Annotated in this window: 58 protein-coding genes (2 of these 58 cut by a window edge); 11 read left to right on the forward strand and 47 right to left on the reverse strand. The window is 71.1% G+C overall.

Going from position 1 to position 55,857, the window contains the following annotated elements:
- The 5 genes from EV186_RS18530 to rpsB form a co-directional block, all read right to left on the reverse strand.
- Positions 1-3, reverse strand: partial view of a phosphatidate cytidylyltransferase gene (locus tag EV186_RS18530; RefSeq protein ID WP_133850580.1) — the 5' end (the start) only. 879 nt of this gene lie to the left of the window's left edge; 3 of the gene's 882 nt are visible here — the first part of the coding sequence; the start codon lies at positions 1-3; the stop codon falls past the left edge of the window.
- 48 nt (positions 4-51) lie between these two features.
- Positions 52-609, reverse strand: a complete 558-nt coding sequence (gene frr / locus EV186_RS18535) for a ribosome recycling factor (RefSeq protein WP_133850581.1) — start codon at positions 607-609, stop codon at positions 52-54.
- The gene (gene pyrH / locus EV186_RS18540) at positions 606-1,349 is read right to left on the reverse strand and encodes a UMP kinase (RefSeq protein WP_133850582.1); all 744 of its coding nucleotides are present in this window, start codon (positions 1,347-1,349) and stop codon (positions 606-608) included. The genes frr and pyrH overlap by 4 nt, the downstream gene beginning before the upstream one ends.
- A 103-nt stretch (positions 1,350-1,452) precedes the next feature.
- A complete protein-coding gene (tsf, locus tag EV186_RS18545) occupies positions 1,453-2,268 on the reverse strand; it encodes a translation elongation factor Ts (protein WP_133850583.1) in 816 nt (271 codons plus the stop codon).
- A 45-nt stretch (positions 2,269-2,313) separates the two neighbouring features.
- Positions 2,314-3,147 carry a 30S ribosomal protein S2 gene (gene rpsB, locus EV186_RS18550; protein WP_133850584.1) on the reverse strand — a complete coding sequence of 278 codons (834 nt, stop codon included), beginning with the start codon at positions 3,145-3,147 and terminating at the stop codon, positions 2,314-2,316.
- Positions 3,148-3,507: 360 nt separating this feature from the next.
- On the opposite strand from rpsB, the gene EV186_RS18555 reads away from it, so the two are divergent.
- Positions 3,508-4,008, forward strand: a complete 501-nt coding sequence (locus EV186_RS18555) for a M23 family metallopeptidase (protein WP_133850585.1) — start codon at positions 3,508-3,510, stop codon at positions 4,006-4,008.
- Positions 4,009-4,014: 6 nt separating this feature from the next.
- Here EV186_RS18555 and EV186_RS18560 read toward each other — a convergent pair whose 3' ends face one another.
- From EV186_RS18560 to ffh, 18 genes are all read right to left on the reverse strand, one after another.
- On the reverse strand, positions 4,015-4,920 hold the full coding sequence (locus EV186_RS18560) for a FliA/WhiG family RNA polymerase sigma factor (protein ID WP_133850586.1): 906 nt from the start codon (positions 4,918-4,920) through the stop codon (positions 4,015-4,017).
- A complete protein-coding gene (locus tag EV186_RS18565; RefSeq protein WP_133850587.1) occupies positions 4,892-5,875 on the reverse strand; it encodes a tyrosine recombinase XerC in 984 nt (327 codons plus the stop codon). The genes EV186_RS18560 and EV186_RS18565 overlap by 29 nt, the downstream gene beginning before the upstream one ends.
- 233 nt (positions 5,876-6,108) lie before the next feature.
- On the reverse strand, positions 6,109-6,321 hold the full coding sequence (locus EV186_RS18570; protein WP_133850588.1) for a hypothetical protein: 213 nt from the start codon (positions 6,319-6,321) through the stop codon (positions 6,109-6,111).
- Positions 6,318-7,460 carry a DNA-processing protein DprA gene (dprA, locus tag EV186_RS18575; protein WP_341815146.1) on the reverse strand — a complete coding sequence of 381 codons (1,143 nt, stop codon included), beginning with the start codon at positions 7,458-7,460 and terminating at the stop codon, positions 6,318-6,320. The genes EV186_RS18570 and dprA overlap by 4 nt, the downstream gene beginning before the upstream one ends.
- Before the next feature lie 382 nt (positions 7,461-7,842).
- Positions 7,843-9,357, reverse strand: a complete 1,515-nt coding sequence (locus EV186_RS18580; RefSeq protein WP_133850589.1) for a YifB family Mg chelatase-like AAA ATPase — start codon at positions 9,355-9,357, stop codon at positions 7,843-7,845.
- 417 nt (positions 9,358-9,774) lie between these two features.
- Entirely contained in the window at positions 9,775-10,140 is a 366-nt protein-coding gene (locus EV186_RS18585) for a YraN family protein (RefSeq protein ID WP_133850590.1), read from the reverse strand.
- Between the two features lie 117 nt (positions 10,141-10,257).
- Positions 10,258-10,581: a DUF2469 domain-containing protein gene (locus tag EV186_RS18590; protein WP_133850591.1), complete on the reverse strand. Its 324-nt coding sequence runs from the start codon at positions 10,579-10,581 to the stop codon at positions 10,258-10,260.
- Entirely contained in the window at positions 10,578-11,315 is a 738-nt protein-coding gene (locus EV186_RS18595) for a ribonuclease HII (RefSeq protein WP_243754135.1), read from the reverse strand. Before EV186_RS18595 ends, EV186_RS18590 begins: the two co-directional genes overlap by 4 nt.
- A 126-nt stretch (positions 11,316-11,441) precedes the next feature.
- A complete protein-coding gene (gene lepB, locus EV186_RS18600) occupies positions 11,442-12,428 on the reverse strand; it encodes a signal peptidase I (protein ID WP_133850592.1) in 987 nt (328 codons plus the stop codon).
- Positions 12,429-12,463: 35 nt separating this feature from the next.
- The gene (gene rplS, locus EV186_RS18605) at positions 12,464-12,823 is read right to left on the reverse strand and encodes a 50S ribosomal protein L19 (RefSeq protein WP_133850593.1); all 360 of its coding nucleotides are present in this window, start codon (positions 12,821-12,823) and stop codon (positions 12,464-12,466) included.
- Positions 12,824-12,990: 167 nt separating this feature from the next.
- Positions 12,991-13,734, reverse strand: coding sequence for a tRNA (guanosine(37)-N1)-methyltransferase TrmD (gene trmD, locus EV186_RS18610; RefSeq protein ID WP_133850594.1), 744 nt, complete (start codon positions 13,732-13,734; stop codon positions 12,991-12,993).
- 10 nt (positions 13,735-13,744) lie between these two features.
- The gene (rimM, locus tag EV186_RS18615) at positions 13,745-14,263 is read right to left on the reverse strand and encodes a ribosome maturation factor RimM (protein WP_133850595.1); all 519 of its coding nucleotides are present in this window, start codon (positions 14,261-14,263) and stop codon (positions 13,745-13,747) included.
- Positions 14,264-14,503 carry an RNA-binding protein gene (locus EV186_RS18620; RefSeq protein WP_133850596.1) on the reverse strand — a complete coding sequence of 80 codons (240 nt, stop codon included), beginning with the start codon at positions 14,501-14,503 and terminating at the stop codon, positions 14,264-14,266.
- Positions 14,500-14,985 (reverse strand): 30S ribosomal protein S16, encoded by a 486-nt coding sequence (gene rpsP, locus EV186_RS18625; protein WP_133850597.1) that lies wholly within the window; start codon positions 14,983-14,985, stop codon positions 14,500-14,502. The genes EV186_RS18620 and rpsP overlap by 4 nt, the downstream gene beginning before the upstream one ends.
- Positions 14,986-15,117: 132 nt before the next feature.
- Positions 15,118-15,882 carry a LamB/YcsF family protein gene (locus tag EV186_RS18630; RefSeq protein ID WP_133850598.1) on the reverse strand — a complete coding sequence of 255 codons (765 nt, stop codon included), beginning with the start codon at positions 15,880-15,882 and terminating at the stop codon, positions 15,118-15,120.
- Positions 15,879-16,709, reverse strand: coding sequence for a CPBP family intramembrane glutamic endopeptidase (locus EV186_RS18635; protein ID WP_133850599.1), 831 nt, complete (start codon positions 16,707-16,709; stop codon positions 15,879-15,881). The genes EV186_RS18630 and EV186_RS18635 overlap by 4 nt, the downstream gene beginning before the upstream one ends.
- Positions 16,710-16,762: 53 nt before the next feature.
- Entirely contained in the window at positions 16,763-17,848 is a 1,086-nt protein-coding gene (locus EV186_RS18640; RefSeq protein ID WP_208115676.1) for an amidohydrolase family protein, read from the reverse strand.
- Entirely contained in the window at positions 17,845-19,395 is a 1,551-nt protein-coding gene (ffh, locus tag EV186_RS18645; protein ID WP_133850600.1) for a signal recognition particle protein, read from the reverse strand. The genes EV186_RS18640 and ffh overlap by 4 nt, the downstream gene beginning before the upstream one ends.
- Before the next feature lie 180 nt (positions 19,396-19,575).
- On the opposite strand from ffh, the gene EV186_RS18650 reads away from it, so the two are divergent.
- Entirely contained in the window at positions 19,576-21,486 is a 1,911-nt protein-coding gene (locus tag EV186_RS18650) for a hypothetical protein (RefSeq protein ID WP_133850601.1), read from the forward strand.
- 131 nt (positions 21,487-21,617) lie between these two features.
- On the opposite strand, the gene EV186_RS18655 is transcribed toward EV186_RS18650, so the two are convergent.
- The 4 genes from EV186_RS18655 to EV186_RS18670 all read right to left on the reverse strand — a co-directional run bounded on the left by EV186_RS18655 (position 21,618) and on the right by EV186_RS18670 (position 26,601).
- Positions 21,618-23,963, reverse strand: coding sequence for a [protein-PII] uridylyltransferase (locus EV186_RS18655; RefSeq protein WP_133850602.1), 2,346 nt, complete (start codon positions 23,961-23,963; stop codon positions 21,618-21,620).
- Positions 23,964-23,965: 2 nt separating this feature from the next.
- The gene (locus EV186_RS18660) at positions 23,966-24,304 is read right to left on the reverse strand and encodes a P-II family nitrogen regulator (RefSeq protein WP_133850603.1); all 339 of its coding nucleotides are present in this window, start codon (positions 24,302-24,304) and stop codon (positions 23,966-23,968) included.
- 6 nt (positions 24,305-24,310) lie between these two features.
- On the reverse strand, positions 24,311-25,678 hold the full coding sequence (locus tag EV186_RS18665) for an ammonium transporter (protein WP_208115677.1): 1,368 nt from the start codon (positions 25,676-25,678) through the stop codon (positions 24,311-24,313).
- Between the two features lie 113 nt (positions 25,679-25,791).
- Positions 25,792-26,601, reverse strand: a complete 810-nt coding sequence (locus tag EV186_RS18670) for an SAM-dependent methyltransferase (protein ID WP_133850604.1) — start codon at positions 26,599-26,601, stop codon at positions 25,792-25,794.
- A gap of 67 nt (positions 26,602-26,668) precedes the next feature.
- Here EV186_RS18670 and EV186_RS18675 point away from each other — a divergent pair, with 67 nt between their 5' ends.
- Entirely contained in the window at positions 26,669-27,268 is a 600-nt protein-coding gene (locus EV186_RS18675) for a (2Fe-2S)-binding protein (RefSeq protein ID WP_243754136.1), read from the forward strand.
- A 4-nt stretch (positions 27,269-27,272) separates the two neighbouring features.
- Here the strand turns inward: EV186_RS18675 and EV186_RS18680 are convergent, their stop codons facing one another.
- From EV186_RS18680 to EV186_RS18695, 4 genes are all read right to left on the reverse strand, one after another.
- Positions 27,273-28,139, reverse strand: a complete 867-nt coding sequence (locus EV186_RS18680; protein ID WP_133850605.1) for an aldo/keto reductase — start codon at positions 28,137-28,139, stop codon at positions 27,273-27,275.
- A gap of 148 nt (positions 28,140-28,287) precedes the next feature.
- Positions 28,288-29,328 carry an allantoicase gene (gene alc / locus EV186_RS18685; RefSeq protein ID WP_133850606.1) on the reverse strand — a complete coding sequence of 347 codons (1,041 nt, stop codon included), beginning with the start codon at positions 29,326-29,328 and terminating at the stop codon, positions 28,288-28,290.
- 79 nt (positions 29,329-29,407) lie between these two features.
- Positions 29,408-30,715: an allantoinase AllB gene (allB, locus tag EV186_RS18690; protein ID WP_133850607.1), complete on the reverse strand. Its 1,308-nt coding sequence runs from the start codon at positions 30,713-30,715 to the stop codon at positions 29,408-29,410.
- Between the two features lie 136 nt (positions 30,716-30,851).
- Complete coding sequence (locus tag EV186_RS18695; RefSeq protein ID WP_243754137.1) at positions 30,852-31,823, reverse strand: GlxA family transcriptional regulator; 972 nt, start codon at positions 31,821-31,823, stop codon at positions 30,852-30,854.
- A 69-nt stretch (positions 31,824-31,892) separates the two neighbouring features.
- Here EV186_RS18695 and EV186_RS18700 point away from each other — a divergent pair, with 69 nt between their 5' ends.
- Positions 31,893-32,663 carry an NAD(P)H-dependent oxidoreductase gene (locus EV186_RS18700; RefSeq protein ID WP_133850609.1) on the forward strand — a complete coding sequence of 257 codons (771 nt, stop codon included), beginning with the start codon at positions 31,893-31,895 and terminating at the stop codon, positions 32,661-32,663.
- Here the strand turns inward: EV186_RS18700 and EV186_RS18705 are convergent.
- The 7 genes from EV186_RS18705 to ftsY all read right to left on the reverse strand — a co-directional run bounded on the left by EV186_RS18705 (position 32,648) and on the right by ftsY (position 38,798).
- Positions 32,648-33,916: a DUF6986 family protein gene (locus tag EV186_RS18705; RefSeq protein ID WP_208115678.1), complete on the reverse strand. Its 1,269-nt coding sequence runs from the start codon at positions 33,914-33,916 to the stop codon at positions 32,648-32,650. The genes EV186_RS18700 and EV186_RS18705 overlap by 16 nt on opposite strands.
- Positions 33,916-35,496 (reverse strand): malate synthase A, encoded by a 1,581-nt coding sequence (gene aceB, locus EV186_RS18710; RefSeq protein WP_133850610.1) that lies wholly within the window; start codon positions 35,494-35,496, stop codon positions 33,916-33,918. The genes EV186_RS18705 and aceB overlap by 1 nt, the downstream gene beginning before the upstream one ends.
- A gap of 21 nt (positions 35,497-35,517) precedes the next feature.
- On the reverse strand, positions 35,518-36,087 hold the full coding sequence (locus tag EV186_RS18715) for a nitroreductase family protein (RefSeq protein ID WP_133850611.1): 570 nt from the start codon (positions 36,085-36,087) through the stop codon (positions 35,518-35,520).
- Between the two features lie 28 nt (positions 36,088-36,115).
- On the reverse strand, positions 36,116-36,433 hold the full coding sequence (locus EV186_RS18720) for a hypothetical protein (RefSeq protein WP_133850612.1): 318 nt from the start codon (positions 36,431-36,433) through the stop codon (positions 36,116-36,118).
- A gap of 113 nt (positions 36,434-36,546) precedes the next feature.
- Complete coding sequence (locus EV186_RS38965; protein WP_166659227.1) at positions 36,547-36,717, reverse strand: DUF4175 domain-containing protein; 171 nt, start codon at positions 36,715-36,717, stop codon at positions 36,547-36,549.
- Complete coding sequence (locus tag EV186_RS18725; RefSeq protein WP_133850613.1) at positions 36,714-37,469, reverse strand: MerR family transcriptional regulator; 756 nt, start codon at positions 37,467-37,469, stop codon at positions 36,714-36,716. Before EV186_RS18725 ends, EV186_RS38965 begins: the two co-directional genes overlap by 4 nt.
- Before the next feature lie 42 nt (positions 37,470-37,511).
- Positions 37,512-38,798, reverse strand: coding sequence for a signal recognition particle-docking protein FtsY (gene ftsY, locus EV186_RS18730; RefSeq protein ID WP_133850614.1), 1,287 nt, complete (start codon positions 38,796-38,798; stop codon positions 37,512-37,514).
- 147 nt (positions 38,799-38,945) lie between these two features.
- Here ftsY and EV186_RS18735 point away from each other — a divergent pair, with 147 nt between their 5' ends.
- Both EV186_RS18735 and EV186_RS18740 read left to right on the forward strand, forming a co-directional pair.
- Positions 38,946-40,124: an anhydro-N-acetylmuramic acid kinase gene (locus EV186_RS18735; RefSeq protein ID WP_133850615.1), complete on the forward strand. Its 1,179-nt coding sequence runs from the start codon at positions 38,946-38,948 to the stop codon at positions 40,122-40,124.
- Positions 40,125-40,146: 22 nt separating this feature from the next.
- On the forward strand, positions 40,147-41,736 hold the full coding sequence (locus tag EV186_RS18740) for a sodium:solute symporter (protein ID WP_133850616.1): 1,590 nt from the start codon (positions 40,147-40,149) through the stop codon (positions 41,734-41,736).
- A gap of 76 nt (positions 41,737-41,812) precedes the next feature.
- On the opposite strand, the gene EV186_RS18745 is transcribed toward EV186_RS18740, so the two are convergent.
- The gene (locus tag EV186_RS18745; protein WP_133850617.1) at positions 41,813-42,352 is read right to left on the reverse strand and encodes a DUF1707 domain-containing protein; all 540 of its coding nucleotides are present in this window, start codon (positions 42,350-42,352) and stop codon (positions 41,813-41,815) included.
- A 92-nt stretch (positions 42,353-42,444) separates the two neighbouring features.
- On the opposite strand from EV186_RS18745, the gene EV186_RS18750 reads away from it, so the two are divergent.
- Both EV186_RS18750 and EV186_RS18755 read left to right on the forward strand, forming a co-directional pair.
- Positions 42,445-43,101: a hypothetical protein gene (locus EV186_RS18750; protein WP_133850618.1), complete on the forward strand. Its 657-nt coding sequence runs from the start codon at positions 42,445-42,447 to the stop codon at positions 43,099-43,101.
- A gap of 173 nt (positions 43,102-43,274) precedes the next feature.
- Positions 43,275-44,114 (forward strand): S1 family peptidase, encoded by an 840-nt coding sequence (locus EV186_RS18755; RefSeq protein ID WP_133850619.1) that lies wholly within the window; start codon positions 43,275-43,277, stop codon positions 44,112-44,114.
- A gap of 46 nt (positions 44,115-44,160) precedes the next feature.
- Here the strand turns inward: EV186_RS18755 and EV186_RS18760 are convergent, their stop codons facing one another.
- Both EV186_RS18760 and EV186_RS18765 read right to left on the reverse strand, forming a co-directional pair.
- Positions 44,161-44,940, reverse strand: coding sequence for a hypothetical protein (locus EV186_RS18760; RefSeq protein ID WP_133850620.1), 780 nt, complete (start codon positions 44,938-44,940; stop codon positions 44,161-44,163).
- Positions 44,941-44,957: 17 nt separating this feature from the next.
- On the reverse strand, positions 44,958-45,902 hold the full coding sequence (locus EV186_RS18765) for a GNAT family N-acetyltransferase (protein WP_133850621.1): 945 nt from the start codon (positions 45,900-45,902) through the stop codon (positions 44,958-44,960).
- 152 nt (positions 45,903-46,054) lie between these two features.
- Between EV186_RS18765 and EV186_RS18770 the strand changes: the two genes are divergently transcribed.
- Both EV186_RS18770 and EV186_RS18775 read left to right on the forward strand, forming a co-directional pair.
- Complete coding sequence (locus EV186_RS18770) at positions 46,055-46,327, forward strand: GNAT family N-acetyltransferase (RefSeq protein WP_243754138.1); 273 nt, start codon at positions 46,055-46,057, stop codon at positions 46,325-46,327.
- Complete coding sequence (locus tag EV186_RS18775) at positions 46,328-46,933, forward strand: maleylpyruvate isomerase N-terminal domain-containing protein (protein WP_133850623.1); 606 nt, start codon at positions 46,328-46,330, stop codon at positions 46,931-46,933.
- Between the two features lie 2 nt (positions 46,934-46,935).
- Here EV186_RS18775 and EV186_RS18780 read toward each other — a convergent pair whose 3' ends face one another.
- From EV186_RS18780 to EV186_RS18795, 4 genes are all read right to left on the reverse strand, one after another.
- Positions 46,936-47,334, reverse strand: a complete 399-nt coding sequence (locus tag EV186_RS18780) for a hypothetical protein (RefSeq protein ID WP_133850624.1) — start codon at positions 47,332-47,334, stop codon at positions 46,936-46,938.
- A 23-nt stretch (positions 47,335-47,357) separates the two neighbouring features.
- Entirely contained in the window at positions 47,358-50,954 is a 3,597-nt protein-coding gene (gene smc, locus EV186_RS18785; RefSeq protein ID WP_133850625.1) for a chromosome segregation protein SMC, read from the reverse strand.
- Between the two features lie 81 nt (positions 50,955-51,035).
- A complete protein-coding gene (locus EV186_RS18790) occupies positions 51,036-53,090 on the reverse strand; it encodes a DUF1648 domain-containing protein (protein WP_133850626.1) in 2,055 nt (684 codons plus the stop codon).
- Positions 53,087-53,485, reverse strand: coding sequence for a GntR family transcriptional regulator (locus EV186_RS18795; RefSeq protein WP_133850627.1), 399 nt, complete (start codon positions 53,483-53,485; stop codon positions 53,087-53,089). The genes EV186_RS18790 and EV186_RS18795 overlap by 4 nt, the downstream gene beginning before the upstream one ends.
- 294 nt (positions 53,486-53,779) lie before the next feature.
- Between EV186_RS18795 and EV186_RS18800 the strand changes: the two genes are divergently transcribed.
- Complete coding sequence (locus EV186_RS18800; RefSeq protein ID WP_166659228.1) at positions 53,780-54,901, forward strand: HNH endonuclease signature motif containing protein; 1,122 nt, start codon at positions 53,780-53,782, stop codon at positions 54,899-54,901.
- Between the two features lie 210 nt (positions 54,902-55,111).
- On the opposite strand, the gene EV186_RS18805 is transcribed toward EV186_RS18800, so the two are convergent.
- Together EV186_RS18805 and EV186_RS18810 are read right to left on the reverse strand one after the other, a co-directional pair.
- Positions 55,112-55,771 (reverse strand): anti-sigma factor family protein, encoded by a 660-nt coding sequence (locus EV186_RS18805; RefSeq protein ID WP_133850629.1) that lies wholly within the window; start codon positions 55,769-55,771, stop codon positions 55,112-55,114.
- On the reverse strand, positions 55,768-55,857 hold the final stretch of the coding sequence (locus EV186_RS18810; protein ID WP_133850630.1) for a sigma-70 family RNA polymerase sigma factor. 432 nt of this gene lie beyond the right edge of the window; only the last 90 of its 522 coding nucleotides appear in the window; its start codon lies beyond the right edge, outside the window; its stop codon occupies positions 55,768-55,770. The genes EV186_RS18805 and EV186_RS18810 overlap by 4 nt, the downstream gene beginning before the upstream one ends.

Genomic DNA, 55,857 nt, shown 5'->3' on the forward strand with positions numbered 1-55,857 from the left:
CACGGTGTCATCGTCGACTTCTCCGAGCGGGCCGGAGACCACGGGATCTCCTCAGACCTCGAGCAGCTCGGTTTCCTTGTGCTTGACCAGCTCGTCGACCGCGGCGACGTACTTGTCGGTGAGGTGTTGGAGTTCCTTCTCCGCGCGCATCACGTCGTCCTCACCGGACTCGCCGTCCTTGACCAGCCGGTCCAGCTCTTCCTTGGCCTTGCGGCGGATGTTGCGGATGGTGATCTTGGCGTCCTCACCCTTGCCCTTGGCCACCTTCACCATGTCGCGGCGGCGTTCCTCGGACAGCTGCGGGATGACCACGCGGATGATGTTGCCGTCGTTGCTGGGGTTCACGCCGAGGTCGGAGTCGCGGATCGCCTTCTCGATGGCCTGCAGCTGGCTGGCGTCGTAGGGCTTGATGACCGCCATCCGCGCCTCGGGAATGCTCACGCTGGAGAGCTGGTTCATCGGCGTCGGCGACCCGTAGTAGTCCACGACGATGCGCGAGAACATGCCCGGCGTCGCGCGGCCGGTGCGCACGGCCATCAGGTCGTCCTTCGCAACCGACACGGCCTTTTCCATCTTCTCTTCGGCTTCGAAGAGTGTCTCGTCGATCACGACTGCTCCTTCGGCGTACTGACCAGGGTCCCGATCTTCTCACCACGCACCGCCCGCGCGATGTTGCCCTCGGTGAGCAGGTTGAACACGATGATCGGCATGTTGTTGTCCATGCACAAGCTGAACGCGGTGGCGTCGGCGACCTTGAGGTCGCGCTCGAGCACCTCGCGGTGGGTGATCCGCTCGTACATCTCGGCCGTCGGGTCGATCCGCGGGTCGGCGGTGTAGACACCGTCCACGGCCTTGGCCATCAGAACGACGTCACAGCCGATCTCCAGCGCGCGCTGCGCGGCGGCCGTGTCGGTGGAGAAGTAGGGCATGCCGACCCCGCCGCCGAAGATGACCACGCGACCCTTCTCAAGGTGGCGCTCGGCGCGCCGCGGGATGTAGGGCTCGGCGACCTGGCCCATCGTGATCGCGGTCTGCACCCGGGTGTCGATGTGGTGCACCCGCTCGAGGAAGTCCTGCAGCGCCAGGCAGTTCATGACCGTGCCCAGCATCGCCATGTAGTCGGCGCGGTCGCGGTCCATGCCGCGCTGGGAGAGCTCGGCGCCGCGGAAGAAGTTGCCGCCACCGATCACCACCGCGACCTGCGTGCCGGACCGCACCACATCGGAGATCTGGCGTGCGACGGCCTGCACGACGTCGGGATCCACGCCGACCGCACCACCGCCGAACATCTCGCCGCCCAGCTTGAGCAGCACCCTTCGGTAGCCGTCGCGCCCGTCGTCCCAGCTCACCGGTACTCCCCTAGTTTTTCGGCCTGAACACGACCGCGCCCCGTCCCCGGCGGGTTTCGACGGGGACGGGGCACGATCCTAGTTGTCGCTCTTCTCGAAGCGATCAGGCCTGGCCGACCTCGAAACGCGCGAACCGGGTGACGGTGATCCCGGCGTCTTCCAGGATCGCCTTCACGGTCTTCTTGGACTCGACCACGGAGGCCTGCTCCAGCAGCACGACGTCCTTGAAGAAGCCGTTGACCCGGCCCTCGACGATCTTGGGCAGGGCCTGCTCCGGCTTGCCCTCCTCGCGAGCGGTCTCCTCGGCGATGCGGCGCTCGTTGGCCACGGTCTCCTCGGGGACCTCGTCACGGGTGACGTAGCGGGGCTTCATGGCCGCGATCTGCATCGCGATGCCACGGGCCGCCTCGGCGTTGTCGCCGGTGTACTCGACGAGCACGCCGACCGACGGGGGCAGGTCCGAAGCCTTGCGGTGCAGGTACGTGGCCACCGTGCCGTCGAAGTCGACGGCACGGCGCAGCTCGAGCTTCTCGCCGATCTTGGCGCTGTTCTCGGCCACGACCTCGGCCACGGTCTTGCCGTCGAGCGGAGCCGCCTTCAGGGCCTCCGCGTCGGCGGTCTTGTTCTCCTTGGCCACGGCCACGATCCGGTCGGCGAGGGCCTGGAAGTCGGCGTTCTTGGCGACGAAGTCGGTCTCGCAGTTGAGCTCGACCATGACGCCACCATCGGCGACGACGAGGCCGTTCGCCGTGGCGCGCTCGGCGCGCTTGCCGACATCCTTGGCGCCCTTGATGCGCAGGATCTCGATGGCCTTGTCGAAGTCGCCGTCCGACTCCTCGAGGGCCTTCTTGCAGTCCATCATGCCGGCGCCGGTCATCTCGCGGAGACGCTTGACGTCGGCCGCGGTGTAGTTCGCCATCGTGCGGTTTTCCGTCCTTACTGGGTTTCTGGCGCGATCAGGGACTCAGGCCTGGGCCTGCGGCTGCTCGCCTTCGGCGGGACCCGCGGAGGCGTTGACCAGCAGCTCGCGCTCCCACTCGGGCAGCGGCTCGGCGTCCACGCCGGGCTCGGGCTTGTCCTGGCCCTCGGGCGCGTTGTTGCCACGCGCGCCGGAGCGGGCGATCAGACCAGCGGCAGCCGCCTCGGCGACGACCTTGGTCAGCAGCGCGGCGGAGCGGATCGCGTCGTCGTTGCCCGGGATCGGGTAGTCGACCTCGTCTGGGTCGCAGTTGGTGTCGAGGATCGCGACGACCGGGATGTTCAGCTTGCGCGCCTCGCCGACGGCGATGTGCTCCTTCTTGGTGTCCACGATCCACACGGCGGAGGGGACCTTCGCCATGTCGCGGATACCGCCCAGGGTGCGCTCCAGCTTGTCCTTCTCACGGGTCAGCATCAGGATCTCCTTCTTGGTGAGACCCTGGAAGCCGCCGGTCTGCTCCATCGACTCGAGCTCCTTGAGCCGCTGGAGGCGCTTGTGCACGGTCGAGAAGTTGGTGAGCATGCCGCCCAGCCAGCGCTGGTTCACGTACGGCATGCCGACGCGCTTGGCCTCGTTGGCGATGGCCTCCTGCGCCTGCTTCTTCGTGCCGACGAACAGGATCGACCCACCGTGCGCGACCGTCTCCTTGACGAACTCGTAAGCCCGGTCGATGTAGGTCAGCGTCTGCTGCAGGTCGATGATGTAGATGCCGTTGCGCTCGGTGAAGATGTAGCGCTTCATCTTCGGGTTCCACCGGCGGGTCTGGTGCCCGAAGTGCACGCCGCTGTCGAGCAGCTGCTTCATGGTGACGACGGCCATGGCCGGATTCGCACCTTCTTCGTGTCTGGCCGTCCGGGCGTCCGCACCGGCCGGCAGTTCGGTTGTCGCGGCGGACCGGGTGGCCGCCGCCCTGGTGGCACCGCCGGCTTCCCAACCCGCCGGCTGGATCGCCGGCAGGACCGCGGGATGCCGTGCACGGTCCGGCGAGCTGAACCGGAGCCGTTGTGCGGTGGCACGCGAAGTCGTCCCGTGTCGCCACGGGCCGCGATGGCAGTCTACGCGCTCTCTTCGACGCAGGTCGCACGGCCTCCACCGCCGAGTTGTCCACAGGCACCCGGTTATCCACAGATCCGGCTCCATGGCCGCCGGACCCCCGGTCCACCCAGCACCCTGGAACCCATGCGAACCCTCATCACCGCCATCGCCGTCACCCTCGCCACCCTGATGGCCCTGCCCGCCCAAGCCGACCCGACGCCTGCGCGTTTCAGCTGGCCACTGGCCCCGCCGCACGCCGTGGTGCGGGGCTACGAGCCGCCCGACACGCCCTACGGCCGCGGCCACCGCGGTGTCGATCTGGCCGCCGCGGTGGGGACACCGGTGCTCGCCGCGGACGCCGGCGTGGTCGTCTACGCGGGCCTGGTCGCGGGGATCCCGGTGGTCTCCATCGACCACGACGGTGGCTTGCGGACCACGTACGAGCCCGTGGCCGCGTCAGTGACCACGGGTGCCCAGGTCTACCGGGGCCAGCAGATCGGCGTGCTGCGTGCCGGTCACCCGGGCTGCAGCGCGGCGGCGTGCCTGCACTGGGGCGCGTTGCTCAACGGCGCGTACGTGAACCCGTTGAGCTATGTGCAGGTCACCCGCGTCCGCCTGAAACCCTGGGACCCGGGCGACGCTTGACGCTGGTCAGCTCTCGACCAGCTTGGCGCGCAGCCGCAGCACCGCGCGGGTGTGCAGCTGGCACACGCGCGACTCGGTGACCCCGAGGACCTTGCCGATCTCGGCGAGGGTCAGGTTCTCGAAGTAGTACAGGGTCACGACGATGCGGTCGCGCTCCGCGAGCCGCCCGATGGCCTCGGCGAGCTGGCGCCGGTTGTCCTTGTCGACCAGCAGCGCGACCGGGTCGTCGGCACCCTCGTCCGGCAGGGTCTCGGCCAGCGAGGTCACGCCGCGCCCGGCGGCGGCGAGCTCGTCCAGCGCGACCACGCTGGTGAGCTGCAGCTGGGCGTAGACCTCGTGCAGGTCGGACACCGGCAGGCCGAGCTCGCGGGCCACCTCGGCGTCGCTCGGGGTGCGCTGCAGCTGACCGCCGAGGCGTTCGAGGGCCCGCTCGACCTCGCGGGCGCGGCCGCGCACCGAGCGCGGGACCCAGTCCTGCGAGCGCAGGTCGTCGAGGATCGCGCCCCGGATGCGCTGCATGGCGTAGGTCTCGAACTTGAGGCCGCGCTCGGGCTCGAACTTCTCGATCGCGTCGACGAGGCCGAAGATCCCCGACTGCACCAGGTCGGCCACGTCGACGTGCGCGGGCAGACCCGTGCCGACCCGGCCGGCGACGTACTTGACGAGCGGCGCGTAGTGCAGCACTAGGCGGTCGCGGTAGCGCTGCTCGCGGTTGTTGCCGAAGTCCCGCCACAAGGCGACGATGCCGGCTTCGACGTCGTCCGCCGTCCGGTGGTCGCCGGGCAGCACCCCGCTCGGCTGGCCGGCGCCGTACGGCGCGGACCACCCGTTGTTTTGTACCCGCGAGGAGGTCGTCGTCACGGTACGTGAACCTCCCCCGAGGTCATCGGGAACGGGGGTGGGTTCGGTCATGGATCGCCTTCAGCCGTTCGACGGTCACGTGAGTGTAGAGCTGCGTAGTAGCGAGCGTAGCGTGACCGAGTAGCTCCTGGACGCTACGAAGGTCAGCGCCACCTTCCAGCAGGTGCGTGGCCGCGCTGTGGCGCAGGCCGTGCGGCCCCATGTCGGCCGCCTGCGGCACCGCGGCCACGGCGTCGTGGACCACCCGTCGCGCGGTTCTCGGGTCGAGCCGCCGGCCTCGCGCACCCAGCAGCAGCGCCGAACCGGAGCCTTCGACGGCCAGGTGCGGGCGCCCGTGCTCGAGCCAGGCGTCGACGGCGGTCGCCGCGGGCGCCCCGAACGGCACGGTCCGCTCCTTGTTGCCCTTGCCGAGCACGCGGAGCACCCGGCGCCCCATGTCGAGGTCGTCGATGTCCAGGCCGCACAGCTCGGAGACCCGGATCCCGGTGGCGTACAGCAGTTCCACCAGGGCCTGGTCCCGCAGCGCGACGGGCTCGAGCTCGGCGGCGCCCGACTTGGCGGCCGTCATCAGCGCCTCGGCCTGGTCCGGCCGCAGGACGGCCGGCAGGGTCCGGTGCGGTCGCGGGGCCACCAGCCGCACGCCCGGGTCGGTGTCGAGGTGACCCCGCCGGTGCGCCCACGCCGTGAAGGTGCGGGCCGCCGCCGACCGGCGAGCCAGCGTCGTGCGGCTGGCGCCCTCGGACCGCTGGGCCGCGAGCCAACCACGCAGGGCCGCCAGGTCGACCTCGTCGAGGCGCCGGTCCGGACCCGGCTCCGGGCCGAACACGGTCAGCAGGAGCGAGGTGACATCCCCCAGGTACGCACGCACTGTGTGGTCGGAGAGCCCGCGTTCCAGAGCGAGGTGCCGCTCGTACTGGTCGAGCACCGCACCCACGGCATCGGGCAGCCGCCGTCGCGCGCCACCAAGATCGACCCGCCGCCCGGGGCGACGCACGGATGAGCCCATGGCTACTACGCTGCGTCACCACAGCGCACCAGTCAAGCACCACGACCGTGCGCCGCGCCTCCGGTTGGGGCCGCCAGCCGGACCCGTCGGACACCGCCGACCGGATCTCCGCAGGTTGAGCCCTTCGGCCCACTCCGCTCTGCACCGCAACCTGATCAATATCTGCCCCCCCAAATCGAAGCCACACAGTTGCCAGTCGTCTGCCAGTCGTTGGCCAGTCGCCGCGGCCCGGGCTAGGGCGGCTCGTCGGCATCGCAGGTCTCCGCATGACCGACGCAATCGATCAGGCGGATGACGTCGCGGCAGCGGCGGCACCGATGGGTCAGTTCACGACCGCGGGCGTTCCCCAGGCGGGCGCGCTGGCGTTGCCGCAAGCCGTGGGCGCGGGCTTCGGCGAGTGCGGCCCGGCTCGGATCCGGCTTGGCACGCAGACGCTGGCTGCTCATCCGGCCGGCACCGCCCTGACCCAGCCGGACTCGACGCGCGCGGCGAAGCCGGTGAGTTCGAGTTCCGGCAACAGCGACCGAATGCGCGGCAACGGGATGCCCGAGGCCAGCGCGACGTGCTCCGGGCTGCGGCCGGTGCGGATGCTCAACGCCTCGAACGCGCGCAGTGCTTCGGGCGCGAGGGCGTCGGTGACCCGTGCCTCACCGCGATCGCGATCGTCGGGCGAGGCGTCGAGCGGACCACACGAGTCGACGATCTCCTTGACCGACGTGACGGCGACGGCCTGCCCGGTGCGCAGCAGCTCGTGGCACCCCGCCGACATGGCGGACGTGATCGGTCCGGGCACCGCGAGCACGACCCGGCCCAGCGCGGCGGCCGTGGCCGCGGTGTTACGAGCACCGCTGCGCAGATTGGCCTCGACGACCACCGTGCCGGCACCGAGGCAGGCGATCAGCCGGTTGCGCACGAGGAAGCGGTGGCGCCCAGGCGGAACGCCTGGTGCGTACTCGCTGAGCACGAGGCCGCGCTCGGCGATCGCGTCGATCAGGCTGCTGTTGCTCGCCGGGTAGTTGATCGTCACACCGCAGGCGAGCACGGCGACCGTGGGTCCCCGTGCCGCGAGCGCTCCGCGGTGCGCCGCGCCGTCGATGCCGTTGGCCGCGCCGCTGACCACGGTCATGCCGGCGTTGGCGAGCCCGTGCCCGAATTCGGCGGCGATCTCGGCGCCATAACCGGTCGCCGCGCGAGCGCCGACCACGGACACCGCGCGGTCGAGGGCCTCGTTGAGCGGAACCGGGCCGCGGGCCCAGAGGCCCAGCGGGAGCCCGCAGCGGTGGCGCTCGAGAGTGGCCTGCGCGAGCGGGAGCAGCGGCCAGGCGGGCCACTCGGGATCTTCGGGGATCACCAGCCGGGCACCGACCCCTTCGGCGAGGGCGAAGTCATTGGCGACGAGGTCCTGTTCGCGGCGTGCGGAGGTTTCGGCGTCGACGCAATCCGGGACGTGGCCGCTGCGCACCCGATCGGCCGCCTCGACCGGGCCGAGCTTGTCGACCAAAGCGGCGAGGGCCGGGGCGGGTGGTTCGACCACGCGCATCAGGTACGCCCGCGCGTTGCGAACGTCGGTGAGATCAACCGTCACGACGCACCTCTGCTCGCGACGCGCTTCGGACGGGGCCAGGCCGGAAAGGGTGCGGTTGGTTCGGTGGTCATGGACTTCTCCGTGTGGGTGGGACAGGGAAACGAGGACTGGATGCGGCGGCGGATAAAGCCGTGGTCATGGACGATTTCCGTGTTGGGCAACGGAAATTCGACGCCTGCGCGGTGAGCGTGAGCTCCAGCGGCGGGCGGTCTCGCTCGATGAGCGAGGACGGCATGGCTGTGGAGTCGTTGTGGGCCGTGGGCGCGGGCGGCAGGGTGAGGAGGTTGTGCATGGCGGGATTCCGTTCTGTGGCAAAGGAAACAAAGGCATAGGTGGGCGGGCCGGGAGTCGACCGGCCTGAGTGGGTGTGTGGTGTTCGGGGTTAGGCGACTCGGCGGTCGCGGAATTCGAGGGCGGCGGAAACGTGGTCGGCGGTGGGGCGGGCGGCACCGGCCAGGTCGCTCAGGGTCCAGGCGACTCGCAGGCAGCGGTCGGCGCCTCGGGCGGTGACGGCGCCCGCGTTGAGACCGCGGTCCAGCAGCGCGGTTGCCTTGTCGGGCAAGGCGTATTCGCGACGCAGGACTGGGCCTGGAACCTCGGCGTTGGTGCGCCAGCCTCGATCCGCCCAACGAGCGGCGGCTCGTTCACGGGCGGCCAGGACCCGCGCGCGGACGGCGGCCGTCGACTCCGGTGGGTTGACCTCGACGCCCGACATGGCCGTGATCGGCCTGGTTCGGACGCGGATGTCCACGCGGTCCAGCAACGGCCCGGACAAACGGGCCGCGTAGCGCCGGCGGGCGTCCGGGGTGCAGGTGCAGTCGCGGTCTCGGGGCGGCGCGCATGGGCACGGGTTGGTGGCCAGGACCAACTGGAAGCGCGCCGGGTAGCAGGTGACGCCATCGCGTCTGGCGATGCGGACTTCGCCTTCTTCCAGCGCGGTGCGCAGGGCCTCCAGCTTGTGCGGCCCCAGCTCGCAGGCTTCGTCGAGGAACAGGATGCCGAGGTGTGCGCGGCTGATCGCGCCCGGTTTGGCGATGCCCACGCCGCCGCCGACCAGGGCCGGCACCGACGTCGAGTGGTGTGGGGCCATGAAGGGCGGGACCGTGATCAGCGGCGCGTCCGGGGTCAGCATGCCCGCCACCGAGTGCACGGCGGTGACCGACAACGACTGCTCCATCGACAGCATCGGCAACAGGCCCGGCAATCGGCGGGCCAGCATGGTCTTGCCGGTGCCCGGCGGGCCGACCAGCAGGAGGTGGTGGCCGCCGGCGGCGGCGACCTCCAGCGCCCACCGGGCTTCGGGCTGACCCACGACGTCGGCCAGGTCGTCCACCCGCGGTGGGTCGGCCGGAACGTACTCCCCCGGCTGCTGCAGGGCGTCGTCTTCGCCGTCCAGCCACCGCAGGACCTCGTCGAGGCGCTCGGCACCGACGGCCTCGACGCCGGTGACCAAGGACGCCTCGGCGAGCGCGGAGGTCGGCACCACGGCACGGGTCAGCCCGGCGCGGCGGGCGGCCAGCAGGCCCGGCAGGACGCCTCGCACGTGCCGCACGCGGCCGTCCAGGGCCAGTTCGCCGAGCAGCACCGTGTTGGCCAGGCGCTCACCGGGTGCAGCTCCGGCGGCGACCAGGGCGCTGCAAGCCAACGCCAGGTCGTAGCCGGCGCCCAGCTTGGGCAGGGTCGCCGGGGACAGGCCCAGCGTGATGCTCTTGTCCGGCCAGCTGCGGCCGCTGTTGCGCACGGCGGCACGCACGCGGTCCTTGGCTTCCCGGAGTGCCGCGTCCGGCAGGCCGACGATGTGCACGGCGGGCGTGCCCGCGCCGATGTCGGCCTCCACCTCGACGACGGTCCCGTCCACGCCGATCAGGGCGACAGACCAGGCACGAGCCAGAGCCATCACCCCACCCCCTCAGCACGACAGCCCAAGGCCGAACACAGCTGCCCGAGGCGGCAAGCCACCCGCTCCGAGAGCGGGAGACTCTTGTCGGCCTCCACCTCGCCGAGGGTCCCGCCCAAGCCAGTCAGAGCGACGGACCAGGTACGACCGCGAGCCATCACGTCTCCCCCTCAGCGCGACAGGCCACGGCCGAACGCGGCTGACGGGGGCGGCGAACCATCCGCTCCGAGAACGGGAGGCCCTTGTCGGCCTCCACCTCGACGACGGTCCCGCCCACGCCAGTCAGAGCGACAGACCAGGCAGCTCGGCGGCGCCGGCGCGGAGGCGGTGGGCCAGGGCGACGAGCTACCCGCGCGGAGAGCGGGAGGGCGGCACCCAGCAATGCGGGCACCGGACAGGCAGGGCGGTACCAGCGCATCAGAACGCACCTGCCAGGTGCTCGATGCGGGGCACACCGCCCGGTGGCCAGAGCACCGAGATGATGTCGTACCTGCTGTCCTGCAACGGGCTGCGGCTGGCATCGCGCCACAGGCGGGCCAGGCGGCGGATGCGGCGGGCCTTGTCCTCGGTCACCGCCTCCGCGGGCGCCCCGTAGCCGGTGCCGCCGCGGGTCTTGACCTCGCAGAAGATGAGGCGTTTGCCGTCGGTGGCGATCAGGTCCAGTTCGCCCGCGGGGCAGCGCCAGTTGCGGCCCAGCACCTTCAGGCCGTGCTTGCGCAGGTAGCGCTCAGCGAGCCATTCGCCGCGCCGGCCCAGGTCCCGGTGGTCGAGCTTGATCCCCATGAGTCCCCCTTGGAAGTCGTTTCGGAGTGGGTGGTCCGGTTACGACTTTGCCGGAGATCGGCGGGGTGTGGGGGTGGTGATGGTGGATCTGTGGATAGTTGGGTGGCTGTGGATAACTCAGCCTGGGAAGGGCCCGTCGTCGGGTAGGCGCAGGTCCGGTTTGTCCAGCTCTTCCACGTTGACGTCCTTGAACGTGATCACACGGACGTTCTTGACGAACCGCGCGGGCCGGTACATGTCCCAGACCCACGCGTCCGACATCCGGACGTCGAAGTACACCTCGCCGTCCGCGTCCCTGACCTGCACGTCCACGGCGTTCGCCAGGTAAAAGCGCCGTTCGGTCTCCACCACGTACGAGAACTGCCCGACGATGTCGCGGTACTCGCGGTACAGCGACAACTCCATCTCGGTCTCGTACTTCTCGAGATCCTCCGCACTCATCGCGTGCGCGCTCCTCCTGCCTGACCCGCTTCCTGCGGGGACCCACCATTCTGGACCACGTCGGCCGCCGCCACACTCAACGCCACCCGATGTGGCGCACGTTTACCGTGGGCGAGCCCAGCGGACTGCACGGTCACGAACGACCACCTGTGCACATCGCTGGGCCCGTGCGCGCGTAACGCCGCGCGGTGCGTCGGCGTGATGTAGCCCTTGTGCTCGTCGAAGCCGTACATCGGCCACTCGTCGTGGAGCCCTCCCATGATGCGGTCGCGGGTCACCTTCGCCAGCACGGACGCCGCCGCGATGCAGGCGACCGCGAGGTCGCCCTTGACCACCGGCATGGTCGGCGCGCCGAACCCGGTCACCCGGAAGCCGTCGGTCAGCACGTAGCCGGGGTGGTGCTCGAGTCGGGCCACCGCACGGCGCATGCCCTCGACGTTGGCCTGGTGCACGCCGCGCCGGTCCACCTCCTCGGTGGGCACCACGACGATCGCGAAGTCCGCGGCCCGCGCGAGGACCTTGTAGTACATCTCCTCGCGGGCCTGCGGGTTGAGCAGCTTCGAGTCGGTCAGGTCGGCGAAGCGGCCCGCATCGCCCGGGCGCAGCACGCACGAGGCCACGACCAACGGCCCGGCACAAGCGCCACGGCCCGCCTCGTCCACGCCGGCGACCGGCCCGAGGCCGCGCCGCTCCAGCGCCGACTGGTACGCCCACGTCCCCGCGTCGCGCCGCACCGGAACGCGCGGCGGCGGCTCGACCAGCGGCGGACCAACCCGAGCCGTGGCGGATCCGGCACGGCGCCCGGCCGAAGCCCTGGGACGCCGCGACCGGGTAGCTTGCCGCACGTCTCCGGACACGAACTAGCCTTCGTCACGCTTTCTTCGGGGCCACTTGGCCACAACGAAACCCTTGGCCCGCCGTCCCAACCACAGCGTCGGGAACGCCAGGGCCAGACCCGCGCCCAACGGCGCGCCCTGCTGCCAGGCGGGCGCACCCATCGCCGACGCCTGCTCCTGCGGGTTCTGGGCGTCCACCGTGCCCCAACGCCCCGGCGGCAGCACGATGAGCCGTGCCTTGCCGATCACGTGGTCGATCGGCACCACGCCATTCACGTTTCCCTGGGTATCGCTGACGCGACCCTGATAACGCGAATCGGACGAATCGTTGCGATTGTCGCCCATCACCCACAAGGTGCCATCCGGCACTTTTACCTCGGGGAAGGATTCTTGGATCGGCGGACCGCCGTTCCAATAGATATAGGGCTCGTTCAACGGTTTTCCGTCGACGAGCACGTGATTGTTCGCGTCGCAGCACTTCACCGTCTGGCCGGGGCCGGCGATGACGCGTTTCACGAAGTCGCGCTCGTCGGGTGGCGCCAAGCCGACGACCGAACCGACCGCCTGCAGACCCCGCACGAAGAAGTTGTCCGACCGCGGCGCGATGAAGTCGTTCTCGGTCCAGGTGTCCGGGCCCTTGAAGACGATGACGTCACCAGGCTCGGGATCGCCGAAGTCGTAGGTCAGCTTGTCCACGAGCACGCGGTCACCGAAGCACCCGGCGCAGCCGTGCAGCGTCTGCTCCATCGACTCGGACGGGATCACGTAGACCCGCGCGAGGAACTGCTGGATCAGGAAGGTGAGCAACAGCGCGACCCCGATGAGGATCGGCAGTTCCTTCCAAAACGACCGCGGCTTCTTCTTTTTCCGATGAGCCCCGACGGCGGGCGAGGCCTCGGCGGAATCGTCGGTTTCTACCGACTCCGCCGTTTCCACCTCAGGTACCGATACGCTTTCGCCGATGCGGTCGGGATCATCCTCGGACGCTGCGGAGTGCACAGGGTTGACCACGTAACCAGATTACGGCAACTGGTGTGGGACGCCGGTCAGGACGCGGGCGTGGTCTCGCGCTTTTCCTTGATCTTGGCGGCCTTGCCACGCAGCTCGCGCAGGTAGTACAGCTTCGCCCGGCGCACGTCACCGCGCTTGGCGACCTCGATGCGGGCGATGTTCGGGGAGTGCACCGGGAAGGTGCGCTCGACGCCGACGCCGAACGAGATCTTCCGCACGGTGAAGGTCTCGCGGATGCCGCCGCCCTGGCGACGGATGACCACGCCCTGGAACACCTGGACGCGCTCGCGCGAGCCCTCGATGACGCGGACGTGAACCTTCAGCGTGTCACCCGGGCGGAAGTCCGGGACGTCGGAACGCAGCGACTGGGCGTCCAGGGCATCCAGGGTGTTCATCGGTAATCCGTCCTCGTTGTCGAACTTCGTCTACGGCCCCCGGGGCGCGCAAGAAGACCTCGCGACGACCAACCGTGGGGATGGGCTTGCGGTGCGCGGCCCGCTCGTCTGGCCGCAGCAACCTGTTCAGTGTGCCAGACGCGGGCGGAACACCGGAAATCGGGGCGTCACCCGCCGGTCCGCAACCGGTCGAGCACCGCGTGGTCGTGCTGGTCGAGCGCGTCTTCAGGCAGCGCGGCGAGCAGGTCGGGGCGGCGTTCGTAGGTCCGGGCCAGCGCCTGGTCACGACGCCAGCGGTCGATCAACGCGTGGTTGCCCGACCGCAGCACCTCGGGCACGGCCAGGCCGCGCCAGACCTCCGGGCGGGTGTAGCTGGGGCCTTCGAGCAGGCCGTCGGAGAAGGAGTCCTGCTCGTGGGAGAGCTGGTTGCCCAGCACGCCGGGCAGCAGCCGGACGATCGCCTCCACCATGACGAGCACGGCCACCTCGCCGCCGATCAGCACGTAGTCGCCGATCGAGACCTCGTCGACCGGCATCCGGGTGGCCGCGTCGTCGATCACCCGCTGGTCGATGCCCTCGTAGCGGCCGCACGCGAAGACCAGCCGCGGTTCGGCGGCCAGTTCGTGGGCCATGGCCTGGGTGAACGGCCGTCCGGCCGGGCTCGGCACGATCAGCCGGGCCGGCGTGGCGCAGACCTCGTCCAGCGCGGCGCCCCAGATCTGCGGCTTCATCACCATGCCGGGACCGCCGCCGTATGGGCTGTCGTCCACCGAGCGGTGCACGTCGTGGGTCCAGTCGCGCAGGTCGTGCACGTCGACCTCGATCAGGCCGCGCTCGATGGCGCGGCCGAGCAACGCCGCCCGCAGCGGTTCGAGGTACTCGGGGAAGATCGTGACGACGTCGATGCGCACTGCCGGATCCTCAGTCCTCGTCCAGCAGTCCCTCGGGCGGGTCGATGCGCACGAACCCGCGCACGACGTCCACCTCGGGGACGATCTCCTTGACGAAGGGCACCAGGGCTTCACGGCCACCGGCGAGTTCGAGCACCAGCAGGTCGGCTCCCGGCGCATGGCTGATCTCACGCACGGTGCCGATCGGCTCCCCCTCGGCGAGCCGGACCGCGAGCCCTTCGAGCTCGTGGTCGTAGAACTCGTCGGGGTCGCCGGTGGGCGGCAGGTCCGCCGTGTCGGCGAGCAGCAGGCACCCGCGCAGCGACTCGGCGACATCGCGGGTGAGGACCTCCGCGAACGTGACGAGCAGCCGTCCGGTGTGATGCCGGACGGCTGCGATCGTCAACGTCCTGCGAGTGCCGTCACGCAGCTGGCCAATGACCTTCGCGTCGAGCTTGAACCGCTCATCGGGCGAATCGGTGCGCGGGTCGACGGCGAGCTCGCCGCGGATCCCGTGCGCCTTGGCCACGCGGCCGACGACAACTTCCATCTAGTGGTCGGTGTCCACTACGTCGACGCGGACCCCACGGCCGCCGATGCCGGCCATGACCGTGCGCAGGGCGGTCGCGGTGCGTCCGCCCCGGCCGATCACCTTGCCGAGGTCGTCGGGGTGCACGTGCACCTCGAGGGTGCGGCCGCGGCGCGTGGTCACCAGCTCGACGCGAACGTCGTCCGGGTTGTCCACGATGCCGCGCACAAGGTGTTCGAGTGCGTCAGCCAAGAAGCTCACGACTCTTCCTTGGCACCCTTGTCCTCAGCCTTGTCCTCAGCCTTGGCGTCCTTGGCGTCCGCCTTGGCGTCGTCCTTGGCCTCGGCCTTCTTCGGCGCGCTCTTCTTCTTCGGCGTGGTCGCCTCGGTCGTCGGCTCCTCGCCGGCGGCCGCGAGCGCGGCGTTGAAGAGGTCCAGCTTGCTGGTCTTGGGCTCCTTGACCTTCAGGGTGCCCTCGGCACCCGGCAGGCCCTTGAACTTCTGCCAGTCGCCGGTGATCTCCAGCAGGTGCTGCACGGGCTCGGTCGGCTGCGCGCCGACACCGAGCCAGTACTGCGCCCGCTCGGAGTCGATCTCGATGAGGCTCGGTTCGTCCTTCGGGTGGTACTTGCCGATCGTCTCGATGGCCTTGCCCGACCGGCGGGTGCGCGCGTCGGCGACGATGACGCGGTAGTACGGCGCGCGGATCTTTCCGAGCCGCTGCAGCTTGATCTTGACAGCCACGGGTAGAGGTGCTCCTAGACACTGTTGTTGCTCGTGGTGGAGCGCGCGCGACCCGAGTGGGGACGGATGCGTGCGTCCGAGTTCTTGGGCGCCAGGGCACGGTGAGAGGGGCCGACCTCGGCGGACAGCCGTCTATTCTGCCAGACGGCCCGCGAACGCGACGATCGGCACCCCCGCTCCGTCCAATGCGGCCCGTACCGCGCGGGCGTGGCCGACCGCTCCGGGTGTGTCGCCGTGCAGGCACAGTGACCTGGCGCGACTGCGCAGGACCGTGCCGTCGACGGCGACGATCTCGCCGTCGCGGGCCAGCCGCGTGGCCCGCTCGACCACGGCGGCGGTGTCGGTGAGCAGGGCGCCTTCCGCGCCCCGCGGCACGAGCGTCCCCTCCGGGGTGTAGCCGCGGTCGGCGAACGCCTCGGGCACGGCGGGCAGCCCGGCCCGCTCGGCCGCACGCAGCAGCGCCGAGCCGGGCAGCCCGAGCACGGGCAGCGCGCCGAACGCCCGCACGCCGTCGACGACGGCGCCCGCCTGCCGCTCGTGGTGGACCGCGGCGTTGTAGAGCGCGCCGTGCGGCTTCACGTAGACCACGTCGGTGCCTGCGGCACGGGCGAAGGCCTGCAACGCGCCGATCTGGTAGAGCACCTCGTCGGCCAACTGCACCGGGTCCACGTCGATGAACCGCCTGCCGAACCCGGCGAGGTCCCGGTAGGACACCTGGGCGCCGATCGCCACGCCCCGCTCGGCGGCCGCGGCGCAGACCGCGCGCATGGTCGACGCGTCGCCCGCGTGGAAGCCGCACGCGACATTGGCGGAGGTGACCACGTCCAGCAGCGCGTCGTCGTCGCCGAGGCGCCAGACGCCGAAGCCCTCGCCGAGGTCGCTGTTGAGGTCGATCAAGTCGCCATCACACCCAGGGCCGTCAGCAGGTACGTCAGCGCGGGCAGGAAGTTGTTGGCCTGGTGGGCGATCACGCTGCTGCCGAGGCGGCCGGTGTACATCCGGGCGAGGCCGATGGGCAGGCCGATGACCAGCAGCAGCGACGTGCGCCACGGTTCGAGGTGGCTGACCGCGAACACGGCGGTGGACAGCAGCAGCACCGTCCAGCGGCCCCACCGCAACCGTTCCAGCGCACCCCAGAGCAGGCCGCGGTAGATGATCTCCTCGCACACCGGCCCGATCAGCCAGACGTAGAGGAACATCACCACCACGGCGAACACCGGCAGGCGCTCGTCGGTGACCAGCGAGCCGAGCGCGGACGTGGCGTTCTCCTCGCCGACGACCCTGGTCCAGATCACGGCGGCGACCGTCGTGCAGATCAGCCCGATGACGCCGAACTTCATGCCCACCCGGAAGTCCTCACGGGTGAAGCCGATGCGCAGGTCCTTGACCGGGCCGTTGCCGCGCAGGGTGGTGATCAGCATCGCGACCCCGGCGGCGAGCACCGCGGGCACGATCGTGCCCACGAGGGTCAGCGCGATGGGGTGCCGCCGGCCGTCGATCAGGACGCTGATGAAGACCGCAGAAAGCACGAACACGGCCTCAACGAACAGGAAGGCACCGAAACCCCAGCGGTGCGTACGCGGCGGCTCCGCGTCGTTCTCCGGCCGCGAGGACGGTGGCTGCTGCGGGGATGGTGACTGCTGCGGGGGCTGTGGCTCGTGCGGGGATCGCGGCTCGTGCGGGGAATCCGCGGAGTGCTCGGACGCCTCGCCTTGCTGGGTCACGAGCGCCTCCCGGGACTGCGGCTGAACGCCCAGGTTAACCGGCGCGAAAAGGGCTAGCCCACCAGCCTTCCGCGAAGCATGATCAATTCCGGGTGGCGCAACGCTTCGAGGTCCTTGCGTGGATCGTCGGCGAGCACGAGCAAGTCGGCCGCGGCGCCGTCGTCCAAGCCGGACCAGCCGAGCCAGCGCCGCGCCGCCCACGACCCGGCGGCCAACGCGTCCTCGGCGCTCATTCCCGTGTCCCGCAAGGCAAGGATCTCATCCACGATGCGGCCGTGGGCGATCCCGCCGCCCGCGTCGGTGCCCGCGTAGACGGGGATGCCCGCCTCGATGGCCGAACGCACGGTCGCCCGCACACCCTCGTGCAGCTCACGCATGTGGGCCGCGTAGACCGGGTACTTGTGGTCGGCGGACTGCGCGATGCCCGGGAAGTTCTCGATGTTGATCAACGTGGGCACCAGCGCGGTCCCGGCCGACGCCATCATCGCGATGGTGTCGTCGGTCAGGCCGGTGCCGTGCTCGATGCAGTCGATACCGGCGGCCAGCAAACCCGGCAGGGCGGCCTCGCCGAACACGTGCGCGGTCACCTTCGCACCCGCGTCGTGCGCCACCTGGATCGCCTCGGCGAGCACCTCGTCCGGCCACAGTGGAGCGAGGTCGGCGCCCGCGCCCGCGGACCGGTCGATCCAGTCGCCGACCAGTTTCACCCAGCCGTCGCCCTCAGCCGCCTGCTCGGCGACCGCGCCGGGCAGCAGCGACGGGTCCTCGAGTTCGACGCCGAGGTGCGGGATGTAGCGCTTGGGCCGGGCGATGTGCCGCCCGGCGCGCAGGATCCGGGGCAGCTCGAGGCGTTCCTGCAGCGGCTTGGTGTCCAGCGGGGACGCACAGTCGCGGATCAGCAGGACGCCGGTGTCCCGGTCGACGACGGCCTGCTCGTGCGCCGCGTCGAGGTCGACCGGGCCGTCGGGGCCGATGCCGATGTGGCAGTGGGCATCGACGAGCCCGGGCACGATGAAGCCGCCGTCGGCGACCGTCTCCGCGCCCGGCACGGGCGTGGTGCGCACCCGGCCGTTGACCACCCAGAGATCACGGACCTCGTCACCCGGGAGCACCACTCCCCTGAGGTGCAGGCCGCTCAATTGTCTTTGGGGTTCTTGGGGAGCTTCAGCTTCGACGGGTCGAAGCCGGGCGGCAGGTCGTTCATGCCACCGGCGAAACCGGGTGGCAGGCTCGGGCCGCCACCGCCGGTCGGCATGGGCGGCAGACCGCCGGGGAAACCGGGCATCCCGCCACGCACCTTGGGCGGTGTGGGACCGCGCCCCTTCCCCTTCTTCCCCTTCTTGCCCTTGCGGGTCTTGCTGACCCGGCCCGGACCGCCGAAGCCGAACCGGCCGGCCATCTGCGCCATCATCTTGCGCGCCTCGAAGAACCGGTTCACCAGCTCGTTGACGTCGCGCACCTGCACGCCGGACCCCTTGGCGATGCGCAGCCGCCGGGACGCGTTGATCATCTTCGGGTTGTCCCGCTCGGCGGGGGTCATGCCGCGGATGATCGCCTGCAGCTTGTCCAGCTGCTTGTCGTCGACCTGGGCGAGCGCGTCCTTCATCTGGCCCGCGCCGGGCAGCATGCCCAGCAGGTTGCCGATCGGGCCCATCTTGCGCACCGCGAGCATCTGCTCGAGGAAGTCCTCCAAGGTCAGCTCGCCGCTGGCCACCTTGGCCGCGGCGGCCTCGGCCTGCTCCTGGTCGAAGGCCTGCTCCGCCTGCTCGATCAGGGTCAGCACGTCACCCATGCCCAGGATGCGGCTGGCCATCCGGTCGGGGTGGAAGGTGTCGAAGTCCTCGAGCTTCTCGCCGTTGGACGCGAAGAGGATCGGCTGGCCGGTGACCTCGCGCACCGACAGCGCCGCACCACCGCGGGCGTCGCCGTCGAGCTTGGTCAGCACCACGCCGGTGAAGCCGACGCCGTCGCGGAACGCCTCGGCCGTGGTGACCGCGTCCTGACCGATCATGGCGTCGACGACGAACAGGACCTCGTCGGGCTGGACGGCCTCCCGGATGTCCGCGGCCTGGCGCATCATCTCCTCGTCGACGCCGAGGCGACCGGCGGTGTCGACGACGACCACGTCGTTCTGGCCGTGCTTGGCCTCGTCGATCGAGCGGCGGGCCACGTCGACGGGGTCGCCGACCCCGTTGCCCGGCTCGGGTGCGTAGACCGCGACGCCCGCCCGCTCACCGACGACCTGCAGCTGCGTGACCGCGTTGGGGCGCTGCAGGTCGCAGGCCACGAGCAGCGGCCGGTGGCCCTGGCCGACGAGCCAGCGCGCGAGCTTGCCGGCCAGCGTCGTCTTACCGGAACCCTGCAGGCCGGCGAGCATGATCACCGACGGCGGGTTCTTCGCGAGGTTGAGCCGGCGGGTCTCGCCGCCGAGGATCTCGACGAGTTCCTCGTTGACGATCTTCACGACCTGCTGGGCCGGGTTCAGCGCCTGCGACACCTCGCTGCCCTTGGCGCGTTCCTTGACCTTGGCGATGAAGGTGCGGACCACGGGCAGCGCGACATCGGCCTCGAGCAGCGCGATGCGGATCTCGCGCGCGGTGGCGTCGATGTCGGCATCGGACAGCCGTCCCTTGCCGCGCAGGTTCTGCAGGACCGAGGTGAGCCGGTCGGACAAAGTGTCGAACACGGAACGGAACTCCAGCCAGTCGTCGAGAAATCATGGGGCCGAGCAGGGGCACCCGCTTTGTCGAGGGTAGCCGAGGCCAGGCGTCCGGTCGGGTGGATGTGGGCGTCAACCCGCCCGGCCGGTCGGTAACAGGTGTCAGCTTCCGCCCGAATGATCGGTGACGACCATTTGGGGGGAGGAATGAGCTCTGCCTCGGCTCCACCCGAAGGCGACCCGGTCACCATCGGGTTCACCGCTGCCGCCGCGGTGTTGCTGGCCGGCGCGGCCGTGCTCGTCTCCGCCTGGTTGACCAGCGATTTCCTGCGTTTGCTGCTCGGTTTGGTGCTCGCCGGGTACGGGGTCGTGGTGTGGCGGGGCGCCGCCGTGACCGACCTCGACCGCCCGCGCCCGCTCGGCGTCCCGGTGGAGCGCGCGCTGGGCGCCGCCGCCGCGTTGTTCGGCGCCGACCTGGTCGCGGTCGCGGTGGTCGCGTCGGTCGTGGGCGCCGCGTCCGAGGAGTTCTCGCCGCCCTCGCCGACCTTGCTCATAGTCATCCGCTTCGGTCTGCCGCTGGTGGCGCTGGTGGCCATGGCGTTCAGCGGGCTCGCGGCCGGCCCGGTCGGCACCGGGCTGGTGCTGCCCACGGCCGTGGCCGCGGTGCTGGCCGTCCACGTGCCCGACGCCGCGTCGCTGGCCGTGGTCATGCTGGTCGTCGCGGTGCTCGCCACGCTGCTCGCGCTGGCCCCGCACGACGGGCCGTGGCCGCGGTTCGCCACCGTCGCGGGCGCGGTCGCCGCGTCGTTCGCCGTCGGCGCGGGCGCGTCACCGATGATCGGGCTGGACGTGGTGGCCGGGCAGGCAGGGCAGCCCGGGACCTCGGCGCCCGGCGTGCACCCGGTGATCCCGGTGCTCGCCTTGGCCGTGTCGGCCGTGCTGCTCGTGATCGCGGTGCGCCGGCGGGACACGGCGGGCGGGCTGGTGGCCGCGCTGGCGTTCGCCGCGCCGCCCGCGGGCTTGGTCGGCATCGCCGGCATCGCCGGCATCGCCGGCATTGTCCCCGTGCCGGGGAGCGCAGCACTGCTGATCGTCCCGGCGGCGGTCGTGGTCATCGCGTTGGTCGCGTGGGCGATCGGTCGATTACGGGTGCCGCTCCTGCTCGCGACGGTCGCGGTCGCCTTGGTGGTCTGCGTGGTGCAGGCGCTGCCGGTGCTCGGCTGGCCGGCGCGGGTCGAGGGTGTGGTGGCGTTGGTGGTGTTCGCCGGGGTCGTCGTGCTCGCGTGGCGATTACCCGGGCCGCCCGGTGCGGTGCCGGCGGGAGCGGTGCTGGTCGCCGTGGCGCTGGCGCCGCCGTGGTCCCGGCTGGTGGCCGGGGACCAGCCGGGCGCGGCGGGTCACGTGGTGGCGGCGTTGGTGGGAGTGGTCGCGGCGGGTGCCGCGGTGTGGGTGTTGGTACGGCGTCATCCGCGGTCCGGGGTGATCGCGGCGGCGGCCTTCTGCGCGGCGGGCACGCTCGCGCATTCCTTGTTCGCCACCGGGATGGCGGCCGGCGTGAGCCAGCCGGGGTGGGCGGCGTTGGTCGAGTTCGGACCGCTGGTCGTGATCGGTGTGGTCGCGGCGGTCTTCGCCGTGCGGGGGCGGTTGCTCGCGGCGGCGCAGGCGGCCGGCGCGGTCGTGCTGGCGGCCGCCGGGTTCGCGATGGTCGTGCTGATCGCGTTGGCAGCCGGGCTTTCCATCGCGCCCGCGCAGTACGGCATCGAAGTGGTCATGGCGCCGCTCGCGCCGACGAGCATCCCGTACCCGCGGGTGGTCGGGGAGGGTGCCGGGTGGTTGCTGGCTGGGGTGGCCTTGCTGCTCGTGCTGGCCGCGGTGTTCGCCACGACGTTGGCGCGCCGCCCTGCGGCGCCTTTGGCCGCCGCGGCCGCGCTCGTGGCGGTGATCGGCGCCCAGTGCGCGGGGGTCCTCACGCTCGAGGGTGACCCGCCGATCGGGCTCGGCCCGGTGACGGCGATCGCGCTGGGTTGCGGCGTCGCGTGCGCCGGGATCGCGGCGACCGCGGGACGCCGGTTCCGCCACCGTCGTGCGGAACCGGCGCAGCCGCTGCCCCAGGAGTAGCGACCTGGATTGCGCGGCCCGGCACGGGCCAAACCCCCAATAAGCAGGCCCGGTCCGGTGTCGCGAGAACAACTCTGCCGTCCGGCGGATCCCGGCGACACCGGGTTTCCCCCCGATCGGGTTGAGTAGAACTACCCGGTATCGGCCGCGGCGGCGAGGACAGCGGCCTCGATCGCGGCGCGGCGGTCCGGGTCGGCGGCCCCCGAGCGGGGTTCGTCGCCGAGGCAGAACGAGTCGATCGCCGTGCCGCCCATCGTCGCCGCGCGCGCCCACCACAGGTCGACGTCGCAGCGCTCCAGCGCCGTGGCGATGCTGTGCAGCAACCCGATCCGGTCCGCGCACCGCAATTCGAGCACCACACCGCCGTCCGCCTCGTTGTCGAACCAGCGCACGCGGGGGGCGGGCGGGTCGAACGGCGCGGTGCGGTAGTCGCGCTCCTTGGCGGCCAGTTTGTCGGCCAGCTCGAGGGTTCCACCGAGGGCGCGGCGGAACTGCTCACGCAGCAAGGCCGCGTCGGGCAGCGACCCGAACCGCGGCGACGCCGTGAGCACCAGCACCGCGACCCCGCGCTCGCCGAGCGCGGTCGCCGCGTGCACCTCCAACGCGTTCAGCGCGAGCACTCCGGCGGCCAAGGACAGCAGGCCCGGCCGGTCGGGAGCGCCGAGCGTGACCGTGGCCAAGGCGCCTTCGGTGTCGCCCGTGTCGTTCGTGGCCACGAGCACGTCCGGCTGACCCGACGCGGCAACGCGTTCGGCCAGCTCCCGCTGCGACGGATCGAGTGGTTCCGGTCCGGGCGCGTGCTCGCCCGCCATCGCCTGCGCGCACCGGCGGACCAGGTCGGCGACCAGCGACGCCTTCCACGGCGTCCACGCCCCCGGCCCGGTCGCCAGCGAGTCGGCCTCGGTGAGGGCGTGCAGCAGTTCCAGCAACCGGACGTCCCCGCCCAGGGTCTCGGCCACCCGTTGCACGGTCGCGGGCTCCTCGACGTCGCGGCGGGTCGCGGTGTGCGGGAGCAGCAAGTGGTGGCGCACCATGGCTTGCAGGGTGTCCACATCGGACTTGGACAGGCCGAGCCGGGTGCCCACCTGCTCGGCCAGCGCCGCCCCGACGACCGAGTGGTCCTCGTCGCGGCCCTTGCCGATGTCGTGCAGCAACGCGCCGAGCAGCAACAGGTCCGGGCGGGCCACCGAGGTCACCAGCTTGGCCGCGTTGGCCGTGGCCCGGATCAGGTGCCGGTCCACCGTCCAGACGTGCGCGGCGTCGCGGGGCGGCAGGTCGCGCACCGCGCCCCACTCGGGCACCAGGCGGGCCCACAAACCCGTCCGCTCCAACGCTTCCACGACGTCGATGAGCCCCTCGCCCGCACCCAGCATGGCCACCAGGTCCTGGCGCAGCGCCGCCGACCACGGCGCCCGCGGCTCCTGTGCCGTGTCGGCCAGGGTGGACAGCGCACCGGGCGCGATCGGCGCACGCACCTTCGCCGCGGCGGCGGCGACCCGCAGCAACAGGCCGGGATCCCGCGAGGGGTCGGCGTCGCGGGCGAGCGCGACCTCGCCGTCGGCCAGCACGACGCCCTCGGCGAGCGGCCTGCGGTCCGGTTTCCGGCGCAGCACCCCGAACCCGCGGCGTTGCGCCGACGCGTCCCGCATCGCGACCTCGAGCGCGTAGGACACCGTGCGCCCGGCCCCGGACAACGCCCTGGACAACTCGAACCGGTCGGCGAGGCCCAGCGCGGCCGCGACCTCGTCACCGTCCTGCGGGCGCACCACGTCGACCGCGCGGCCGGTGAGCCGGCGCAGCTCGGTCCTGGTGTTCAACAACAACTCGTGGGCTTGGCGCACTTCCGCGCTCGGCCGGTCCACCAGCTGACCGTCGGCGAGCGCGGTCAGCAGCCCGATGTCGCGCAGCCCGCCCTTGCCGTGCTTGAGATCCGGCTCGACGACGTGGGCCACCTCCCCCGCCCGGCGCCACCGCTGCCGCGCGGACTCGACGAGCTCTGCCGCCCGTGCCCGCACGCCCGCGCGCCACCGCTGACGCGCCGCCCCGATCAGCCGGCCGGTGAGGTCGCCGTCCCCCGCGAGGTGCCGCGCGTCGAGCAGCCCCACGGCGACCCGCAGGTCGAACGCGGCGACCTCGACCGCCTCGGCGACCGTGCGCACCGCGTGGTCCAGGCCGATCCGGGCGTTCCACAGCGGGTACCAGAGCAGTTCGGCAGCCTGGTCGACGCCCTCCACCTTGTCGTGCACCAGCAGCAGGTCCAGGTCCGAGTGCGGCACCAGCTCGCGCCGGCCGAGGCCGCCGAGTGCCACCAGGGCGACGCCGTGCACGGCCGTGTCGATCCCGGCGTGCGCGGCCTGCGCCGTCAGCCAGAACTCGTGCAGATCGGCCAGCGCCTCCCGCAGCACGCGGGGAGGCAGCTGACCGCTCCCGAGCAGCCGGTCCCTGGCCTGCACCAGGTCCAGCGCGGATTCCTGCACGCCTACAACGCGTCCGTGCCGCGTTCTCCGGTGCGCACTCTGACCACGGTGTCCACCGGCGTGACCCAGACCTTGCCGTCGCCGATCTTGCCGGTGCGCGCGGCCGACACGATGGCGTCGACGACCTTGTCCCCGGCCGCGTCGTCGACCAGCACCTCGACCCGGATCTTCGGCACGAAGTCCACCGAGTACTCCGCGCCCCGGTAGACCTCCGTGTGGCCCTTCTGCCGTCCGTAGCCCTGCACCTCGGACACGGTCATGCCGAGCACGCCGAGTTGTTCCAGCGCCGCCTTCACCTCGTCGAGGGTAAACGGCTTGATGATCGCGGTGACCAGCTTCATTGGTCGTCAGCCTTCCTCGCCGATGCGTGCGGGAACCTTGCCTGCCAAGGCATCCGCGTTGCGCCCGATGCTCGATCCGCCACCGCGCAAGCCGGTGAACTCGTACGCGCTCTCCGCGTGCTGGTCCTCGTCGATGCCGCCGACCTCCGCGTCGGCATCGGCGCGGAAGCCGATGGTGAACTTGATCGCCAGGCCGATCAGCAGCGTCACCACGAACGAGTAGCCGAGCACGGCCCCCGCCGCGACCGCCTGGCGCCAGAGCTGGTCGAACCCGCCGCCGTACAACAGGCCGTCGGCGCCCGCGGAGTTCCACGCCGTCGTGCCGAAGAAGCCGATCAGCACGGTGCCGACGATGCCGCCGACCAGGTGCACGCCGACCACGTCCAGCGAGTCGTCGAAGCCCAGCTTGTACTTCAGGCTGACCGCGAGCGCGCACACCGCACCGGCGATGATGCCGATCGCGAGCGCGCCGAGCGGGCTGACGAAAGCACACGCCGGGGTGATGGCGACGAGCCCGGCCACGGCACCGGACGCGGCGCCGAGGGTGGTCGGCCGACCGTCACGCAGCTGCTCGACCAGCAGCCAGCCGAGCACGGCCGCCGCGGTGGCCGCGGTGGTGTTGATGAACGCGACCCCGGCCAGGTCGCTCGCGCCGAGCGCCGAGCCCGCGTTGAAGCCGTACCAGCCGAACCACAGCAACCCGGCGCCCAGCAGCACGAACGGCAGGTTGTGCGGGCGCATGGGCTCGCGTGGCCAGCCACGGCGCTTGCCGAGCACGATCGCCAGGGCGAGTCCCGCGGCACCGGCGTTGATGTGCACCGCGGTGCCACCGGCGAAGTCCAGCGCGTGCAGCTTGTTGGCGATCCAGCCGCCGGTGAAGTCCGCACCGGTGAACCCGTCGAAGGCGAACACCCAGTGCGCCACCGGGAAGTACACGATCGTCACCCAGACCGCGACGAACAGCGTCCACGCCCAGAACTTGGCGCGATCGGCGATCGCGCCCGAGATCAGGGCGGGCGTGATGATCGCGAACATCAGCTGGAACACGACGAACGAGAGCGCCGGGATCTGGTGGCCCTCCCACGGCTTCGTCACATCCTCGGCCGCCGCGCCGACCAACGTCCCGACCGTGTTCTTGAGCCCGGCGAAGTCGAAGCCGCCGAACAGGCCGCCGACGTCGTTGCCGAACGCGATGCTGTAACCGAACAGCACCCACAGCACCGACACCACGGCGAGCGCGATGAAACTCATCATGAGCATGTTGAGGGTGCTCTTGGCGCGCACCATGCCGCCGTAGAAAAACGCCAGGCCCGGCGTCATGAGCATGACCAGCGCGGCGCTCGCAAGCACCCAAGCGGTATCTCCCGCGTTCACAGTTCCTCCCGCGCTCCTTGGATGCCGCAAGCCTCGGAAAGACCTGTTTCGCGGGATCGCGTCGCACGTTTCGGGCCGGTGAACTCCGCACCTGGGCGTGTTACGTCCGGGTTTCAGGGTTTGCGGGCCACCCCGGCGTACTGGCCGTCGGCCCCGGCGTCGCCCAACCGTTCCTCGGGCAGCTCGGGGCGCCAGCGCGATGTGGTGACCAGACCGGGTTCGACCAGCTGGTACCCGTCGAAGAAGCGCAGCACCTCGTCGCGGTTGCGCGGGAACACGCTGTTGGACTTGGCCTTGCGCATCATCTCGGCGACGATGTCCGCGCGGTTGCCGGTCAGCTCGTTGGTCACGTGGCTGACCGCCAGGTGGCTGCCGGGCGCGAGCTGGTCGCGGTAGGCGGCGAAGATCCCGAACGGCTGCTGCGCCGGAGCGAGGTAGTGGCCGATGGTGAGCGCGAGCAGGCCGACCGGCCGCGCGAAGTCCAGCAGGCGCCGGGTCACCGGCGAGCGCAGCACCAGGTCCGGGCGGGCGACGTCGGCCCGGATGATCGCCGCGTTCGGGTTGTCGGCGAGCAGCATCTCGCTGTGCGCGACCGCCACCGGGTCGATGTCCACGTAAACCACCCGGCACCTGGGATCGGCCGCCTGTGCGATCTCGTGCACGTTGCCCACCGTCGGGATGCCCGAACCGAGGTCGAGGAACTGCCGGATCCCCTGCTGCATCATGAACAACACGGCCCGGCGCAGGAACGCCCGGTTCTGCTGCACGTGCCGGCGCGTGTCCGGGTTGACGTCCAGCACCTGCTCGGCCATGTCGCGGTCGACGGCGAAGTTGTGGCCCCCGCCGAGGATGTAGTCGTAGATCCGCGCGGCGCTCGCCCGTTCCGGGTCGATCCCCTCACCGGGCCACGCCGTGTCGGTCATCCCCCGCGCCTTTCTCCCTGAACTGGAAGAGGGCCACCATAATGGACCTATCGACACCCTCATCGCCGTGCCAGCCGCCGCCGTCACCGACGACGCGTGGCTGAGCGCCCAGCTCGCCGCCACCGGCACCCTCTACCGCACGGGTGACCAGGAGGTACGTGGTGTCCTCTGGTGGTACTCGGTGAGTTCGGTGCTGCTCGGCGCGTGCGTCGATCCCCTGGTCCGCACGGGGGTCGCGGTCGACCCCGGGCCGGCCCACTGCACGCTCTACGTTCACCCGGACGGCCGGGTGCTCGACGCGCGCTCCACCCGGGTGGCCGGTGACGGCGTGACCGTGCTCGGGCCGTTGCTCGCCGACGCGCTGGGCGTGGCGATCGACGCGGTGGCGCGGCTCTCGGGGGCGCGGGCCCGCGCGTTGTGGGCCATCGCGACCGACTCGCTGGCCAACCGGATGTTGTGGGCGGGCGCGTCCGAGGCGCTGACCTCTGAGCTGGCGCGGGCCGTCGGACCCGCCTTGCCGGCGCCACGCTGGGTCGAGGTGGGCGGGCGGACGGTCGTGCGCCGCGCGTCGTGCTGCTTGATCTACCTCACGCCCGGCAACGCCAAGTGCGCCAGCTGCCCGCGGCAGCGCCCCGAGGAGCGCCGCCGCAGGCTGCAAGGCGGATAGCCGACTACTCGGCGGCCTTGGCGATGGCCTCGAACTGCTCGTCGGTCAGCTCGATCTCGGCCGCCGCCATGTTCTCGGCGAGGTGCTCCGGCGAGCTGGTGCCGGGGATCGGCAGCATGACCGGGGAGCGGCGCAGCAGCCAGGCCAGCGCCAGCTGCGCGGGCGTCGCGCCGGTTTCCTTGGCGATGTCGTCCAGCACGCCGCCCGGGCGCGCCAGCTTGCCGACGCCGACCGGGAACCACGGGATGAAGCCGATACCGTTGGCCTCGGCGTGGTCGAGCACGGCCTCGCTGGCCCGGCTGGCCACGTTGTACATGTTCTGCACCGACACGATCTCGACCGTCTCGCGGGCTTCCTCGAGCGTCTCGACGTCCACTTCGGACAGTCCGATGTGCCGGATCTTGCCCTCGTCGCGCAGCGCCTTGAGCTCCCCGACCTGGTCGGCCAGCGGGTAGTCCGGGTCGACCCGGTGCAGCTGGTACAAGTCGATGCGCTCCACGCCCAGCCTGCGCAGGCTGGTCTCGACCTGCTGGCGCAGGTAGGCGGGCTTGCCGAGCATCGTCCACTCGTCGGGCCCGGTCCGCACGAAGCCGCCCTTGGTGGCGATGACCAGGTCCTCGGGGTAGGGGTGCAGCGCCTCCTTGATCAGCTCCTCGCTGTAGAAGGGGCCGTAGGAGTCGGCGGTGTCGATGAAGTTGACCCCGCGCGCCACGGCCTCGCGCAGCACGGCGAGCACGCGGTCGTGGTCCTCCGGCGGCCCCCAGACGCCCTTGCCCACGATCCGCATGGCGCCGTACCCGAGGCGGTTCACCGTCAGGTCCCCGCCGAGGGCGAACGTGCCGCCGGGTGCCGTCTTGGTCTCAGAAGTCATGTCCTGCACTGCTTTCTTTCGATCCTCGGAAACTTTTTCGGGTTCGCTGTAACTGTGGTGGGCCGCTCGGCATCCGTTCAGGTGTGGCCATGAGGACCGGCCGGACGGGCGCCGCGTGCTGGGGGTATGCGGCGCGCTCCGGCCGGCCTCACCGCACCCAGCCGGGTGCCGCGTTCTGTCCGGGTGGCAAGGAATCGGTGAACCGGTCGACCAGGTCGTCGGCGCCCGCGTCGGTGAGGCTGCCCCACAGCCGCAGGCGGGCCATGCCGCCGTCGGGGAGGATGTCCATGCGCACCTCGGCGACGTCCGCCCCGGGTTCCAGCCGGAACTTGTGACACGTGTCGGGCTGCAACCTGGTGCGGGGCAACAACTCCACCTCACCGTCGGCACGCAGACCGGTCAACGTCACCCAGCCCGGCGCGTTTCCCTTGAAGTGACTGGTGTCCAGCTCGGCGAGGTGCACCACACCGTGGCCGGCCAACCGGACCTGCACCCAGTCGTTGCCGTCGTCACGGCGGCGTGCGGTCTCCCACCCGTCGCCCATGACCGCGGCGAGGCCAGGCGAGATCAGGTTGGCCGGTGACGAGTAGAACCAGTTGCTACAGCCGCTGATCATCCCGCCGTTGGCCAGCGCGGCGAGGTCGAGCCAAGTCCGGTCGATCACCCGGGGATCGGGAACCGGCGTGCCGTGCACCCGCAGCCGCGCGACGCCGCCGTCGGGGTGCTGGCGCAGGCGCACGTGGGTGAACCGCCGGTCCGACAGCACGTCGAACAACGTCCGGGTGTCACCGCTCACCGGCGAGCGGGGCACGAGGTCCACCCAGTCGAGCGCACACAACTCGTCCGGGCTCGGGTAACCGTCGACGCCGACGGCCTGGACGGACACCTCGGGCGGGTAGTTGCCGGTGAAGAACGCCGTGTCGACCACCACGCCGCTGATCACGCCGGGCAGCCCCAACCGGACGATGGCCTCGTCGGCGCCGTCGCGGTCGATGCGCCTGCGCCGGGTTTCCCAGCCGTCGTAGACCTGTCCCTTGGCGCCGAACGTGCTGGGCTGGAACTGTGGTGGCGCCGCGGTGACCAGGTTCTCCCGCACGGCGAAGAACTCGTCGTTGGCCCACGGCACACCGCCACCCACGGCCCGCGACGCGAGATCAGGCAGCAGTACCCAGTCCGGTTCCGCGGTCACTGTCCCGCCTCCCCGGAGTCTTCTCCGCCGGTTGTGCAGGTTGAGGTGCGGTTGGCAGCGCCTCGGCTTGACCCTGCCGTCATCTGTCCTCCCGGGTGAGCAGGCGGCCGCGTGGGTGATCGCCGGTGACCTCGTCGCCACGAAGCCAGGTCGACCGCACCAGGCCGCGCAACGCGAGCCCGTCGTACGCCGTGACCGGGTTGCGGTGGTGCAGCCGCGCCGCGTCCACCGTGAACTCGGCGTCCGGGTCGAACACGCACAGGTCCGCGTCGAACCCCGGCGCGATGCGGCCCTTGTGCCGCAGACCGACCAGCTCTGCCGGCCGTCGCGCCATCCACCGCACCACGTCGGCGAGCGGGATGCCCCGAGCCGTCGCCTGTGTCCACATGGCCGACAACCCGACCTGCACGCCCGCTATTCCGCCCCAGGCCGTGCCGAAGTCGCCGGTGTTCTTCAGCTCACGCGTGGCGGGCGAGTGGTCGGAGACCACGCAGTCGACCACCCCGTCGCGCAGGCCCGCCCAGAGCCGGTCCTGGTTGGACTTGTCGCGGATCGGCGGGCAGCACTTGAACCGGGTCGCCCCGTCCGGGACGTCCTCGGCGGCGAGGCAGAGGTAGTGCGGGCAGGTCTCCGCGGTGACCTGGACCCCCCGTCGGCGGCCCTCGGCGATCAGGGCCAGACCGTCCGCAGTGGACAGATGGAGGATGTGCACGCGGGCGCGGGCCTTCTCGGCCGCTTCCAGCACCCGTGCGATGGCGGTGGTCTCGGCCGCCGGCGGCCGCGACGCGACGAAGTCGGCGTAGCGCAGGCCGTGCGGCGCGCCGATGGACCCGGCGTCCTCGGCGTGCACGATCAGCGTCCCGCCGAACCCGGCGATCACCTCGAGCGCCTGGTCGAGCCCGGCGTCGTCCAGGCAGCCGAACTCGTCGACGCCGGAGTGCAGCGTGAAGCACTTGAACCCGAAGACCCCGGCCGCGTGCAGCCGCGGCAGGTCCGCGGCGTTGCCCGGCACGGCGCCGCCCCAGAAGCCGACGTCCACGTGCACCTGGTCTCGTGCCGCGGCCTGCTTGGCCTGCAGGGCCGCGACGTCGGTGGTCGGCGGAATGCTGTTGAGCGGCATGTCGAGCAGCGTCGTCACGCCCCCGGCGGCGGCCGCGCGGGTGGCGGTGGCGAAGCCTTCCCATTCGGTGCGGCCGGGCTCGTTGACGTGCACGTGCGTGTCGACGAGGCCGGGCAGCAGCACGACGTCGTCGCCGAGCGCGATGTCGTCCGGCCCCGGCTCGCCGTAGTCCTCGACGGCCGCGATCCGCCCGTCCCGCACGACGACGCTGCACGCCCGCTCCACGTCGTCGACCACTGCCCTGCGCGCTCGAAACACCCGCTCCACCCGGCCGAACCTACCGGCCCAACACCCTCCCAAGCGCCTCCCCAGCACGCCCCACGGGAATCAGCCCGCTAAATCCCGCCGAAAGCCGAGAGCAGATGTCGGTTGACCAGGAGGTCTGCGGGCGAGAGGGCCGTATTCATGACTCATGAATGGGTGGGGCGGGTGTGCCTCGGAAGGTGGCGCGGTAGGCGCTGGGCGAGCGGCCGACGGCGGCGCGCAGGTGCAGGCGCAGGGAGCCGCCAGTGCCGAAGCCCGCTTGCTCGGCGACGCGATCCACGGGCAGGTCAGTGGATTCCAGCAGGTGACGGGCATGGGCCAGGCGTTGCTGGTTGATCCAGTGCAGCGGCGAGAGGCCGGTTTCCTCGCGGAACCGGCGGGTGAAGGTGCGTTTGCTCATCGCCGCCCGCCCGGCGAGGTCGTCGAGGTCGACCTGGCGGTCGAGGTTGGCCAGCAGCCACTCCCGCACCGGGCCGGTCGAGGCACTGGGCGAGGCGGGCACCGGCCGTTCGATGAACTGGGCCTGGCCGCCCTCGCGGTGTGGCGGCACGACGACCATCCGGGCCGCCTTCGTGGCCACCGCGGCGCCGTGGTCGCGGCGGATCAGGTGCAGGCACAGGTCGATCCCCGCCGCCTCGCCCGCCGACGTCAGCACGTCGCCGTCGTCGGTGTAGAGGACGTCCGGATCGAGTCGCACGTGCGGGAAGGCCCGGCGGAACGCCGCCGCCGCGTTCCAGTGCGTCGTCGCCGAGCGGCCGTCCAGGAAGCCCGCGGCCGCCAACACGAACGCGCCCGTGCAGATGGACGCGACGCGGGTGCCCGGCCGGATCCGGGCGAGCGCGTCGGCCAGCGGACCACGCAACGGCGTCGTCAGGCCTTCGTCCTTCTCCAGGTGCGACGCCGGGACGATCACCGTGTCCGCCGTCTCCAACAGCTCCGGGCCGTGCTTGACCAGGATCTCGAAGTCCGCTTCGGCCGGCACCGGCCCGGGCTCGAGCGCGCAGGTCAGCACCTCGTAGCAGTCCCCAGCCGCCGCGAAGACCTGGTGCACGAGGCCGAGCTCCAGCGGCAGCACCCCGGTCCGGGCCAACACCACCACACGATGGGTCATGGCCCGATTTTGACACATGTTGTCTTCGAGCCAGCGGCGACGCGGTGCCCGCGCTGCGACGGTGAAGGCATGCATGTGTTGTGGGTACTGGCTCATCCAGACGACCGGTCGTTGAACGGCGCGCTGCACCGCGACGGACTCGAGGCGCTCGCCGAGGCCGGGCACACGGTGGAGGTCTCCGACCTCTACGCCATGAAGTGGAACCCCGTGGTGGACCGCGACGACTTCGGCACCGACGGCGAACGGCTGCACGTCGGCCCCGCGTCCCGCCAGGCGTTCAAGGAGGGGACGCTGAGCCCCGACATCGCCGAGGAACAAGCGAAGCTGCGACGTGCGAACCTCGTGGTGCTGCAGTTCCCGCTCTGGTGGTTCGGCATGCCCGCGATCCTCAAGGGCTGGGTGGACCGCGTGTTCGTCAGCGGCTTCGGCTACAGCATCCCCGACCCCGAACGTCCGGGGCGCAGCAAGCGTTACGGCGACGGCGGCCTCGCGGGCAAGCGGGCGCTGGTCGTGACCACGATCGGCGCGGAGTGGTCGTCGTACCAGCCGCGCGGCATCGACGGGTCACTGACCGAGCTGCTGTTCCCCTTGCTGCACGGGACTTTCTTCTACACGGGGATGTCGCCGCTGCGGCCGTTCGCGGTGCACGACGCGAACCGGCTCACCGCCGAGCAGTACCGGACGGCGGCCGCCGCGTTGCGCGAACGCTTGGCGCACATCGAGACCGAGGAGCCGATCCCTTACCGGACGCAGAACAGCGGCGACTACGACGAGCACATGGTGCTGCGTCCGGAGGTCGCTCCTGGGCGCTCCGGGCTCGGGATTCACCTCGCCGGCTGATCCACCGCACGGCGCCCGGCCAGCGCGTCCAGGGCATCGGCGTCGAAGCCGGCCTGACCGGCGGTCAGGGCACCGCAGTCCACGGCCCGGCGCAGCGAGGTCGCCAACGCCTGCGCGGTCGCGGGTTCGTCCAGCACCGAGCCGGCGGTGCGCTCGACGTAGGCCCGCAGCCGCGCCGCGTCCGCCGGTGCGTGCGCCAGGTAGTAGGCGTACACGGCGGCGTAGCGGGTCACCAGCTGCGCCGGGTGCAGGTCCCAGCCCTGGAAGAACCCGTTGTGCAGGGCCCTGGTGACCAGGTCGAAGTGGGTCCGCCAGCCCTCGTGCACGGCGTCGCCGACCGGCAGCCGGTTGGTCGAGCCGTCCGACAGCAGCACCCCCGTGCCGGCCGCGCCCACCTGCATGGCGGCGCGGGCGAAGTCGCAGGCGGGGTGGGCGAGGTGCTGGTCGGCAGCGCCGAGCCCGCACGCCGCCGTGTAGTCGTAGGTGCCGAAGTGCAGTCCGGACACCCGCCCCTTGCCCGCCGCGATCAACCGCGGCACGACGAACCGGCCCAGGTCGTCCACAATGGACTGCGTGGTCTCGATCTGGATCTCGAACCGCAGCGCCCCCGCCGGCAGGTCGAGGCGGTCCTCCAGCAGCTCGAGCACCACGAGCAGCGCCGAAACCTGTTGCGGGCCGGTGACTTTCGGGAAGGTCGGGACGAAGCGGGGCGGCAGCTCGCCCAGCTCGCCGACCAGCCCCGTCACCACCAGGTCCAGCGTCCGGACGCCACGGCGCAGCAGTTCCGGCGTGTCGAACGACTTGAACCGCAACCCCATCGACGCGGGCGCGGTCCCCTCGCGACACCACCCGGCGAGCACCTGGGCGGCTCGCCGGGCGTCGGCGTCCTCGGCCTGTTCGCCGGGCGCGCCGTAGCCGTCCTCGAAGTCCACCCGCAGGTCCTCGACCGGCTCGCTCGCCAGCTTGGTCCGAACCCGGTCGTACACGGGCTCGGCGAGCTCGGCGGGCAGGTCGAGCACCGAGGCGAGGGCGGCCGCGTTCGGGGCGTGTTCGTCAAGGGCCGCAAGGGCTTGCGCACCCCAGTCCGGCCCGGACGTCGGAGTGAGCCGGTCGGCGGGCAGGTAGCACGTGTGCACCGGCTGCCGGCCCGGCCGCGGCCCGGGGTACCGCGCGGCCCGTCGGGCGTCCACTTCGGACAGCTGGGCGACCAGGTCGGCGATCACCGCACCGTCGATGGACGCCCCCGCTCCCATCAGTCGATCCGCTCGTAGGCGGGCAAGGTGAGGAAGTCCGGGAAGTCGTCGGCCAGCGCGACCGCGCCGAACAGCTCACACGCGGTGTCGAGCTGCTCGGCCGGGATCTGCTCGGCGAGCTCGGCACGGGTCTCGTCGAGCACCTTGCGCACGAGGTCGGCGGTCACGGTCTCGCCGTTGGACAGCTGGACGCCGTTGTTCACCCACTGCCAGACCTGCGAGCGCGAGATCTCCGCGGTCGCCGCGTCCTCCATCAGGTTGTGGATCGCGGCCGCGCCGTTGCCGCCCAGCCAGGACGCCAGGTACCGCACGCCGACGTCGACCGCGCTGCGCAGCCCGGCCTCGGTCTTCTCCCCCGGCGTCGCCGCGACGTTGAGCAGGTCCTCGGCGGCGACCGCCACCTCTTCACGAGTGCGGTTGAGCTGGTTGGGCCGATCGCCCAGCTTGGCGTCGAAGATCTCCTGGCAGACCGGCACGAGGTCCGGGTGGGCCACCCAGGAACCGTCGAAGCCGTCGTTGGCCTCGCGCTGCTTGTCCTGGCGCACCTTGTCCAGCGCGGTCTTGGTGACCTCGGGGTCGCGCCGGTTCGGGATGAACGCGGCCATGCCGCCCATCGCGAACGCGTGGCGCTTGTGGCAAGTGCGCACGAGCAGTTCGGTGTAGGCACGCATGAACGGCGCCGTCATGGTCACCGCGTTGCGGTCGGGCAGCACGAAGTCCGCGCCCGCGTCGCGGAAGTACTTGATGAGGCTGAAGAGGTAGTCCCAGCGACCTGCGTTCAGGCCGGACGCGTGCTCGCGCAGTTCGTAGAGGATCTCCTCCATCTCGAACGCGGCCGGGATGGTCTCGATCAGCACGGTCGCGCGAACGGTGCCGTGCTCGATGCCCAGGCGCTCCTCGGCGTAGGTGAACACGTCATTCCACAGCCGTGCCTCGCGGTGCGACTCCATCTTCGGCAGGTAGTAGTACGGGCCGGAACCGCGCTCCAGCAAGGCTTTCGCGTTGTGGAAGAAGTGCAGCCCGAAGTCGACGAGGGCGCCGACGGCCGGCCTGCCGTCGATCTCCAGGTGCCGCTCGGGCAGGTGCCACCCGCGCGGGCGCATCACCACGGTGACCGGTGGCGCGTCGGCGCGCACGGCGTAGTGCTTGCCTTCGGGAGAGGTGAACTCGAGCTTGCCGCGCACGGCGTCGGCCAGGTTGACCTGCCCGGAGATGACGTTCTGCCAGTGCGGGGTGTTGGCATCCTCCATGTCGGCCAGCCACACCTTCGCGCCCGAGTTCAACGCGTTGATCGCCATCTTGCGCTCGGTCGGGCCGGTGATCTCGACCCGCCGGTCGGTGAGGTCCGCGGGCGCGGGCGCGACCTGCCAGTCGCTGGTGCGCACCTTGTCGGTCTCGGGCAGGAAGCCGAGCTTGCCGGTGCGCTTCGCCTCTTCCCGGCGGGCCTTGCGGGCTTCGAGCAGTTCGTCACGCGTCGCGGCGAACCGTTCGTGCAGCTCGCCGAGGAACGCGAGGGCGTCGTCGGTGAGCACCTCCTCGGCCCGATCCACCTTGCCACCGAGGACCCGGACGTCAGCCATGCGCGCCACCTTTCTGCTGAGCTACCACCGGCCGTAATGTACGACGTCCGCGACCGGGCGGCGGCGCTCGGAGCGGTCCCAGACCGACGTCTCGGCCGAGTGCCCGATCGCGACGGCGCCGATCGGTTCATGATCCTCCGGAACGCCGAAGGCCGCACGGAACGGCTGGACCTGCGGTGGCTGGATGCCGAAGTACAGCGCGCCCAGGCCTTCGTCGACCACCGTCTGCAGGATGAGCAGCGTGGCCATCCCGGTGTCGATGTGCCAGAACGGCACCGGCCAGCGCGCCTCGTCGCGGTCGGTCCAGCCCTTGTCCGGCTCGGCGTAGCGGTCGAGGTAGACCCGCTTGCAGGACAACGGGACGATGACGAGCGGGGCGTTCTTGACGCCGTCGGCGACGTGCTCGGCGAACTGCCAGAACCCGGCGAGATCCTCGTCACGCAGGACGAGGAAGGCCTGGCCTTGCGAGAACCCGGCCGACGGGCCGCGCCGGGCGTTGGCGAGGATCCGCTCGACGACCTTGTCGTCGAGCGGGTCGGACTTCAGCTCGCGCACCATGTGCCGGCGCGCCACCACCTGCTGGAACTCCATCCACCGACCCTAGCGGTCGGGGCGGGCGCTACTCGCCTTCCGCGTTGCGGAGCAGCGCCACGATCTGGGCCATCCCCATGTTCACGGTGCTGAACCCGTCGGACATCTTGCGATCCAACGAATCGACCTTCGCCTCCAGGGAGTCGAGACGCTGGCCGTGCTCGACCTGGGTCTCGCGGAGCGCGTTCAGCGTCTTCGTGTGTGCCTTGAGCTCTTGCCGGAACTCCGACACGTCCCGGTCGGCCGCACCGGCCAGCACCCGAGCGGCCGCCGCGTCGCTGCGGACGTCGGCAACCGAGTGCTCCAGGTGCTCGACCCGCGCTTCCAGGTCTTCGAGGCTTGCCACGCACCTGCTCCTTCTCCCGTGGGACCTCGACCATTGTCGCCCACTTCCCGACCCCTCGGCAGGGTGCGCGACGAGGTTCGCACAAACGTGCGAACCTTGCCCGGATCGCAAAATCAGCGAATACGGCGGTTCGGCGCGCGTACGAGCGCCACGACGCCCATCGCCGCCACCGCGATCAGGAGCACGGGCACCACTTCCCACGGCGCAACGCCGACGGCGGCCAGCACGCAGTACGCCAGCACGGCGATCAACACGGGGACGGCCACCAAGAGCCTGGTCTTCATCGGGTTGCTCCTTCGGTACGGGCGCGGTCGAGGTAGTCGGCGAGCTCGCGGAACGCAGGCGCGTCGACCTCTTCCCCGGACAGCGCGGCCGGGTCGTCGCGCCAGGCCGCGCGAACGCCCTCGGAAACGGCGGTGTCGCCGCCGGTGAACAACGTCGACAGCTCGTCCATCCGGTGCACGAGCGCGCGCACGCGGGGATCACCGGCGTCGACGCCGTCGAGGCGCAGCCGCTCGGCCCGCCGGTACAGCTCGGGCCATTCGATCTCCAGCAGGTAGTGCGCGCTGGGCCCCATCGCCGCGTGGCGCGCCTCGAGCACCTTCACCTGGTCGGCGTCCAGGTGGCGGCGCAGCACCCCCAGGTCGTTGCCACCGATGGCACGCAAGGCATCCAGGAGCGAATCGGTGGTCGGCTCGCGGTCGGCCGCGAGGTCGTCGGCCAGGCGGCGCAGCCGGTCACGCAGCACCTCGAGCCCGGCCAGCGACTGCTCGACGGAGTCCAGCTGGTCGCGCACCAACCGGTTGGGGTCGACGCCGACGTCCAGGCAGACGGCGATGGTGTCCAGCGACAGCCCGAGCCCCCGCAGGGCCAGCACCTGGTACAGCCGCACCAGGTCGGGCTCGCCGTACTCCCGGTGCCCGGCGTCGGTGCGCCGCGACGGGCTGAGCAGGCCGATCGCGTCCCAGTGCCGCAGGGTGCGCACGGTCAGCCCGCTCGCCTCGGCGAGCTGCCCGGTCCTCCATGTGCGAGTCATGGCACCAACGATCGACCATGACGTCGCGTCACGTGCAAGCCGTCAGGCGAGCAGGGCGTCCACGAAGGCTTCCGGCTCGAACGGGGCCAGGTCGTCGGCACCTTCGCCGAGGCCGACCAGCTTCACCGGGACACCCAGCTCGCGCTGCACCTGGAACACGATGCCGCCCTTGGCGGTGCCGTCCAGCTTGGTCAGCACGATGCCGGTCACGTCGACGACCTCGCCGAAGACGCGGGCCTGGGCCAGGCCGTTCTGCCCGGTGGTCGCATCGAGCACGAGCAGGACCTCGTCGATCTCGGCCAGCTTGCCGACGACGCGCTTGACCTTGCCCAGCTCGTCCATCAGGCCGGTCTTGGTGTGCAGCCGACCCGCGGTGTCGATCAGGACGGCGTCGACCTTGGCCTCGACGCCGCGCTTGACCGCGTCGAAGGCGACGGCCGCGGGGTCGGCGCCCTCCTTGCCGCGCACGACCTCGGCGCCGACGCGCTCGGCCCACGTGGCCAGCTGCTCGGCGGCCGCGGCGCGGAAGGTGTCCGCCGCGCCCAGCAGCACCGTGCGGCCACCGGCCACGAGCACCCGGGCCAGCTTGCCTGTCGTCGTCGTCTTCCCGGTGCCGTTCACCCCCGCGACCAGCACGACAGCGGGCTGCTTGCCGTGCTCGGCGGTCTCGTGCGGCAGGGCACGCACCGCACGCTCCATGTCCGGGCGCAGGGCCTCGACCAGCACCGAACGCAGCACCGCGCGAGCCTGCTCGGCCGTGCGCACGCCCTTGGTCGACAGCTCAGCACGCAGCCGCGTCACGACCTCCTCCGTGGTGGCCGCGCCGAGGTCGGCCATCAGCAGCGTGTCCTCGACCTCGGTCCACGAGTCCTCGTCGAGGTCACCGGCGCCCAGCAGGCCCAGCAGGCCCTGGCCCAGGGTCGACCGGGAGCGGGCGAGGCGGCCACGCAGCCGCTCCAACCGGCCCGAGGGCGGCTCGATCTCCTCCGCTTCGACCTCGGGTGCGGGCTCGACCTCGATGACGACCTCGACGAGCTCCGCGTCCGCCTCGACCGGCTCGACGGGCTCCGCGACCGTCGCGGGCTCGACGTCAGCGGGCGGCGACGCCTCGACCGGCGGTTCGACCGTCTCCGTCCGCCCGCCGGGCGCGAGGCTGATCGCGCTCCCGGTCGCGTAGCCGCCGCCTTGCGGCTTGTCCTTGGGCTTCTCGGATTTCCCAGCCTCGGTCAGGCTGATCCGCCGCTTGCGCGCGACCAGCACGCCGGCGCCGACGGCCAGCGCCAGCACGACCACAACGAGGACGACGATCAAGATCACGGTGCTTGACACCCCGTCATCCTCGCATCCGCACCCCTCAGGCCCCGGATCAGGCGGTCCCGGGCGCCCGCCAAACCCTTACCCGTTAGGGACTCGATTTGGACAAGAATTAACCTGCCTCTTGCGTGAAGGTCGTGTGTGGAATAGACCACTGCCGTGATGGCGGCGCTGCGGACGATCGGGCTGATCTCGGGCACGTCGATGGATGGCATCGACGTGGCCGTGGCCGACCTCGCCCTCGACGCGGACACCATCCTCCTGACCCCCGTCGGGCACACCGAAGTCGCCTACCCCGAACCCGTGCGCACCGAGCTGCTCGCTTGCCTCCCGCCGGGTGACTGCACGGCCGAACAGCTCTGCCGGCTGGACACCGCGGTCGGCCAGGCCTTCGCCGGCGCCGCGGCCGCGGCCATCGCCGAGTTCGGGCCCGCCGACCTCATCGCCTCGCTGGGGCAGACGATCTTCCACTGGATCTCCGGCGACCGATGCCTGGGCACGCTGCAGATCGGCCAGCCCGCCTGGATCGCCGAACGCACCGGGGTCCCGGTGGTCGCCGACCTGCGGGTGCGTGACGTCGCCGCGGGCGGGCACGGCGCCCCGCTGGCCGGCCGGCTCGACGAGCTGTGGCTCGCGGACGCCGAGGCACCGGCCGCCGCGCTCAACCTGGGTGGGATCGCCAACATCACCGTCGTCGCGCCGGGCGCGGAGACGATCGCCTACGACACCGGCCCCGCGAACGCCCTGCTCGACGTCGCCGTGCGGCTCGGCTCGCACGGCACCCGCCACTTCGACGAGGGCGGCGCGCTCGCGCTGGCCGGCACGGTCCGCGACGACCTGCTGGCCGTCCTGCTGGCCGACCCGTACTACGCGGCGGCGCCACCCAAGTCCACCGGCAAGGAGCTCTTCCACGCCGACTACCTGCGCGAAGCCCTGCGCGGGCTGCCGGAGGTCACCGAGCCGGACCTGCTCGCGACGCTGGTCGAGCTGACCGCCGCGACCGTGGCCGACCAGTGCCACCGCCACGGCGTCACCAAGGTGATCGCGTCGGGCGGCGGCGTGCGCAACCCGGCGCTGATGGCGGCGCTCGAGCGCAGGCTCGCCCCGGCGTCGCTCGTCACGAGCGACGCACTCGGCCTTCCCACGGACGCCAAGGAGGGTTATCTCACCGCGTTGCTGGGCTTCCTGACCTGGCACGGCATCGCGTCGAACAGCCCGCACGCCACCGGCGCCGCCGGTCGCAGGCTGCTCGGCGCCATCACCCCGGGCCGGGGGCCGCTGCGGCCGCCCGAGCCCGTCACAAGACCCGTCACCCGGCTACGGGTGCAGGACCACATCTGACTGAGGGACAAGGAGGATCGGCGTGCGAGCGATCGACATCGCGATCATCGTGATCTATCTCGCGGCAATGCCGCTGATCGGTGTAATGATCGGCCGGCGGCAGAAGTCGTCGACCGACTACTTCGTCGGCGAACGCAGCCTGCCCTGGTGGGCCGTCATGTTGTCGGTGGTCGCCACCGAGACCTCCACGCTGACCGTGATCAGCACCCCCGGCCTCGTGTTCGGTGGTGCGTTCACCTTCCTCCAGGTGGCGTTCGGCTACATCATCGGCCGCACGGTCGCGGCGTTCGTGCTGCTGCCCCGCTACTTCAAGGGCACGCAGGTGACCGCCTACCAGTACCTGGGCAAGCGGTTCGGCAACGGCCTGCAGGGCACCGCGTCGGTGACGTTCATGGTCACCCGCCTGCTGGCCGAGGGTCTGCGCCTGTTCGCGGGCGCGATCCCGATCAAGGTCATCCTCGACCACTACAACATCCACACCTCGTACTGGCACATCGTGGTCGCGCTGACCGCCCTGACCGTGATCTACGCGTTCATCGGCGGCATCAAGGCCGTGGTGTGGGTGGACGTCATCCAGTGGTCGATCTACATCATCGGCGCGATCGCGGCGATCATCGTGCTGTCCACCAAGCTGCCCAGCGGCTGGGTCTCCACCGCCTCGGACCAGGGCAAGCTCGCGCTGACCGACTTCACGTCGAACATCTTCACCGGTTCGTACCCGTTCTGGATCGCGATCATCGGTGGTGCGTTCCTGTCCATGGCCTCGCACGGCGCGGACCAGCTGATCGTGCAGCGGCTGCTGTCCTGCCGCTCGCTCAAGGACGGCCAGCGGGCGCTGATCGGCTCCGGGATCATGGTCTTCGTCCAGTTCGGCGTCTTCCTGGTGGTCGGCGCGATGCTGTGGGTCTACGTCGGTGGCGCGGGTTCGCAGACGGTCAAGGACATCGCGGCGAAGAAGCTCGCCAGTGACGACGTGTTCCCCAACTTCATCGTCAACGACCTGCCGGTCGGCCTGTCCGGCCTGCTGATCGCCGGCATCCTGGCCTCGACGATGGGTGCGCTCGCCTCGGCGCTCAACGCCATGTCGTCGTCCACGGTCGGCGACCTCTACCAGCGCTTCGCCAAGAAGCGGTTGTCCGACGAGCAGACCCTCAAGCACGCTCGCATGTGGACATTGATCTGGGCCGTGGTGTTCGCGATCTTCGCGTCGCTGTTCACCAACTCGAAGGACCCGGTGATCGTCCAGGGTCTCGGCATCGTCGGTTACACCTACGGTGCGCTGCTCGGCTCCTTCCTGCTGGGCCTGATCTTCCGCAAGGCACGGCAGCTGGAGGCGATCATCGCGTTCGCCGCCTCGGTGATCGGGATGGCGTTCATCATCCTGTTCGTCAAGTTCGACACCAAGAACGGCAACAGCGTCCACATCGCCTTCGGCACGGCGAAGGCGCCCGACAAGGCGCTCGTGTCCTGGTGGTACACGTTGATCGGCGTGGTCATCGCGCTGGTCGTCGGCGGCCTGCTGTCGCTGCGGCACCGCTCGGCCGCCCCCGAGGCCGACGAGGCGAACCGCCCCGACGAGCCGGACCCGGACCGCGAGCCGGCCAACGCCTGATTTCCCAGGGCCAGAAAGGAAGGGCCGGTGCGGACACGTTGTCCGCACCGGCCCTTCCCTTTGCCTGCACTGCTTTTCAGTGCTTGAGCTTCAGGGACCCACCGCCGACGTCGGCGAAGACCCGCAGCATCGGCGCGTAGTCGTCGGGTGGGCTGGTCGCCTTGTTGATGACACGCCCGTGGGTGGTCTGCGCCTCTTCGACACGCACGAGCCAGCCCTTCGGCACGATCACCCGGACGTGGCCGACCTTGGTCATCTTCACCCGGAGCACGATCTCGCGGTGCGTGCAGGTCGCATCGGTGAAGTCGACCGTGACGCGGCCGACCCCGCACTGGACCTCGATCAGCGGTGGCACCACCCAGGGACCGGTTTGCTTCACCGACCCGTTGCCGGTGCACAGCACGAGCGACGGCGGCTGGGAGCGCGGTGGCTGCGCGGGCAGGTCGGCGAGCAACCCGTCGAGCTCCCCGCGCGTGCCCGCGCGCAGCACCAGCTCGCTGCGGCTGCTGAACTCCTCGAGGCCCAGTGCCCCCGTGCCGACCGCCTGGTGCAGCCGCGCCAGCGCCTGCTCGCGATCCGCGTCGGCGGCGCGCACCGCCTCCGGCAAGTCCCTCATGCGTCGAGCATATGGGCGGCCAGGGCGGTCGGGCGTCAACCGATCGGCCGGTTCCCGACAGCACCGGCGGTCGAGGAGCACACTACGACCTCGTGATCGACTCTCGAACCGCGCACCAGCGCCGGTGGCCCGCCTCCGTCGCGGTGATCGTGATCATCCTGCTGGAGTTCGGGCTGCCCGACCAGATCGTGCCGCCGTGGTGGCCGGTGCTGTTCGCGTTCGAGGTGTTGCTGCTGGTGCCGCTGGTCGCGACCAACCCGATCCGGCTCACCCGCGACCAGACCTGGATCCGGTACGTCGGGATCAGCCTGGCGCTGCTGCTGCTCGCGGGCAACGCGGCCCGGCTCGGGCAGTTGCTCTTCGTGCTGTTCGACAAGCGAGCGCTCAGCGCGGTGGAGCTGCTGAGCGCCGGGCTGCTCATCTGGGTCACCAACGTGGTGGCCACCGCCATCGCCTACTGGGAGCTCGATCGGGGCGGCCCGTTCGCCCGCGATCCCCGCCACGAACGCGCGATGGGCGCGATCGACCTGCTGTTCCCGCAGCTGACCGGTGTGCCCGGGGTCGATCCCGAGAGGTGGCGGCCGTCGTTCCTCGACTACCTCTTCGTCGCGTTCACGGCGGCGACGGCGTTCAGCCCGACCGACGTCCTGCCGCTCACCGGGCGGGCCAAACTGCTGATGATGACGGCCTCGACGGTCTCGCTGGTGACCGTCGCCGGCGTCGCCGCCCGGGCCGTGAACGTCCTTTGACGACGGTTTGGAATCAGCCGAAAGATGGGGACCACCTGGACGAGGCCACCAGCCGCCTCACCCGTCTGGTGCCGTAAACGTCCGTTAGTAGGTCAGATTCCCACCTTTCGTCGCTACAGCTCGTGGCTTGTTTCCGGCTGAAGTAGAAGCACCCTGCTCCGGAAGGACCCACGATGAAACTGCGAATCGTGCTCGCCTCCGCCGCGGCGCTCGCCGCCGCCGCGGTGTCGGTGGTGGTGGCCCAGACCGCCACGGCCGCGCCGTCGAAGGTGACCGACGTGAACTTCGCCGGCACCGTCGCCCTGTCCAACTGCTCGGGCTCGGTGGTCAAGCTGACCACGTCCGCGCCGGACGACCCGGCGTTGGTGCTGTCCAACGGCCACTGCCTGGAAGAGGGCTTCCCGTCGGCCGGCGAGGTGATCACGAACCAGCCGTCCAGCCGGAGCTTCACCCTGCTCGACGCGGACGCCAACGGCCTGGGCACGCTGCACGCCACCAAGATCGTGTACGCGACCATGACCGGCACCGACGTCTCGCTCTACCAGCTGGACCAGACCTACGCGGAAATCCAGCAGCAGTACGGCATCGACGCGCTGACGCTGTCCGACCAGCACCCGGCCGCGGGCACCGCGATCACGGTCGTGTCCGGCTACTGGCAGCAGACGTACTCGTGCTCGATCGACGGGTTCGTCCACGAACTGCACGAGGGCGACTGGGTGTTCACCGACTCCATCCGCTACACCCCGGAGTGCAAGACGATCGGCGGCACCTCGGGCTCGCCCATCGAGGACAGCGCGACCGGCACCGTGGTCGGCATCAACAACACCGGCAACGAGAACGGCGAGCAGTGCACGATCAACAACCCGTGTGAGGTCGACGAGTCCGGGAACGTGACGGTGCACCAGGGCACCAACTACGGCGAGCAGACCTACCTGTTCTACGGCTGCCTGACCGCCGGCAGCGAGATCGACCTGAACCAGGCCGGGTGCCAGCTGGCGAAGCCCGCAGCCTGAGCAAGCCCCGCCCCGACGAAGGCCGCCCGGCGACGGGCGGCCTTCGTCATACCCGGACGGCTCCGGCGGCCAGGACGCTCAGAGCTCGCAGCATCGGGGTGACCACTGACGCGTCCAGCCCGCGGGGATCGAGACCGGCCCAGCCGACGATCTCCTGGGCGATGGCGAGCGCCGGCGTGTCGTCGCTGGTCAGCACGGCCTCGGCCAGCCGAAGGTAGGCGCCGTGCTGGGTACCCGCGGTGGCCGCGGCCAGGGCGCTGACCTCCGGCGCCAGCAGCTGCCCGTCCAAGCGGTGCTGCGCGGCAAGGCAGGCCAGGAAGAACTGCGTGACCGGCGGCTCGACCGACCAGCGGTCGAGCAGGGGGACGATGTGGTCGGCGATGGCGAGGTGGACGTGCGGGGACCAGGGCGCGAACTGCGCCGGCCGGGACTCGGCCACGGCGAGCTCGGCGTCCTCGACCATGCTCACGGCCCACTGGCCGGTGGCGTGGAGCAGCCACAGGTAGAGGTCCAGCCGCCGTTGCACCGGCAGGGTGCCCGAGGCCAGCAACCGCACGATGAACTCCATCGCGGGCACGGTCGCCGAGTAGCAGTTGCCTTCGTGCAGCAGGCGATCAGCGAGCAGCTCGTCGAGGGCATCGGACCAGCGGTCGTCGTCGCGTCCCAGGGTCCGGATGAGCTCCGGTACGTCCTCGGCCGACCCACGGGCGTGCTTGAGCTCCGCCCAGTCGACGTCGTCGAGCCCGCTCAGGTCGACCTCGCCTGCTTCGAAGATGTCCGGCGCCGACGCGAGCTCGGCCGGCGGCGGTACCGCGATCACAGCCACGGCTCCAGTGTGCCCGGTCAGCCGGCCGCCTTCGACGCGGCCTGGCGCCGGTAGCTGACCAGCTCCAGGTGCAACGCGAAGCCCAGCCGCGTGAACATCCGTTCCGAGGCGTCGTTGCCCAGGGAGATCACGGCGGCGGCCTGCCCGCGTGGACCGTGCCGCAGCGCCATTTCCTGCAGCAGCCCGCGGATCAGCGCCCCGCCGACACCGGCCGAGCGTTTGCCCGGGTCGACCGCGACGTAGTCGACGTACAGCTCGTCGTCCTGCGGGTAGCCGGCCGCGTAGCCGATGACGCCGCCGTGCTCGGCGACGACGACCACATGGTCCTTGCGCCCCTCGACCAGGCCGCGCCCGCTGATCGTCCGGCCGGGGAACGAACGCTCGTGCAGCGCCGCGACCGCGTCCCGCACCCGCGGGTCGTCCGGCAGCGCGCGCACGCCCGGTACGCCCGACGGTTGCTCCGCGTCCCGCACCATCAGCGACCGCAGCGCGGACCCGTCCAGCACGAACACCCGCGACACGGCACCGCCCGTGAAACCGTGCTGCGCGGCGAAATCGGCGAGCCTGCGGTGCTTGCGGTGGCCGTAGAGCTCGAGGTCGTCGATCCCGGCGAGCGACGGCAGACCGAGGACCTTCGCGAGCAGTTCGTCGGCGGTGGAGTGCCACAGCCGGTCCGCGGCCGGGTGCCCGTCCGGAAAGTCGATGTAGGGGCCGAGCAGCCACGCCCGGCCGAGGTCGGCGTCCACGTCTGCGGTCAGCACCCCGTGGACGTCGTCGTCGCTGTCGACGGCGACGACCGCGTTGTCGGCCCAGGCGCCGGTCACGCCGCTCAGCTCGTCGGTCACCTCCTGCTCGGTGACCCCGTGGTAGCCGATGAAGTGCTCCGGCCGCGCCTGCAGCCGCACCACCAGCTCGACCACTGTGGTGAAGTCCACCGCCGAGGCGGGACGAATCGTGTACATGCGGAAATGTTGACCCGCCGAGGGCCTGGCGGGCGACTGGATTACGGCCCTTGTCGGTGGGGCAGGGCATGCTGGTGGGCATGAGCGAGCCGGCGAGCGAATCATCAGACAGGGCGTCAGCGACAGAGGGGTCTCGTGAGCACGTCGAGGAAGTGACGGTCAAGGACAACCCGCAGGAACAGCGGTACGAGGCGTGGTTGAACGGTGAGCTGGCGGGTTTCGCGCAGTACAAGCTGCGGCCGGGTGTGGTGATCGTGACCCACACCGAGGTGCCCGACCAGTACGCGGGCCACGGGATCGGCACCGCGATCGTCCGCGGCACCCTCGACGACCTGCGGGCGCGCGGGTTGAAGGTGCGCCCGGTGTGCCCGTTCTTCAAGTCCTGGATCGAGCGGCACCCCGACTACCAGGACCTGGTGGACTGAATGGACGGCACCACCCTGCGGGCCTCGCTGGCCACGTGCACGGACTACCTGGACGCCTTGCCGCCGGACGCGTGGGCGGCGGACGTGCCGTTCATGAAGCAGACGGTGAGCGGCACCGTCCTGCACATCGCGCAGTGCCTGCTCTGGTACTCGGTCGACCTGTCGGCCGGACCGCCCGAGCTGCCGACCGTGGAGCTCCAGGTCAAGACCGACGTGCCGCCCGCCGACGCGCTGCGGACGCTGACCACCGCCGCCCGGCTGCTCGCGGCCGCCGTGGACGCCGCCACACCGGACGCGCGGGGCTGGCACCCGGCCGGGCTGGCCGACGCGTCCGGCTTCGCCGCCATGGGCTGCGATGAGCTCCTGGTGCACACCGGCGACATCGGGACCGCGTTGGGCGTGCCGTTCCAGCCGCCGGACGCGTTGGCCGCGGCGACGTTGCACCGGCTGTTCCCGTGGGCACCGGAGGTCGAGCCGTGGCCAGGGTTGTTGTGGGCAAACGACCGCATGGACCTGCCCGACCGTCCACGTCCGGGCCGCGGCTGGGTCTGGCACTGCGCCCCGCTGTCCGAATGGGACGGTCAGGTCCCGGTCTGGGCGGGGTGAGCTCAGAACTTCCCGAGCAGCCCCAGCACCACGAACGCGCACACCAGCACGGTGACGAGAACGATCGCCGCCGTCACGCCGCGGGTGCGTTGCGGCACCGGGCCGATGGAGCCGGGCATGAACGCGATCGCGGGCGCCCGGTAGTACGCGGTCACCTGCTGCCCGGCGATCACCGGGATCACGACCTGCACCGCGCCGGTGCGGCCGAGGTAGCGCGACTTGACCTTCACCTCGTGCGGGCCGGCGGGCAGGTCGAACCACGTCACGCCCCACTTGGTGCGCACGGGCCGGCCGTCGATGGTGACGTCGAGCGTCGTCTTGCGGTAGTTCGCCGCCGACCCCGGGTGTGAGCAGTCGATGGCGAGCCTGCCCATGGGCAAGCCGGGTTGTGGTGCGGTCATCTCTCCCCAGTCGTTCCCCGAACTCAGGCCGGCACGGACTCCGGCCGGCCCTTCAGCCGCTGCGAGATCACCTGGCTGATGCCGTCACCCCGCATGCTGACGCCGTAGAGCGCGTCCGCGATCTCCATCGTCGCCTTCTGGTGGGTGATGATGATCAGCTGCGACGCGTCACGCAACTCGCTGAGCAGGCCGATCAGCCGACGCATGTTCGTGTCGTCCAGCGCGGCCTCGACCTCGTCCATCACGTAGAACGGCGACGGCCGGGCGCGGAAGATCGCGACCAGCATGGCCACCGCGACCAGCGACTTCTCGCCACCGGAGAGCAGCGACAGGCGCTTGACCTTCTTGCCCGGTGGCCGCGCCTCGACGTCGACGCCGGTGGTCAGCAGGTCGTCGGGCTCGGTGAGGATCATCCGGCCCTCACCGCCCGGGAACAGCGCGTTGAACACGACCTCGAACTCGCGCGCGACGTCGGTGTAGGCGGACGTGAAGACCTCGAGGATCTTGTCGTCCACCTCCTTGATCACGGTCAGCAGGTCGCGCCGGGTCGCCTTGAGGTCCTCCAGCTGCGTGGAGAGGAACTTGTAGCGCTCCTCCAACGCGGCGAACTCCTCCAGCGCCAACGGGTTCACCTTGCCGAGCAGCTGCAGGTCGCGTTCCGCGCGCTTGGCCCGGCGTTCCTGCGTGGCGCGGTCGTAGGGCATCGGCTGCGGCGCCGACACGGTCTCGCCCCGCTCCTTGGCCGCCTCGTACTCAGCCACCTCGGCCGGCGACGGCGGGATCGGCACGTCCGGGCCGTACTCGCCGACCAGGTCGTCCAGCCCGATGCCGAACTGCTCGGCGATCGTGGTCTCCAACTGCTCGATGCGCAGCCGCTGCTCGGCCCGCAGCACCTCGTCGCGGTGCACGGCGTCGGTCAGCTTCTCCAGCTCACCGGCCAGCTCGCGGACGCGGTTGCGCACGACGCCCAGCGCGCGTTCACGCTCGGCGCGATCGGCCTGGACGGTGTCGCGTTCCTGCGCGGCCCGGCCCAGCGAGACCGCGATGCGCTCTAGGGCTTCCTCGCCACCCCGCACGACGGCCTCGGCCACGGTGGCGGCGGCCGCGCGGGCCGCGGTGGCCCGGCGGTGGCGTTCGCGGGCCTCGCGTTCGGCGCGGGCAGCGCGCAGCAGGCTGTCGGCCTTGCCGTGCAGGGCGCGGTGGCGTTCTTCGGCCGTGCGCAAGGAAAGCCGCGCGTCCATCTCCTGCTGGCGGGCCGCGGTCAGCTGCGCGGCGGCCTCGTCGCGGGCGATCGTGTCCGGCTCGTCCTCGACCGGCTGCTCCTGCTCCACGGCCAGCAGCCGCTCCTCCAGCTCGGCCAGCTGCGTGGTCGCCTGCTCGCGGGCCTGTTCGACCTTGGTGCGCTGCGCGATCGCGCGCTCCACCTCGGCTTGGGCCGACCGGAGGGCCTGGCGCAGCCGGTTCAGCCGCTCCGAGGACCGCGCGGCCCGCACCTTGGCCTCGCTCATGGCTTCCTTGACCGCGCTCACCTCGGCGCGGCGGGCCTGCTGCTCGGCCTCGGCGCCGGCGAGGGCGCCGGTGGCCTGCTCCTGCGCGCGGCGCGCGGCGGCGAGCTTCTCGCGGGCCTCGTCGACGGCGGCCTGGACCTCGATGACGCTTTGCGGGCGTTCCGAACCGCCGATGGCCCAGCGCGCACCGAACACATCGCCGTCGGCGGTCACTGCTCGCACGTCGGGGTGCGCGGCCACCAAAGCCTTGGCGGCGTTCAGATCCGTGACGACGGCCATCCGGTCCAGCGCCGTGAACACGGTGGCACGCAAGCCTTCGGGTGCGCGCACGAGGTCGACGGCCCAGTGCGCGCCGAACGGCAGCACCGGCCAGCCGGACCGATCAGGTACCGCGCCGCCGCCGATGAGCAGCCCGGCGCGACCGGAGTCGTTGCTGCGCAACAGGTCCAGCGCGCCGACGGCGTCGTCGGGGTGGGCCACGGCGACCGCGTCGGCGATGGGGCCGAGGGCGGCGGCCAGGGCCGCCTCGTGCCCCGGTTCGACGGTCAGCAGCGCGGCCACCGAGCCGAGCAGGCCCGGCAGCTTGTCGGCCGACGCCAGCAACGCGCCCGCGCCGTCCTTGCGTTTGAGGCCAAGGGAAAGCGCGTCCACGCGCGCCTGCCACGACGCGATGTCCTTCTCGGCGGCGCGTTCGGCGCGCACCAGCTCGGCCACGCGGGCTTTGGCCGCCTCGTTGGCGGCGACCGCGCGGTCGTGCCGCTCGTTCAGGTCGACATCGCCGGAATCCTCGGCGCCGGTCGCTTCCTCGCCGTCGGCCAGCTCACCGGCGGCCAGTTCGGCCCGCTCACTGGCCTCGGCCACGGCGGTGGAGAGCCGTTCGATCTCGTCGGTGGTCGCGGTTGCCTTGCTGCGCAACGCTTCCACCTGACCGGCGAGGCGCGCGAGACCCTCGCGGCGGTCGGCGATCGCGCGCACCGCGGCCATGTGCGCGCGCTCGGCGGCGGCCACCGTGTCCTCTAGCTCGGCACGCCGGTTGGTCGCGTCTTCCAGCAGCTCACGGGCCATGGCGACGCCCTCGGCGAGCTCCTCCTCGCGCATCGCGGTGCGCTCGGCCTCTTCCTCGAGGTCCTCCGGGTCGCGCCCACCCGACGGCGGCTCGACTGCCGCCGACAGGTGGCGTTCCCGCTCGACGGCGAGGCGGACCGTGCCGCGCAGCCGCTCCTCCAGGGCCGACAGCTTGTACCAGGTCTCCTGCGCGGCGGCCAGGCGCGGCGCGTCGAGCTGCAGGCGCTCCTCCAGCTCGTTCTGCTGGGTCTGCGCGATCTGCAGCTGCTGCTCGACCTCCTGGCGCCGGGCGCGCGCGCTGGCCTCGTCGGCCTCTTCCTTCGCGAGCTCGTAGCGCCGCGTCACCAGGTCGTCGGCGTGCAGCCGGAGGCGGGCATCGCGCAGCTCGGACTGCACGGCCTGGGCGCGCCGCGCGATCTCGGCCTGCTTGCCCAGCGGCTTGAGCTGGCGGCGCAGCTCGGCGGTGAGGTCGGTCAGCCGGGTCAGGTTGGCCTGCATCGCGTCGAGCTTGCGCAGGGCCTTTTCCTTGCGCTTGCGGTGTTTCAGCACACCCGCGGCCTCTTCGATGAAGGCGCGGCGCTCCTCGGGCTTGGACTCGAGGATCGCGGAGAGCTGGCCCTGCCCGACGATGACGTGCATCTCGCGGCCGATGCCGGAGTCCGAGAGCAGTTCCTGCACGTCCATCAGGCGGCAGGTGTTGCCGTTGATCTCGTACTCGCTCGCGCCGTCGCGGAACATCCGGCGGGTGATCGACACCTCGGTGTACTCGATCGGCAGCGCGCCGTCGGAGTTGTCGATGGTCAGGGTGACCTCGGCGCGGCCCAGCGGGGCCCGGCCGGAGGTGCCGGCGAAGATGACGTCCTCCATCTTGCCGCCGCGCAGACCCTTCGCACTGCCCTCGCCCATGACCCAGCGCAGGGCGTCCAGCACGTTGGACTTGCCCGAACCGTTGGGCCCGACCACGCAGGTGATGCCTGGTTCGAAACGCAGCGTGGTGGCCGATGCGAAGGACTTGAAGCCCTTGAGCGTGAGGCTCTTGAGGTGCATTACGCGGTCAAACCTCCCGGCGGTACCTCCGACCGAGGGTACCGGCAGGCCATTGCCCCACCTGGTAGGCGGGGCCGCGGCTCACCGCACGAGGTGCGCGAAGAGGTCCAGCGTGTGGTCCACCGACGGGGCCAGGACCTGCGCGTTCGGGTCCGTTCCGGGCGTGTGCAGGTCGTGGTCGACGGGCAGCACAAGCAAACCCGGCCCTCCGGCGTGGCGCGTCGCCGCCGCGAGCGGGCCGATCGTGTCGCACGGCACCTGGACGTCGGCGCTTCCGCAGGTCAGGACCACTTTCGTCGACCTGGGCAGCATCGCCGCGACCTCGGGTGGGTATATCGCGTCATCGGATCGGACGAACCTCGCGTTGAGCGGGCCGAACAGGCCATCCATCAACGCTTTGACCTGGGGAAGCAGGCCACTCGTGTCGACCGGCCGGCCCGCCCGGAAGTCGTCGATGGCCTTGGCGAGCGCCTGCTTGTTCGTCGCTGCCTGCGCCGGGGTCAGCTGCCCGAGCCGGACCGCGGTGTCGAACTGGGCGTCGAGTTGCCTGCGCAGCAAGTCGAGCAGGCGCTCGTCCTGCGGCGCGATCATGGCCACCACCCGCGGGTGGGTCTGCAGCGCCACGAGCGTGGCGGTCATCCCGCCCTCGCTGTGCCCGGCGATGCCGAGGTGGCGCCGATCGGCCTCCGGCTGGGCCGCGAGCAGGCCGAACGCGCCGACGGCCTGGCGGACGAAGGCGTCGAGGTCGAGGCCGCCGGGGTCGCTCGTGCCCAGGTCGTTTGTCTGGGTGCGGCCGCTGCCGTACTTGTCGAACCGCAGGGTGAGCACCCCGTCGTCGCCGAGCCGGTCGGCCATGAGGGCCAGCGTGTGCGGGGTGAACTTCGGCGGCTGGTCGCCGTCGCGATCGGTGGGCCCGCTGCCCGGCAGCAGCAGCACGGCCGGCAGGCGCTGGCCCGGCCGGTGTGCGGGCACGTGCACGGTGCCGTACGCGGTGACCCCGTCGACGGTGAACTGGACCTCGCGATCGGTTGCGGGTAGCCGGCTGCTCGCGTGGGCCGTCGTGGTGGAGACGACGACCAGCAGCACGACGACCGCGATCATCGCGCCGAGCGCGAGCCAGCCCCGCGGGTTGCCGTGGTTGATCGTCCAGCCCACGCCGAAACGCCTGCGCACGAACACCGCCGGGTCGTCGGGGTTGTAGTAGAAGAGGCCGGCTTTCCAGTGCTTGTCGTCGTCGCGGGCGACGGGCCCGTCGCCGTGCGCGCCCTCGCCCGCCTTGCGGTCGCGCAGCGCGGGCACGGCGATGGCGGCGATCCCCGCCAACGTCGGCAGCAGGAGCAGGGCGGGCAGCCAGCGGTTGGCGCCCGCGCCGAACCAGACGGCGAAGGACACGGCGCCCATCGTGAGGTTCAGGCAGAAGGCCAGGACCATCAGGCCACGGGCCATGCCGGCGACGAACCGCCGGTGCCGCTGGGCGTCGCGCTCGGGCGCGGCCGGGTCGAGCTCCGCGCGCACCCGGCTGATCACCGGCACCAGGGCCAGGATCAGGATCGTCAGGCCGAGTTGGAAGAAGACCGCGAGGAACGCGGACCCGAACGTCTTGCCCGCGGTCCGGTCGACCTCGCCCGCGCCGTTGTAGTGCACGGCCAGCTGGTCCGGCAGGTGCGGGTACCGCACGATGCCCACGATGACCGTCGCGGCGAGCACGACCACCGCCGGGAGCGCCCAGAGCCACGGCACCCGCGGCGGATCGGTGCGCAGGCTCGTGTCGACGGCCACCGCCTGGCGCAGCCCGGCGTACCAGTCCTCGCGCCGCTTGGTCTCGGCGATGACCCGGTGCGCGCGGACGTAGCCCACGACCATCGCGGCCAGCACCGCCACGATCGCGACCACCGTCAGTGAAGGCCGGCCGGTCACCGCGAGCACGACGAAGACGACGACCGCGAGCAGCCCGCCACCGCCCAGGACCGTCCACCGGTACCGCCGGCGAGCCGTGGCGATGACCGGCGCGTCGCGGTGGTTCGGCGGCACCTGGACACCGAACGGCACCTCGCTGCGGGACAGCGCCGGGACCGCCAGGGCGATGAGCAACATCATCGCCACCACCACGGCCTGTCCGATCAGGACCGCGCTCATGACGTCCTCCCCTTGTCGACGAACCCGTCCAGCAGGGCGCGACAGCGCTCCTGCACCTCGGCCGCGGGCATCCCGTTGGCCACCGCCTCGGCGAGCAGGGTGCGGGCGCGGGCGGTCCAGTCCTCGGTGAAGGCCGCGTCCGGCGGGCCCGTGCTCTGGTCTTTGCTCACGGTGGCGCCGGTCTTGCGCTGGACCCGCACCAGGCCCTGCTGGCGGAGCACGTCGTAGGCCTTGTTCACCGTGTGGAAGTTGATGCCGAAGTCGGCCGCGAGCGCCCTGGTCGCCGGCAACGAGTCACCGACGGCCAGCCTGCCGTCCGCGATCGCCTCGACGACCCGGTCACGCAGCTGCTGGTAGATCGGAACGTCGCTCGTGATGTCGACGGTGAGGATCACTTGCCCTACCCTTCGGTTTGTTCTACAACAAGTAGAACATAGGATGGCCGGGTTGGCACGGCCAGTCGGCGGGTGGGGTGCATGTGGGGTGGGTTCGGTTTGACACGGGGACCCCCACGGCGGCCAGCAAGCGCGAACAAGGGGCAGACAGGCCTGCCCTTGCTTGCCAGACCAGCGTACGGCCGCCGTGCCCCGTGTAAAACCGAACCCACTGACCCAGTTTTGTTCGGCTTCCTCTCGCTGGCGGTTCTTTCAATTCGCACATGCGTTCGCCGTTTATGGTATTATCTAGGTATGGATCTGGGGGATCTTCAGTCGCTTGTCGCCGAACGTCGGCGGCTTGATTTGGCGATCCTGGATTCGATTTCTCGGGTGGATTGGCGTGAGTCCGGGTATCTGCATTTGTGGCAGTTCCTGATGGACGCGCTGCGGGTGGGTCGACGCGAAGCGAAGCAGTTGGAGACGCAGGTTTCGCTGTTGTGTCCGAAGATAGGGATCACCGGTCAGGTGATCCCAGCGAAGCTGCCCGCCGCTCGGGCGGCGATGGCCGAGGGCGCGATCTCGACTGAGCACGTCACTCGGATTGCGAAGACGGTTGCGGCGGTGCCCGATGAGCATGCCGACCAGGTCGAGGCTGACTTGGCTGAGTTGGCGCGGGAATTCAACCCGGCCCAGCTCGCTCGCCTGGGTAAGCGCAGGGTCGATGCTCTGAACCCGGATGGTGCCGAACCCGACGATCCCACCGTGGTCGAAGCCCAGAACATCCTGGATTTGCAGGAGTGCGAGGACGGCTCGCTGGAGGGCCGGTTCAAGCTGGGTGCCGAGACGGCTGCCGTCTTGCGCCCTCTGCTGTCCTCGTTGACCGCGCCGCAGCCGAGCGATGACCGCACCGTGGTCGAGCGTCAGGGTGATGCCTTGGCGGAGGTGATCCGCTTCGCCGCCGACTCGGGCAAAGCCCCGATCGAGGGTGGCGAGCGCCCGCACATCGCGGTCACGGTCTCCCTGGAGACCCTGCAGACCGCGATCGGCAAGGCCACTCTCGACGACGCCCGGTGGATGACTCCGGAGCAGGCCCGCCGTTTCGCTTGCGACGCCGAAATCATCCCGGTCGTGCTCGGCAGCAAGTCCCAGCCGATCGACATCGGCGAGTCCAAACGCCTAGCCGACAAACGATTGCGCCGAGCCCTCGCGATCCGGGACCAAGGTTGCGCCGTCCCGGGATGCGAACGAACACCCAACCAATGTCACGCCCATCATATTCAACATTGGGCTGATGGCGGTGCTACGAGGTTGGACAACATGGTGTTGGTGTGTCAATTCCACCATCGCCTGATCCACCATGCCGGGTGGACGGTACATATGGACAACGGCCTACCGGTCTTCACCAAACCACCGTGGGCGCAAACCGCCGCCTGACCCTCAGGCGGCGGTCGCCGCCCGCGGCTGGCCGCCAGCGAGGCCAAGTCAACGCGGCGTGCTGGGTTCGGTTTTACACGGGGCACGGCGGCCGTACGCTGTCCGGCAAGCAAGGGCAGCTCCGCCTGCCCCTTGTTCCGCGCTTGCTGGCCGCCGTGGGGGTCCCCGTGTCAAACCGAACCCACCCCACACGGCAGCCAACAACAACCATCAATGAGTAGGCGCGGGAATGTCCACAAGCACCTTGTCGTCATCCGTCACGATTTGCAGGCGCGCGATGTCGGTGATCCCCATGGACGTGCTCCCCGGGATGACGTCCTTGGTGTCATAACCGGAAGACCACCACCCGGCGACCTCACGCCCACCGTTGCGATCCCGGACCACCAGCTTGCACGGCTTCCCGCTGGGCGACTCGTCCAGGCGCAACCGCACCTCGGTCCCCCAGGCCCGGTTGATCAACTGGGCGTCCGCGTGCATCCCACTGGCGGGATCCTGCGCCGACCACGTGACGGCAGCGGGCGCCGACGGTTGCGTCATCGCCTGGTAGCCCAGCACCCCACCGACGCCGATCAACAACGCCAGCACGGCGGCCGCGGCCACCAGCCAGTTCCGCCGACGTCGCGGCGAGCGCATCGGCGTGGCGGGCAGGGGCGGCTCGATCGGCTCGCCTTCCGGGGTCTCGTCCGGCAGGTCGAGGAAGTCCTCCGGCGTGATCTGGTGGAGCAGACCGGGCAGCGGCGCCAACCGCACGAGCTCCGCCTGGCACGTCGGGCACCCGGCCAGGTGGGCCTCGAAGGCGGCGCGCTCAGCCGGGTCCAGCGCACCGAGCACGAACGCGCCGAGCGACACCGTCTGGATGCAGGAACTCATGGCTCGGTCACCCCCCGCTCGGCCAGGGCGTCGCGCAGGGCGCGCAACGCGTAGAACGACCTCGACTTCACGGTCCCCGCGGGGAC

The sequence above is a fragment of the Labedaea rhizosphaerae genome (genome assembly GCF_004362825.1).
In the GTDB taxonomy this organism is placed as follows: Bacteria; Actinomycetota; Actinomycetes; order Mycobacteriales; family Pseudonocardiaceae; genus Labedaea; species Labedaea rhizosphaerae.

Excerpts from the sequence above, each read along its gene's own strand:
- EV186_RS18695 (WP_243754137.1), bottom strand. The coding sequence starts at position 31,823 with ATGACCCATCGTGTGGTGGTGTTGGCCCGGACCGGGGTGCTGCCGCTG.
- EV186_RS18555 (WP_133850585.1), top strand. The coding sequence starts at position 3,508 with ATGCGAACCCTCATCACCGCCATCGCCGTCACCCTCGCCACCCTGATG.
- EV186_RS18570 (WP_133850588.1), bottom strand. The coding sequence starts at position 6,321 with ATGAGCAGCCAGCGTCTGCGTGCCAAGCCGGATCCGAGCCGGGCCGCA.
- EV186_RS18585 (WP_133850590.1), bottom strand. The coding sequence starts at position 10,140 with ATGGGGATCAAGCTCGACCACCGGGACCTGGGCCGGCGCGGCGAATGG.
- EV186_RS18800 (WP_166659228.1), top strand. The coding sequence starts at position 53,780 with ATGGATCTGGGGGATCTTCAGTCGCTTGTCGCCGAACGTCGGCGGCTT.
- EV186_RS38965 (WP_166659227.1), bottom strand. The coding sequence starts at position 36,717 with ATGAAGACCAGGCTCTTGGTGGCCGTCCCCGTGTTGATCGCCGTGCTG.
- EV186_RS18680 (WP_133850605.1), bottom strand. The coding sequence starts at position 28,139 with ATGACTTCTGAGACCAAGACGGCACCCGGCGGCACGTTCGCCCTCGGC.
- EV186_RS18780 (WP_133850624.1), bottom strand. The coding sequence starts at position 47,334 with ATGACCGCACCACAACCCGGCTTGCCCATGGGCAGGCTCGCCATCGAC.
- EV186_RS18670 (WP_133850604.1), bottom strand. The coding sequence starts at position 26,601 with ATGACCGACACGGCGTGGCCCGGTGAGGGGATCGACCCGGAACGGGCG.
- EV186_RS18650 (WP_133850601.1), top strand. The coding sequence starts at position 19,576 with ATGAGCTCTGCCTCGGCTCCACCCGAAGGCGACCCGGTCACCATCGGG.
- rplS (WP_133850593.1), bottom strand. The coding sequence starts at position 12,823 with ATGAACACCCTGGATGCCCTGGACGCCCAGTCGCTGCGTTCCGACGTC.
- EV186_RS18700 (WP_133850609.1), top strand. The coding sequence starts at position 31,893 with ATGCATGTGTTGTGGGTACTGGCTCATCCAGACGACCGGTCGTTGAAC.
- EV186_RS18790 (WP_133850626.1), bottom strand. The coding sequence starts at position 53,090 with ATGAGCGCGGTCCTGATCGGACAGGCCGTGGTGGTGGCGATGATGTTG.
- EV186_RS18560 (WP_133850586.1), bottom strand. The coding sequence starts at position 4,920 with ATGACCGAACCCACCCCCGTTCCCGATGACCTCGGGGGAGGTTCACGT.
- EV186_RS18660 (WP_133850603.1), bottom strand. The coding sequence starts at position 24,304 with ATGAAGCTGGTCACCGCGATCATCAAGCCGTTTACCCTCGACGAGGTG.
- EV186_RS18775 (WP_133850623.1), top strand. The coding sequence starts at position 46,328 with ATGGACGGCACCACCCTGCGGGCCTCGCTGGCCACGTGCACGGACTAC.
- aceB (WP_133850610.1), bottom strand. The coding sequence starts at position 35,496 with ATGGCTGACGTCCGGGTCCTCGGTGGCAAGGTGGATCGGGCCGAGGAG.
- EV186_RS18715 (WP_133850611.1), bottom strand. The coding sequence starts at position 36,087 with ATGGAGTTCCAGCAGGTGGTGGCGCGCCGGCACATGGTGCGCGAGCTG.
- EV186_RS18755 (WP_133850619.1), top strand. The coding sequence starts at position 43,275 with ATGAAACTGCGAATCGTGCTCGCCTCCGCCGCGGCGCTCGCCGCCGCC.
- EV186_RS18705 (WP_208115678.1), bottom strand. The coding sequence starts at position 33,916 with ATGGGAGCGGGGGCGTCCATCGACGGTGCGGTGATCGCCGACCTGGTC.
- EV186_RS18735 (WP_133850615.1), top strand. The coding sequence starts at position 38,946 with ATGGCGGCGCTGCGGACGATCGGGCTGATCTCGGGCACGTCGATGGAT.
- EV186_RS18590 (WP_133850591.1), bottom strand. The coding sequence starts at position 10,581 with ATGAGTGCGGAGGATCTCGAGAAGTACGAGACCGAGATGGAGTTGTCG.
- smc (WP_133850625.1), bottom strand. The coding sequence starts at position 50,954 with ATGCACCTCAAGAGCCTCACGCTCAAGGGCTTCAAGTCCTTCGCATCG.
- tsf (WP_133850583.1), bottom strand. The coding sequence starts at position 2,268 with ATGGCGAACTACACCGCGGCCGACGTCAAGCGTCTCCGCGAGATGACC.
- EV186_RS18725 (WP_133850613.1), bottom strand. The coding sequence starts at position 37,469 with ATGACTCGCACATGGAGGACCGGGCAGCTCGCCGAGGCGAGCGGGCTG.
- EV186_RS18805 (WP_133850629.1), bottom strand. The coding sequence starts at position 55,771 with ATGAGTTCCTGCATCCAGACGGTGTCGCTCGGCGCGTTCGTGCTCGGT.
- rimM (WP_133850595.1), bottom strand. The coding sequence starts at position 14,263 with ATGGAAGTTGTCGTCGGCCGCGTGGCCAAGGCGCACGGGATCCGCGGC.
- EV186_RS18580 (WP_133850589.1), bottom strand. The coding sequence starts at position 9,357 with ATGGCTCTGGCTCGTGCCTGGTCTGTCGCCCTGATCGGCGTGGACGGG.
- EV186_RS18765 (WP_133850621.1), bottom strand. The coding sequence starts at position 45,902 with ATGTACACGATTCGTCCCGCCTCGGCGGTGGACTTCACCACAGTGGTC.
- EV186_RS18565 (WP_133850587.1), bottom strand. The coding sequence starts at position 5,875 with ATGGGCTCATCCGTGCGTCGCCCCGGGCGGCGGGTCGATCTTGGTGGC.
- EV186_RS18745 (WP_133850617.1), bottom strand. The coding sequence starts at position 42,352 with ATGAGGGACTTGCCGGAGGCGGTGCGCGCCGCCGACGCGGATCGCGAG.
- rpsB (WP_133850584.1), bottom strand. The coding sequence starts at position 3,147 with ATGGCCGTCGTCACCATGAAGCAGCTGCTCGACAGCGGCGTGCACTTC.